Below are 41,202 nucleotides of genomic sequence, written 5' to 3'. Positions count from 1 at the left end.
GCTCGTATCGTCCGAGGCTCTCGCGCCAGGCCGCACCCTGCAGAAACGTGTCGTCGCGCACCCACGGCACAAGCTGCCAGCCGCAATGCGGGCATCGGGGGATATCCTCGCTGAGGACCTCGAACCCCGCCATGCCCGCGAGCATGCGTTCGACGTAGGGGCTCGCGTCGAAGAGCTCGTCGCAGCATGGCTGCTTGCACTGAAGGTGCGCGAAGCTTCCCTGATAGTTACAGGTTCTCTCGTCGGGAAACGTCTTCTCGACTTGGGTGTCCACATTGGTGCTCAGGATGAAGTAATCCTTATGGCCGATGAGGGACCGTAGGTCGAGATAGGGCTGCGAGGCCAGCTCGCGCAGCATGAAGTCGATGTATCGCGCATAGTATGCCCATCGCTGCTCGAGGCTGGGGTAGAGGTGGTAGAAGCCGTCGAAAAGGCTCTTGAAGCCAAAGGCTTGCTGCCAGTCCGTCATTCCGGCGCGCGCCATGCCTGCGCGGTTGTAATGGTTGAACCCGGCGGCGCTTGACATGCCCGAGCCGATGCCGACGATGATGGCGTCGGCATCGTCGATAAGGCTTCGAAGCCTATACGCTTCCCTCTCTAGAGACGGCATTGGGCAATCTCCTCGAAAGCCGGGGCCATATCGCCGTCAACGAGAATCGTCTCGCACGATGCATCGGGCGCCATAGCCTGGCTGTAGTTGAACACGATGTAGGTGGCGTGCTCGCAGACGTTCGCGATCTGGGCGAGCATGTGCTTTATGATGCCGTTGCGCAGTCCCACGCCAAGTTCGAGGATGGCGACCCTGCCGTTGCGATGGGCTTGCACAAGGCGCTCGAGCTCCTCGAGCTGGGTCATGGCGAGGGCGTCTGGATGGGCGAGGCGCCGCTCGTCAACCGACGTGCGCGTGCTCCCCTCAGTCTCGAGCACGCGCTCCTCGTCGAACCCGGCGCGCGCGAAGTGCCCGTCGATGTTGCATGTGACCACGAAGGTGTCGGCGTGCTCCGTAAGACGCCGCAGCCCGTTCATGAGCGAGCCGGGCTCATATTCGAGATACTCCTTTTGATGGAACCGCTCGGCCCATCGGCGTCGCACGCTGGCATCCGGGGAAGCGAGCCCCTGCAGTATGCAGCCGATGCCGTCTGCCTGAGCGAGGTCGCCGTACGCCTCTTGGAAATGAGCATCGGCGCAGAAAAGGTTGAGCCCCTCCGCCATGTCGAGTCCGTTGCTAGCGCCGATGATGACAAGATCCGCTTCGGCTAGCGCCCTGCCTATGCGAACTGCTTTCGCCGTCTCCATGCGCTACCTCCCCAGCGTCTTGCGCACGTCGGCGAGCACGTCGGCGATGTCGGCGCGAACGGCGAGCCCCCGATCCTCGATCGCGCGGGGGAGAAACTGCGTCTTGTTGTTTACGGCGATGTAGCTGGCCTGCGGTAACTGCGCCGTTAGGGCCCAGAACGGCTCCTGGATAAACGCGGGCGTCATGCGGCCCACACCCAGCTCGAGGAAGAGGATCCTCTGCCGTGCGTGCGCGTCGAGCCAGTCGGACACCTTGCGGTACTGCTCCTCGTAGAGTTCGCCCTGCAGGAAGTTGCCGTAGCCGCGAACCCAGGGGAACGCCTCTGCTCCGCAGTGCGGGCAGCGCGGCACGAGCTCTGTCGGAACCTCCAGACCGTCTCCCATGGCCTCTACCATGTGGGAGACCGGCTCGACCGCGTTCCACACCTCGTCGGTGCAACAGTGGGAGCACTGAAAGAAGCGGTGGTCGCCTTGGATCTCTGCCACTTTCTCCCAGGGATAGAGCTTCACAAACTGCGTGTCCTGGTTGGTGGTGAGCACGAAGAAATCCTTCTCGGCGAGAATGGTGTCGAGGTCCCTGTAGGGCTTGCGCAGCGGGGCGTTGAGCGTGGTGTCGAGGAAGGTGGCGAGGTATCCCCAGCGCGCCTCGGCGGTGGGCCAGCGGTAGAACGACCCCTCGAAAGCGCCCTTGAAACCGTAGCGCTCGGCGAATTTGCCGAAATGCCTGCGATAGGTTGCGTTGTCCTCGTAATAGAAGTCGCCGCCGCCCGCCGCGGAGAGCCCAGAGGCCCCGCCCACCAGCACGCAATCGGCTTCCTCGATCATGCGGGCGAAGTCCCTGATTTGCTGGTCGTAGGGCTCGGGCTCGCGGTCACTCAGCTCATAGGGCGTGCCGCCGCTGCGGTAGGCGGCCTGAAGGGAAAACGATTGGTTGGTGAGCTCGATAACGAGCTGCTCGTACAGGGTCACTGGATACCTTCTTTCAGCTATTATAAACAGGTGTCTATAAAAAGTATCCATGTCGATTTGCTTAAGAGCAATGAACAGCTTCGGCCTGCTGTCGATAAACGAGCGTTTGCCGGGCATTGTCGAGCGTTGCAATTGGAGGGGTAATGGAAGCGGGGAAGATCGATCGTCGCCGACGCTATACACTCTCGGTCATACGGGAGGCGTTCTTCGCGCTGCTGGCCGAGGTCGGCTTCGCGAAGATGACGGTAGCGGATATCTGCCGCCGCGCCGATATCAACCGTGGCACGTTCTATCTGCACTACGAGGACAAGTTCGCCCTGCTCGACGCGCTTATCGACGAGGCCTTGGCGGCGGTGCCGCCGCTCGAGGGAACGGAGGCGGGTGCCCTCTGCCAGCGTCCGCCGGCAAACGATGACTATTATCTGCTCTACTCGGATGACGACGCGTACGCCCGGGTGGCACAGCGCGTCGTCGAGCGCGGCGCCGAGCAGATGATTCCCTCGATCATGGAGGAGACTGGGCTTTCGCGCGAGGACGCCTATCTGCTCTTCGTCCACAACGTCCAGGGAAATCTCGCGGTCAACCGCCTGCTCGGTTGGAGGCGAGGGCCCGAGTTTGCCCACGCTCAGGAGCTGCTCAGCGCCTATTCCGAAGGGGGCATGCGGGCGGTGTCTGCCCGCTATGATTCTCGTAGTTCATCTTGACCACGGGTTCATTTCAAGTAAGCAGTGCAGCTATGAGCTGAGGATAAAGCGCCACAGTGTGCCCCGCGTTCTCGACTTCCCGGCAGAAACGTGAGTCCTTTGGTTAACGCATCTCAAGATTGAGCGTTGGTTCCGCTTTTGATTTGGTGGCATGACGGAGTGGACGGCATGGCATTGTCGCATCGCCGTGCTGTCGCAGCGCCAGACGTCTTCGTGGCTGCCGTTCAGCCCTCGTCGAGCTCCTTCAGCCGGGAGAGGCAGCGGTCCAGAAACCCGCTCCTAGCTTGCGCGGCAAGGAGTCCGTCGCAAAAGCGGTCGCCACGAACGCACCACGTGATGCATGCACGTATCAGGTCAATGTCCCCATGGTCGATGTCGCAGCTGTCTATACCTTCCGAGGTGTCGATGCTATGGCGTTCAAGCGTCTCGAAGTAGCTGGTGTCCGCGAACCCGTCCAGTCCATAGAAATCGTCGACGAAATCCTCGAGTCCGAACGTCCCGCCCCCAAACTCGACATTCATGTTTCTGTCCGCCAGCTTGCCAGCGTACTTGGTTAGTCTTTCGAACATGTTCGCTCCTTAGCTCAAAAGTCCGTTGTCGCCCAGGTAGTCCACGAAGGCATCGATGATCCGTGCCGTGCGAGTCGCGATGTCTATTTCGGTGAAGTCTCCCATGACTTGTGCCAGGCGCTTGAGTTCCGTGATCTTTGTTCCGGCTTTGCGCTTGCCATTGCCGTCGGTGTATCCCTCATAGTATTTGCGTTTATCGCAGAATCTGTAGTCGGCCGCGCGGATGTTTACACGCTTCTCGAGCAGCGCCTTGTTACCCAGCGCCTCCAGGCTGGATTGATCGACGAGCGGGTCTATCTCGTTGCGCTTCTTGGCATAGATGTGCTCAATTTCGAGCGTGGTGTCTAGGTCCATGAGTGGTTGATCTGGGTCTGCGTACGCCCACCAAGTGAGTATGGACTTTGTTACAGGCCTGCCGTTGGTGAACACGTAGGTTCGGAATCGCTCAGCAATATTTGCGCGATTGAAGTGGTGGTTAGGAAACTCCACCGGGCGGTGCTCCACGATGTTGATCATCTCGGGATACACTGGCGAACGCAGCGCGTTCACGCCGGGTCGCTCAATGGCGTAGGCGAAAATGAATGCCGTGATCTTGTTTAGAAAGCCGTAGAGTGCCTCGTCATCGAGGACACCTTTGCTGTCGCTGTTGGCAAGGAACCAGACGCTTAGCAGATAGGTCCACATGCCGTTGGGGGCGTAGTTCAGCACGAAGAGCCTGCGGAGCACGCGCTCGCTGAACCCTTCCTGCGCGTCGACGCGTTTCCAGAAGCCGAGCAGCGCCTCGAGATCGGCGAGCGTGGCGTCCTCCTTGAGCATGGCGTAACCATCGGCACCGAAGAAGTCGCGCAACGATGCGGTGGTCGTGTCGCGGATGCCTTTCTTCGCGCGGCGGTAGTACATGTAGCGCGTAAATAGCTCATCGGTTGGTGTGCCGCGCATGGGCCGGAAGATAGCGTTCGCTCCCTCCTCGAGTCCCTTCCAGCGACGGATGAACTCGTCCTTGCGCCCCGTGTCGGAATAATGCTTGTAGAACTGGCTCTTGAAGATGTCGGCATCCGAGAGAGGCAACCCTCGGTCGTTTAGAGTCGAGAAGATGCGTAGCGCGGTGTCCTGCGATTCCGCTTCAATGGGCAACAGTATCACATTGTTGATGACGCGTGTGGCCATGTAGACGGTGTAGGTGGGCCACTCGCTCACCAGTTGCTCAATTTTCCTCTGGAAGAAAGCGAAGTTGCGGGCATAGGCGCTCTTCCAGCCATCGCCTACATTGCCCTCTCGTAAAATCTCGAGGAATTCATTCTTGTCGTTGTCCGATGCAACCTCGGAGTCGATCTTGAGGCGTTCCATGTCGGGCTCGTCGAACTCGTCGGTTTTCCATACACAACGGGCGATTGCCTCGCGCATCTTCACAGACTGCTTATCCTTCATGTTGGTGAACTTGTCGTAGAACGCGCGGAGCAGCAGCATGATGGTGGTGAGGCGCTGCTGGCCGTCAATGATTTCGAGTTGGCCAGAGAGGTTCTTAAAGGTGACGATGGGTCCTAGGAAGTATTCGTCGTTCTCGCTGTCGAAGCGCTCGTAGTCATCGCCCGGAAAAGCGAACGCGAATAGGTCATCCCACAGCGTTGCGCATTCGTCCTCGCCCCAGGCGTAGGGCCTCTGGTAGTCGGGGATGAGGAAGTCTGATCGCTTATCGGTGAGAAGATCGCGAATCGATCGCTGGTCGATGTTGAGCTTGGACATGAGCTGTACCTTCCGCGCGGGAACAATCAAGATGACACGGATTATATCGCCGAAGTCGTCATTCGCTCTATTGCTGCGAGCTACTGAATCTGGCAACCTCTGGCCAACCCTTACGGTTTCATGTCGTGATCCATATCGGCGCTGATTAATGTCCGTGATGCTTCTGCTTGCACCTTCTTTGGAGAGCGCGAGCGAGAGATGCGATCTACAGACGTCTGAATAGCTCCATCCGTTTTGGTTACAACAAAATGTGTGCCGCGCGCCTGCGGCATGAAGAAGGGAGATTCTTGTGAATATCGTTGTATTGAGCGGTAGCCCGCGTAAGGGCGCCAATACAGATACCATGGTCGAGGCGTTTGCCGAGACCGCGCGTGAGGGCGGCAATACGGTCGAGGTCGTCCGCGTTGCCAGCAAGAAGATCGCCGGCTGCTTGGGATGCCAGTACTGCTTCGCTCATGAGGGCGTCTGCGTGCAGAAGGATGACATGGTCAACGTGATCGAGTTGCTGAAAGACGCAGATATGGTCGTCTTTGCCTCGCCTATCTACTGGTTCGATATCACTGCGCAGGAGAAGGCTGTCATCGACCGCCTGTACGCCTTCGGTGCTACGGGCTTCCCGTTCACCAAGACGGCCCTTTTGCTCGATAGCCACAGCGAGGGCGTCTATGATGCGGCGATCGCCATGTACAAGTCCACGTGCGCATACTGCAAGTGGGAGGACCAGGGCATTGTCACCATCAGCGGTATGACCGAGCGCGACAGCATGGCCTCCTCGCCCAAGCTGGAAGAGGTGCGAGAGCTCGCTCGCAAGCTTGCCTAAGGACAAGAAGAACGCGTGGCAATCAGCACAAGCGGAAATGCTTGCTGCCCTTACCAAGAGGATTGCTGATTGCCATGCAACGATGCTCCCGCGGACAATTCCGGTGTGCTAAAACGCCTTCTCGTTCAAGAATTCCCTGAACGCGGGGATGTCGAAGCCGACGAGGCCACGTCCACGTTCCCCGATAACGCCGTCCTCGAGGAGGCGGCGTTTGTATTGGCTTGCGTAGTTGCTGGCGACGCCCATGCGTTTGGCTATCTCCGAGACCCTGCTGGGGCCAGAATCGGGCAGCATCGCGAGCAAAAACTCAATGTCTTTATCGGAAAGCTCCTGATAGGTCGTTTCGAGAATACGATCGCGCAGCTCCATACGGGCAAGCAGAGAACCCTGCTGGACATCGGATGTACTGATTTGGGGCGAGTTTTCCGAAACATCCCAAGTGCGATATCCGACGAGCTGCATCATGTAGGGAAATCCGTCGACGGCCTTCACGGCATCCTCGAGCGCTTCTGGCGTGATTGAGCGTCCTCCTGCTTCAATGGTTTTACGAAATGCATTTGCAATCTCAACATCAGTGATTCGTCCCAGCTGATGATACTGGGAGCGTCTGAGGAACGAGACGGAATCGTTACGTAGCAACGCCGATACTTTGTAGGGCAGTCCTGCCATGAGTAGGGCAACTTTTTTACCTTCGCGTACAAAGTGCTGGTAAACAGAGGCAAATTGAAGCATTTCTTCGAGATCGACGGTTACTTCATCGATGGTGATGAGAAGTCCGATGTCATGTTTTTCGAGTTGCTTAAAGATGCCATTCATGCGCGTGCGCCAGTTGCCCTGAGCCTCTTGAGCGTATGTCCAATCGATGCCCACTGGGCCAATTTGAACACCGTTTATGCGCGCGTGGGGCTGTGAGAGGTAGCTATCTGCGGCTTCTTTGGTTCGCTCGATAATATCTTCGAGCATGCCTGGCATGGCGGAGACATTTGCTGCGATCCAGTCGTGTTCAAGCGCTGTTTCTGAAAGGAGCGAGAGAAGTGCCGTCTTGCCCGTTCCCCTTGCGCCAGTAAAAATGGTCGACAGGTTGGGATCTCCTGGGCCGTTGATAAAGCCACGGTTGATGTCGCGCAGGATATGCTCGCGACCCGCTAGAAAGGGAGGGACGCTTCCAAATGTTGGGGTAAAGGGGTTCTTGCTGTACTCCATGGTAGCTCCTTTGCAGGTTTTGCTAATTTTTGCAAGTTTTGCTAACTTTTGCAAGTTTTGCTAACGACTGACCAAAGGGCATCGAAGTAGTGACGCTGACATTTTTTACGCAGAAAAATAAGCAGAAATCAATTTATCTGCGTTAAAAAATAGTTGAGAAGAAAAACGACGAGTCCCGGGCGCAATGCCGTTGCGTTCCGGGCCTCGTCGCTTTGCGAAGTATCTAACGATCTCGTTGCCGTGGTACCTAGTCAAACAAACTCGGCATGTCGTTTTCTTTCATGAGGGCACCGGCAGAGGGAAGGCTCTGCGCGGTGAACTTCTCGGCTGAGACGCCGGCGCCAAGAATCTCCTCGGTCGTGCCGACGGTGGTGACCGAGCGGCCCTTCTTGGTCGTAAAGGCCTGGACGCCCTGCGTGTTGGTGGTCGTCTTGGTCTTGAGCAGCGACGTGTTGAAGTTCATCAAACGATAGTCGCTCGAGACCAACGCGATGTCGCGATCTTCCTTGAGCACCTGGGCATACAGCAGCTTGCTGCCACCGTAGATGGCGTTCTTGAGGCGCTTGCGGTTGGTCTTGGTGACGTATCCGGCAAGTGCGACGCGCGCCACGCGGCCGTTTTCAAAGACAAACAGCACGTCGGCCTTGTAGTCCTCGGGGTCGATGACCCAGATGACGCTCTCGTCGGGTTCCATCTCGAGATCGGTCGGAAGGTACGAGCCCAGCTGGGCCGACTTGGTATCCTCAAACGCCGCGACCTTGCACTTGTACACCTGGCTCTTGTTGGTAAAGACCAGCAGCTCGTGCGTGTTGGAGGACGGGAACTCGATAAAGGGTTTGTCGCCGTCCTTGTACTTGAGCGTGGTCGCCTTCTTGAGCACGCGGTCCGTCATCTTCTTGAGGTAGCCATCGCGCGAAAGCATGATGGTAACCGGGTACTCCTCGACCTCGGGCTCCAGGCTTACCTCGATAACCTCATGGGGCTCGATCCTGCCCGTGCGGCGCGGCATCACGTACTTCTTATTGACCGCGGCCAGCTCGTCGCTGATGACCTTCTTGATGTTCTCCTCGCTGGAGAGGATCTCCTCGAGCTCGGCAATCTCGCCCTCGAGCTTGGCGATGTCCTTGGTGCGGTTGAGGATGTACTCCTCGTTGATGTTGCGGAGCTTGAGCTCGGCGACAAACTCGGCCTGAGTCTCGTCGATGTCGAAGCCGCGCATGAGGTTGGGCACGACCTCGGCCTCGAGCTTGGTGCCGCGGATGATGGCGATGGCCTTGTCGATGTCGAGCAGAATTGCCTCAAGGCCGTGCAGCAGGTGCAGGCGCTCGGACTTTTTGCCCAGGTCAAAGTTAATGCGGCGACGCGTGGACTCAATACGCCACTTGACCCACTCGTGCAGGATCTGGCGCACGCCCATAACGCGAGGGTAACCATCGACCAGTACGTTGAAGTTGCACGAGAACGAATCCTGCAGCGTGGTCGAGCGATAGAGCTTGGCCATGAGCTTGTCGGGGTCGACACCGCGCTTAAGGTCGATGGCGATACGCAGGCCCGAAAGGTCGGTTTCATCACGGATGTCTGCGATCTCCTTGACCTTGCCCTCCTTGGAGAGCTTGACGATGCGCTCGATGATGACATCGGTTTTGGTGGTGTAGGGGATCTCGTAGACCTCGATGATGCGCTCTTCGGGAATCCAGCGCCAGCGGGAGCGAATCTGGAAGCTGCCAAGGCCGGTCTCGACGATCTTTTCCATCTCCTCGCGGCGGTAGATTATTTCGCCGCCGGTCGAGAAGTCGGGCATGGGCATGTACTCGAGGAGGTCGCAGTCGGGATCCTGCAGGTAGTGCATCGTGGCGGTGCAGACCTCGTTGAGGTTGAAACCGCAGATGTCGGACGCCATGGCGACGCCGATGCCCTTATTGGCCGAGACAAGGATGTTGGGGAACGTGGTGGGCAGCAGGCGCGGCTCCTTCATGGCGCCGTCGTAGCTGTCGACGAAGTCGACCGGGTCCTTGTCGATGTCCTTGAAGATCTCGGCGCTGATGGGGGAGAGCTTGGCCTCGGTGTAACGCGAGGCGGCGTAGCTCAGGTCGCCCGAATAGTACTTGCCAAAGTTGCCCTTCGACTCCACGAAGGGGGCAAGCAGCGCTTCGTTGCCCGTCGCCAGGCGCACCATCGTTTCGTAGATCGCGGCATCGCCGTGCGGGTTGAGCTTCATGGTCTGACCCACGATGTTGGCGCTCTTTTGGCGCTCGCCCTTGAGCAGGCCCATCTTGTACATAGTGTAGAGCAGCTTGCGGTGCGAGGGCTTAAAGCCGTCGATCTCGGGGAATGCGCGCGAGACGTTGACGCTCATAGCGTAGGGCATGTAGTTGACCTCGAGCGTCTGCGTAATCGGCTGGTCGGTGACCTCGGAGTGCAGGCCGATGACGTTCTCGGCGTTGACCTGCTTTTTCTTTGGCTGGTTCTTCGTCTTCTTCTTTGCCACGATTTCCTCTTGAACTTCTTATAGGCCGTCGTTATCGATTTGCTGCTACTGCAGGTCCAGCTGGTCCAGGTATTCCTTGCCGTGCTCGGAGATATGGCGCTTGCGGCCCGCCTCGTCGTTGCCCAGCAAAAGGTTGAACATGGTTTCCATCTTGGTGACGTCCTCGGGCTCCACCTTGATCAGGCGGCGCGTCTCGGGATTCATAGTGGTGAGCCACATCATGTCCGGGTCGTTCTCACCAAGACCCTTGGAGCGGTTGATAGAGCACTTCTGGTCGCCGATTTCCTTGAGGATGCCGTTTTTCTCGAGCTCGGTGTAGGCAAAGTAGGTCTTCTCTTTGCAGTTGATCTCGTAGAGCGGCGATTCGGCGATATACACATAACCTTCGTCGATAAGCGTGGGCACCAGGCGGTAGAGCATGGTGAGCACGAGCGTGCGGATGTGATAGCCGTCGACGTCGGCGTCCGTACAGATGATGACTTTGTTCCAGTTGAGGTTGTCCAGGTCAAAGGCACCGAGGTTCTTGATGCGCTTGTCCTTGATCTCCACGCCGCAGCCCAGCACGCGCATAAGGTCCATGATGATGTCGGACTTAAAGATGCGCGGGTAGTCCTCCTTCAGGCAGTTGAGGATCTTGCCTCGGACGGGCATAACGCCTTGGAACTCGGCATCGCGCGAGGTGCGAATGGCGCCTGCTGCCGAGTCGCCCTCTACGATGTAGATCTCGCGGCGGCTCTTGTCCTTGGAGCGGCAATCGATGAACTTTTGCACGCGGTTGGCCATGTCGGTCTTCTGCTGCAGGTTGGTCTTGATGCTCTGGCGGGTCTTCTCGGCATTCTCGCGCGAGCGCTTGTTGATGAGCACCTGCTCCACGATCTTGTTGGCAGCGTCTTTGTTCTCGATCAAGTAGGTCGAGAGGCGCTCCTTAAAGAAGGCGGTCATGGCCTGCTGGATAAAGCGGTTATTGATAGCCTTCTTGGTCTGGTTTTCGTAGGACGTCTGGGTGGAGAAGCAGTTGGTCACCAGTACCAGGCAGTCCTGGACGTCTTGCCACTTAATGCCGGTCTCGTTTTTGTTGTACTTGCCCTGTTGCTTAATGTAAGCATCGATGGCGCTGGTCAGAGCACTGCGGGCCGCCTTCTCGGGCGAGCCGCCGTTCTCGAGCCATGACGAGTTGTGGTAGTACTCCTGCATCATGAAGGTGCGCGAGAAGCACATGCACGCGGTGATCTTTACGTTGTAGTCGGGCAGGTCTTCGCGGTCGCGACCGCGACGGTCGGCCTCGATAAAGAAGGGCTCGGTGAGGTAGTCGGCACCGACCTTCTCGAGCACGTAGTCCTCGATACCCTTGGGGTAGCAAAAATCCTCTTCGGAAAACTCGCCGTCGTCGCCCTCGATGCGCAGGCGGAAGGTCACGTTGGCGTTAACCACGGCCTGGCGGCGCATGGTCTCGCGATACCAGTCGTGGGGAATGCTGATCGAGGTAAAGACCTCAAGATCGGGGCGCCACTTGATGGTGGTACCGGTGCGGTCCTCGTCGCTGGGCTCGATCTCGAGCGCCTTCTTTTTGGCGCCGACGACCTTGCCTTTCTTAAAGTGCAGAGAGTACTTGTTACCGTCGCGCCAAACGGTGACGTCCATGTACTCGGAAGCGTACTGGGTCGCGCACGAGCCCAGGCCGTTGGTGCCGAGCGAGAAGTCGTAGTCGCCGCCCTGGTTGTTGTTGTACTTGCCGCCGGCGTAGAGCTCGCAAAAGACGAGCTCCCAGTTAAAGCGCTTCTCAGAAGGGTTCCAGTCGAGTGGGCAGCCGCGGCCGTTGTCCTCTACCTGAATGGAGCCATCGCGAAAGGCGGTAAGGATGATGAGCTTGCCGTAGCCCTGGCGCGCCTCGTCAACGGCGTTGGACAGGATCTCGAAGGCGGCATGCGCGCAGCCGTCGAGCCCGTCCGAGCCAAAGATGACGGCGGGGCGCAGGCGTACGCGCTCCTCGTCCTTGAGCTGACGAATACTGTCGTTACCATAGTTTGCGGTGTTTTTTGCCATACTCGCTCTCTCGGTGCTCCTTTGCTGCGTTTAAGTCATATAGATAGTCAAGGTAGCATAGCCCAGCCCACAGACGATTCCACCCAACACGAAATCCATCGAACAATCGTTCGGATTAACGGGTATCGTGTTTAGTGGTAACGCGGCATTGTTAAACAAATTTGGATACAAACGAATTTTATTTAATAGGGACCTAGTTTTACTAAACAAAATCGAATGATGCTGATTGCACGAGCGGGCACAGCGATCGACTATCAATCACGTTTACTCGGACAAAACCGAGTCGGTTCTGTCCGAGTAAGTTTGAATAGCGAATCGAGATTGTTATGTCCACATGGCGATGGCGAACATGGTTTCCATAATGACAGATATAGTTGACATCTTGTGAAGGATGCAATATATTTCTGTCATGTTGCAACGGATATCTGTCCACATTTACGAAAGGAACTCCATGCCGGGCAAAAAGAACCTACGCATGAAGGCGGCACGCGCGGCGGCTGGCCTTTCGCAAGCTGACTTAGCCCAAGCCGTGGGCGTTACGCGCCAAACCATCGGCCTTATCGAGGCGGGCGGCTACAACCCCACGCTCAATTTGTGCGTGGCAATCTGTAAGGCGCTGCGCGTTACGTTGAACGACTTGTTTTGGGAAGACGAAACCGACGCCGACCCTAATGCTCTTTAGGAGTTCACTATGAAATATGAAGATCTGAAAATCGTGCAAAAGTGGCGTGAATATGCCGGCCCAAAGGATGAACGCCTGGAGGCTGAGAACGCGAAGATCTACAAGATTGGCTTCGTGCTGCTTTCGTTTGGCATGTTGATGATCTTTTTCTACCAGTTTATAGCTCGACAGGTTACGTGGGTTCACAGCGACGCTAGTGAAATGCCGCATGGCTTTGCAACGCCGTTCGAGGCAGCCATGTATTTGTGGCTCGTTCTCGTGATGTTGATTTGCGCAGGACTGCAAACGCGGAAGGGCTATGTCGATACCAATCGTTTTGGGCAAACCGAGCATCTTCCTGTTGGATATTTCCTGCTTGTCAGCGGTCTTAGCGGCGCCGCGTTCGCGCTTGTTATTGCCGCAATGCGCTGTATCGCTGAGGCGCAGATCGTACCGCTCGAAAGCGTCTTTTGGTTGGCGAACCTGGTCACGGGCGTGTTCTGCGGTGCGACGATTTTCGCGGCCACGTTTGCTGTCCTGTGCGCAACGTTTTTCACGGCGAAAAGACGCCGTGCCAAGCTCGAGGCAGAACTCGACTCCTCAGACGACATTTAATGCGCAATGGGCTGGCTCTGGGTATTCAGAACCAGCCCATTTTGATGTTCGATGAGCCGAGTCGGCGTCTCTCACAAAGGTAACTAGGAGCTAGCGAGGCCTATCCGAATTGACCTCATTGGCGGTGTCTTTTTCGAGCGCCGTGCGGCGGGCGCTGTAGGCGACGAGGCCGGCGCCTGCCACGGCGAGTGCTGCAGCGGCTGCCGTAAGGGGGACGTTGCTGTCTTTGCGAGAAGCCGCTTCGTGGCGGTAGTGCCGTTCAAGGGTCAAAATGTCCATTTTAGGCGAGCGAAGCGCCGGGTTCCGGAATGTGTTCGATGCGCTTGGCAGCCCGGTCGTTAACGCAGCATATGCGCGACCAGCTCGGCGCGTGTGCCGATGCCAAGCTTTGCGTATACGCCGGATAGGCGGTTTTTAACGGTGCCCGGCGATACTCCCATATGACGTGCGATTTCGGCGTTGGTCCACCCACGACAGGCGAGCATGGCCATGGTGAATTCCGTGGTCGTTAGATCGTCGGCCACGTCCTCGCCCGAATCGGGGTTGTGGATGCGTCGCCAGCCGTAGCTGAATCGATACGTGATCTCGATGATGCGTGCGAAATCGTCAGGGTATTGCGATTTTAGGCATGCCTCGATGAGTCCCTGCAAAAGGCCATGGTGTTCGCCGATGAGTTCGATAAGGCCGTCGGGGCGCGCAATGTCCCAAGCGGCGCCAAAATGCGCTTTTGCGGCGTCGACGTCTTTGAGACTCATACAGGCCATCGAAGCCGACAAGTGCAGGAATAGCTCCGAGATGGGGTAGCTTCCCTGTTTCATAATCAGGGCGTTTTCCGCCATGCCCAGGCTGCGGCCGTATTCGCCGCGCAGATACAACGCGTGCGCCATCACGTAGCTGGCGAACAGGCGCAGGCCTTCGGGCAGATGCGCCGCAAGTGGATAAAACTCTTCGGCAGAATACGGGGAAGGCAAGTGCAACAGGACGCTCGCGGCGGAGGCGAACAGGATATGCGTGGCGTGGACGGCAGACGATTCCTCGTCAGTTGGCGTATCGAGGATGCCCGCAAGGCAACGACGGGCATCGGTGATACGGTTGAGCGACAGACTGGCATATCCGCAGATAAGGCATGCGGAATAGCGCAGCGCGGGGTCGGTGGCGTCAAGATAGGGGCGTGCTGTCTCGGCGGCGAGTGTGGCCTGTCCGCGAAAGTACAGCGCTTCCGCCGTGGCGATGGTGCGTGAATCGGGGTCGGAAATGCCTGCAACCGCAGCGTCAATCTGCCCCGGCACAAAGGCGGTGCACATCAACGGCATGGGAATGCGCGGGTAGCCATCGCAGTCCATCTTCCATCTCCCAACAGCTGGCAACATTAGCAGCCATTTTACCCCTGTTGATCGGGACTGGAATTTGTGGTTATCGCCTACGATTATGCCGAACGTATAAAGGAAGAGTCTATTGGCGATGCTCCCAAGGTGGCTACCGAAGCCTAGCTGACCTCGACATTAGGAAAAATTGCCACCCCTGCAAAAAGCTCCGTCGCAGCGATGGGAAACGAACCTCGCTCTGCATATAATGAGGTCATATGACGGTGCGTTTGCATACGTGTAGCGCATTCCCATCGAACCGAAAAGGAGCTTTGCATGGATCCCAACAAGCGTCCCGACGACATGGTGCGTATCACCACTCCCGAACTCGCTCAGGCGTTCATCGAAGAGCAGGTTGCTGCAATCCGTGAGCACATCGGCAACAAGAAGGTCCTGCTGGCCCTTTCCGGCGGCGTTGACAGTTCTGTCGTCGCGGCGCTGCTGATCAAGGCCATCGGCAAGCAGCTCATCTGCGTGCACGTGAACCACGGCCTTATGCGCAAGGGCGAGAGCGAGCAGGTCGTCGACGTGTTCAAGAACCAGATGGACGCCAACCTGGTTTACGTGGACGCTACCGACCGCTTCCTCGATAAGCTCGTCGACGTCGACGAGCCCGAGGCCAAGCGCAAGATCATCGGCGCCGAGTTTATCCGCGTGTTCGAGGAGGAGGCCCGCAAGGTCGGTGACGAGGTCAGTTTCCTCGCCCAGGGCACCATCTACCCCGACATTCTGGAGTCGCAGGACGGCGTGAAGGCTCACCACAACGTTGGCGGCCTGCCCGAGGACCTGCAGTTTGAGCTCTGCGAGCCCGTTAAGCTGCTGTACAAGGACGAGGTGCGCGTCGTGGGCCGCGAGCTCGGCCTGCCCGAGAACATGGTTGAGCGTCAGCCGTTCCCCGGTCCTGGCCTGGGCGTCCGCTGCCTTGGCGCCATCACCCGCGACCGTCTCGAGGCGCTGCGCGAGGCCGATGCCATCGTGCGCGAAGAGATCGACAAGGCCGGCCTGACCATCTGGCAGTACTTTGCCGTAGTGCCCGATTTCCGCGCTACCGGTGTGCGCGAGGGCAAGCGCGCCTACGACTGGCCCTGCATTATTCGCTGCATCAACACCGTCGACGTCATGACCGCCGAGGTGCCTGAGCTCGACTGGGCGCTGCTCAAGCGCATTACCGCTCGCGTGACCGCCGAGGTCCCCGGTATTTGCCGCGTTTGCTACGACCTCACGCCGAAGCCCGTTGGCACGGTCGAGTGGGAGTAAGCTAACTCAGCTGGTAGGCGACGAGAACTAGCAGATGTGACAAAGGGACAGTCCCTTTGTCACATCCTCGATATTATGTGCGGGATGGTACGCCACGCGGCGTGCCATCCCGTTCGTTATTTTAATGAGCCGAGTGCGCGAGTGGGAAGAGTCACGAGCATGGTCGTTCCGCGCTCCGAGCTCTCTTCGACCTCGATGGAGCCGCCGTGGAGTGCGGCAATCTCCCAGACCAGTGCAAGCCCCAGCCCCACGCCGCCATATGCCCTGCTGCGCGATTTGTCGACGCGAAAGAAGGGCTGAAAGATGCTCGTCTGGTATTGCTCGGGAATGCCCGGTCCCTGGTCGCGCACGCGTAGCAGCACGCGGTCGCCTTCGGCGCAGGCGTTGATTTGCACGGTCGAGTTGGGCGCGCTGTAGCGTATGGCGTTTTCGGTCAAGTTGAACAGCAACCGATAGATCAGCGTGTCGCTGCCGATCGTTTGCGCGTCGCCCTTACTTGTAAGCGTGATGTCTTTTCGCTCGGCAAGGGGTGCCAGGTCCGTGAGCACTTCTTCGATCATCGGCGCTAGGTCAATCACATCGTTGCAAGGGACACTGCGCAGCTCGCTCATCTCGAGCAGGGTCTTTGTCATGTGCGTCATTCGCTCGGTCTGCTCCTGCAGCAGCCCGAGCAGGCTCGCTGTATCGGCATCGACGTCGGGGCGCTCGGCGCAAAACAGCTCAACCTGGGCCTGCATGAGCGCAAGCGGCGTGCGCAGTTCGTGCGCCGCATTGCCCGTAAACTGTCTTTGTGCGGAAAATCCCTCGTCAAGGCGGGTAATCATGTCGTTAAACGACGCGCTGCAGCGCCTGAGTTCAGAGGGCACGTCCTCGCTGATTTTTGTGTCGGCGAGGTTGTCGGGCCGCACGCTCTCGACTTGCGTCGCAAAGAAGCGCAACGGCCGCAGCGCATGTCCGCTCACAAAGTAGGCCAGCACGCCGCCGAGCAGCGTCACCGCTGCAGTTATATACCAGCTCGTCGCGCCAAACGATTCTTGGGCGTCGTTCACGACGATGGTCAGCGCGTCGTCGAGCTCTTTGTTTGTCGGGTCAAATGAGCTGGGCGAGGCCGCCTCCACCTTGCTGTGCGCCGATAGTTCATTGCCGATCGAGTCCATGTAGCGCATGCCGGAGTAGCCAACCAGGCAATTCATAAGTACGCAGGTTGAACATATCAGCAGTGCCGTCATCAACGTGATGCGCCACTGCAGCGACAGCCGCTTCATTTGCCGTCCTCCATAACGTAGCCTTCGCCGATTCGGTTGCGGATGGGGTCGTGCCCCAACGCGCCGCGCAGCTTTTTGCGCAGCGACGAGATGTGCACGCGGGTCGCGTTGCTAAAGCTGTTGACGCTGCTGTCCCATACATGCTCGATAAGCTCTTCCTGGCTCACCGGCCGCCCCTGGTTAAGCATCAGGTATTCCAAGATGCCGGTCTCCTTGCGCGTGAGGGATAGGGTCTCGCCGCCCACGGAGGCGAGGCGCGCTTTGGTGTCAAAGCTCAACAATCCACAGGCTAGAACAACGTCGTTTTGCGTAAAGCGCCTGAGCGTGAGACTGCGTATGCGTGCCGCCAGCTCGTCAAGATGGAACGGCTTGGTGAGGTAGTCGTTGGCGCCCGCATCGAGCCCCGCTACCTTGTCGGAGACCTCGCCACGTGCCGAGAGCACGAGCACCTTGGTCTCGCAATCGGTAATTCTGAGTTGCCTGAGCACGGTCATGCCGTCGACATGGGGGAGATTGAGGTCGAGCACGACAAGATCAAAGGTCTCGACATCGAGCAGATCGAGGGCCTGCTGCCCGTCGTAGCAGCAGTCGACGCTATAGGCCAAGTTGCGCAGGCTGCGTGCGATCGCATCGCACAGCGCCCGCTCGTCCTCGACGACCAAGATGCGCATAACGTTCTCCTTGCATAGTCATTCACGCTTAACACGGATTTTATAGTCGGTATGGTCCAATGGGTCGCGAAACGAAAGGAGTGGTCAGATTGTTCAAAGCGATTAAGCCTGTGGCGCAGGTGGCTTTGCTGATCGTTGGGGTAGCCATGGTTGGCTTTGGAATTATGCGCGGCGAGGCAGATGCCGTGCTGGCCAAGGCAATCAGGCTGTGCTTGGAGTGTATCGGAATTGGATAAAAGAAAAAACACTGCATCGCATCTTTTGGCGAGATTCCGCGGATTGATTCAGGCGGCGGCGACGCTTGCGACCAATATTCACCTGCCTAACTTTGCCAAGGGCGGTATCTACCAGGGAGCCGGCAAAGCCGTCTGCGTGCCGGGGCTTAACTGCTACTCGTGTCCAGCGGCCTCGGGTGCGTGTCCCATCGGGTCGTTTCAGTCGGTGGTGGGCTCGTCTAAGTTTAGCTTTTCGTATTACGTCACCGGAACGCTCATTCTAATCGGCGTGCTGCTGGGACGTTTTGTATGCGGCTTTTTGTGCCCGTTTGGATGGCTGCAAGAGCTTTTGCATAAGATTCCCAGCAAGAAGCTCTCCACGAAAAAGCTCAAGCCGCTCACGTACATCAAGTATGCCGTGCTGCTGTTTGCCGTGGTGCTGCTGCCCGTCTTGGTGGTTAACGATGTGGGTATGGGCGACCCGTTCTTTTGCAAGTACATCTGTCCGCAAGGTGTGCTCGAGGGCGCGATTCCGCTGTCCATCATGAACGTGGGAATCCGCTCTGCGCTGGGAAAGCTCTTTACCTGGAAGCTCGCGATCCTCATTGTGGTTGCGGTGCTGAGCGTGCTGTTCTACCGCCCCTTCTGTAAATGGATTTGCCCCCTCGGCGCATTTTATGCACTCATGAACAAGGTGTCGTTGCTGGGGATTCAGGTTGACCAGTGCAAATGCGTCTCGTGCGGTAAGTGCGCCAAAGTGTGCCAGATGGACGTGGACGTTACGCGTACGCCCAACCATGCCGAGTGCATTCGTTGCGGCAAATGCGTGGGCGCATGCCCCGTCGATGCCATTAGCTTTCGCTACGGGCTGGGTGTGACGGGCGACAAACCAGCGCAGCCCGCGCAAGCCTGCGAAAACAAATAGGTACCTATATTAGTTTCGATATAAACGGAGGAACCATGAAACTGTCAAAAATTGCGGCTCTGTTGATGCTGCCCGTGCTGTCGCTGACTCTCGCGGCGTGCTCTGCGCCCAAGGGCGACGCGAAGGGTGCTACGAGCGGCGATGCGCAGATTGCCGAGCTCATAGCGCAAAAGCCGTCGAGCGCCGAGGAGGCGGCCAAGCTGTACCAGCAGCTGCTGCAAAAGGAAAACGAGATCTTTGCGAGCGATAACGCCCTATGGGAAAAGGTGTTCCTTGCGGCCAACAAAGACACTCCCATGATTGAGGACGGCAAGAACTACGGTGACTTCTTGCTCGATACCATCGAGGGCGCCAAGGATCAGTTTGCGGCTGACGAGCTTAAGACGCTTAAGGCCGGCGCGCAGCAGGTCAAGGAGATCGAGGACAAGCTCATGGCGCTGGAGAAGGAGTTCCCCGGATGTGGCAGCACGCCCGGCGAGGGGGAGAGTGTTGATGCCTCGACCGCAGGCATGACCAACGGCGAGAGCGGGGAGACGAAGTTCCCCAGCTTTAAGGGCAAGGACTTGGACGGCAACGATGTAAACAGCGACGAGCTGTTCTCCAAGAACAAGGTCACCGTCATGAACTTCTGGTTTACCACCTGCAAGCCGTGCGTGGGAGAGCTGGGCGATCTGGAGAAGCTCAACAAGGAGCTTGCCGAGAAGGGCGGCCAGGTCGTGGGCGTTAATTCCTTTACGCTCGATGGCAACAAAGACGAGGTGGCTGATGCCAAGGACGTGCTTTCCAAGAAGGGCGTGACGTATAAGAACATCTGCTTTAAGTCGGACAGCGAGGCCGGAAAGTTCACCTCCAACCTGTACTCGTTCCCGACCACCTACGTGATCGACCAGAACGGTAACATTGTGGGAGAGCCGATCATGGGCGGCATCAACTCCGCTGAGCAGCGCGAGGCGCTCAACAAACTGATCGATCAGGCACTCGCGAAGAGCGAACAGTAAGTCCGTGGGACAGACAACTGAAGGGGAGTCGCTGGAAACAGCGACTCTTTTTTCTGCTTCGGGGTAGCATCATGGGTATACGTCGAAAGGGCACGCAGCTTTTCGTGCATTGCCTGAGCGGTGCGCGAAGCAACCAAGCTGTGAGTTTTCTTAAGCGTTTGGGGTACGGCAGTGTCAAGAATATCGGCGGCATAAGCGGCTACACGGGAAAGGTGGTGCGTTGGCTATGAAGGTGGTTATCGTTGGAGGCGTCGCAGGCGGCGCATCGGCGGCCGCACGTTTGCGCAGACTCGACGAGCAGGCCCAAATTGTCATCTTTGAGCGCACGGGTTTTGTATCGTATGCCAACTGTGGGCTTCCGTACTACATTGGCGGCGTGATAGAAGAAGAGAGCGCATTGACGCTGCAGTCTCCCAAGGGCTTTTGGGACCGCTTTCGCATTGCGGTCAAGACGAGTCACGAGGTGTTTGCCATCCATCCCGATTCGCATACGGTCGAGGTTCGCAATATGCTGACGGGCGAGGAATTTGTCGAGACGTATGACAAGCTCATCCTGTCGCCGGGTGCAAAGCCGATTCGCCCTGCGTTGCCGGGCATCGACTCGGATAAAATCTTTAGCCTACGCACCGTTGAGGACACGCTGCGTATTCACAGCTATGTTCGAGAGCGGCGACCGAGCAGTGCCGTCGTGATCGGCGGCGGCTTCATTGGCGTCGAGACGGCGGAGAATCTGTGCGAGCTGGGGCTCCAGGTGACCCTTCTGCAGCGTCCCGTCCAGCTTATGAACAACCTGGATTACGACATGGCGACCCTTTTGCATGCCGAGGTGCGTGAGCACGGTATCGATCTGCGCCTCAAGGCCGATGTGACAGGTTTTGAGGAAGTTGATGGCCGCGTTGTCACCCATGTTGCGGGCGATGACCCTATCGGAGCCGATATGGTGCTGCTTGCCATTGGCGTGGCACCTGAGAGCCATCTGGCGCAAGAGGCGGGGCTCGAACTGGGCATCAAGGGGGCTATTGTGGTCAACGATCGCATGGAGACCTCTGCTGCCGACGTGTATGCCGTGGGCGATGCCGTGCAGGTCACGCATCAGGTGACCGGCGAGGACGCGGTCATTTCGCTCGCCGGCCCCGCCAACAAGCAGGGGCGTGTCGTCGCCGATGTCATAGCCGGCATGGACAGCTGCTACCTCGGATCGTTGGGCTCATCGGTTATCAAGGTATTCGACTTGACGGCGGCAAGCACGGGACTATCCGAAAAGGCAGCACACGCGGCGGGAATTGACTGCGACAGCGTGGTCCTGTCGCCCGGTTCGCATGCGGGTTATTATCCGGGTGCAACGCCCATGACCATGAAGGTTGTCTTCGAGAAGCAGGGATTGCGCCTGCTGGGTGCGCAAATCGTGGGCATCGATGGTGTGGACAAGCGTATCGACGTTCTGGCGACTGCCATCCAGGCAGGCATGCGCGGCGATAGGCTTAAGGATTTGGACCTAGCATACGCGCCGCCGTATTCATCGGCGAAGGATCCCGTCAATATGGCGGGCTTTATGATCGAGAACCTCAATCGCGGCATACTGGCGCAGTGGCATTGGGAGGATGAGCCCAACTTGCCACGCGATGGCAGCGTGCAGCTGCTCGATGTTCGTACGGAAGGGGAGTATGAGCGCGGGCATATCGATGGTTTCGTAAACATTCCCGTCGATGATCTGCGCAATCGCCTGGGCGAGCTCGACCGGGCCAAGCCGGTCTACGTGATTTGCCAGAGCGGCATTCGCAGCTACATTGCTTGCCGCATTTTGGCGCAGCATGGCTTTGAGTGCTTTAACTTCTCGGGCGGCTATCGCTTCTTTGCAGCCGTGACTGAGGCTCGCCGCGGCAGCGCTAACGTTATGCCGTGCGGGCTCGAAAAGTAGCGCGCATTGGAATGTGACAAAGTGACAGCCTCTTTGTCGCATCGGGGATGTTGTATGCGGGATGGTGCGCCATGCGGCGTGCTGTCCCGTTCGTTTTTTGGCGCGGTTCGTTACATTCCTCACTGGTATCGGCCAAAAATGAGGATAGAGTAGGACAAACGCGCCGAACGTGAACGGCGGGGGAGCGGGCGAGCGCGCCCGCGCGAGAGAGGTTGCCGTCCATGCTGGATCTCAGAGTTATTTGCAAAAGGTACGTTACGCAGTCGTTTACGCAGGTAGCGCTCGACAGCGTAAGCCTGTCTTTTCGCGATAACGAGTTTGTAGCCATCCTGGGTCCCTCGGGTTCGGGTAAAACTACGATGCTCAACGTCATCGGTGGACTCGATCATTTCGATTCGGGCGATCTGCTGATCGACGGCATCTCGACCAAGGACTTCAACGACCGCGATTGGGATGCCTATCGCAATAATCGCATCGGCTTTGTGTTCCAGAGCTATAACCTCATTCCGCATCAGACCATTTTGGAAAACGTGGAGCTGGCGCTTACGCTCACGGGCGTGGGGCGTGCCGAGCGCCGCCAGCGTGCGCGCAAGGCGCTCGAGGCAGTTGGCCTGGGCGAGCACGTTGACAAGCGCCCGAGCCAGCTTTCGGGCGGGCAGATGCAGCGCGTGGCCATTGCCCGCGCCTTGATCAACGACCCCGAGATTGTGCTGGCTGACGAGCCGACCGGCGCCTTGGACTCAACGACATCCGTACAGGTCATGGATTTGCTCAAGGATGTTGCGCGCGATCGTTTGGTCATCATGGTCACGCACAATCCCGAGTTGGCATACAGGTACGCCACGCGCATCGTCACCCTGGCGGACGGCAAGATCACCGACGATTCAGATCCCTTTGATGCTGCCGAGGCCGCGCGTCGCGAGGCCAAGCCCACGCGCAAAACCTCGATGAGCTTTGTAACGGCGCTGGGGCTTTCTGCCCGAAACCTCATGACCAAGAAGGGCCGTACGGCTATGACGGCCTTTGCAGGTTCGATTGGCATTATTGGCATCGCGGCGATTCTGGCGCTCTCCAATGGCGTAAACGGCTACATCAAAAAGGTCGAGGAGGACACACTCTCGAGCTACCCGCTTACGATTTCCAAACAAGATTACGACCTGTCGTCCATGATGGGCGGGCATAGGGCCACGGATGACGATACGTCCAAGAACGAGGGTTCGTCCGACGACGGCACCGACGGCAAGGCTCAGGGGACCGATAAGATCCCTGTGGTCACGGCCGTAAAGGATATGTTCGCAAGCGTTAAGTCCAACGACATGACGAGCTTTAAGGCATGGCTCGATGCCGGTGGCGACGGCATCGATAAAGAGGTCAACGCCATTCAGTACGGCTACGGCGTGACGCCGGTTGTCTATCGTGCCGGGAATGGCGATGAGAAGCCTGTCCGGCTGGTGCCCAACGCCATGACCGAGGCCATGAGCGGAGGCGCGAGCTCGGCGGCAACGGTGAGCATGGATTCCATGGGAACCTCGGTCTTTAACGAGATGATTGACGACCAGAGCCTGCTCGACAGCCAGTACGATGTCGTTGCCGGCCATTGGCCTACGTCCGCCAACGAGGCCGTGATGGTGCTTTCGAGCCGCGGAACGGTGGGCGACTACACGCTCTACAGTATCGGCGCGCTGGATATCGATGAGCTCAACGACCTGGTTAACAGTGCCATGACGGCCGACGGCAAGGTCAAGACGCCCAAGACCGGCAGCGACTTTACCTACGACGATGCACTGTCCACGACGTTTAAGGTGTTGTCGCCGGCCGATGCCTATCGCAAAAACGAAGAGACCGGCATGTGGACTGACATGTCTGGCGACGCCGACTTTATGAAAGCCAAGGTTGCCGACGGTATTGACGTGCGCATTGTGGGCGTGGTGCGACCCAACGAGACGGCAAACGCGAGCGCATTGTCCCCGGGCATTGTCTATACGCATGCGCTGACTCGCCAGCTTATGGAGCGTGCTGCCGATTCGCAGATTGTGCAGGAGCAGCTTGCCCACCCCGAGACGGATGTCTTTACGGGCAAAACCTTCGACGAGCTGCAGGGCGAAGCCAAGCAGGGCGTGGATTTGGGCAGTATGTTCAGCGTAGACGAGGCGGCACTGAAGAGCGCGTTCTCACTCGATACGTCTGCGCTCTCGGGCGCAGCCGGCGGTATGGACCTTTCTGGTCTCGACTTGTCCGGCCTGGACATTGACCTTTCGGGTGTTGGGAAGGACATCGACTTCGGCGACATCATGGCCAAAGCGCCGGCCCCAGATTTCTCGGGCATCTTTGATGGTCTTGAGCTCACGCCTGAGCAAATGCAGCAGGTGGGAGCACTTGCCAACCAGCTGTTTGAGGGCTTTATGCGCTCTGATCAGTTTAAGGCGCTGTCACCCGAAGACCTTAAAGACGCGTCAAAGCTCGCTGCCGCATTCTCGGCATATCTTGAGAATGATGCCGCAGCCCAGCAATACCTGGCTCAGCTCAGGGCGCTCGGCGGCGATGCCCTGGCCGAGCGTCTGCAGCAGGTGATGGGCGACTATGTGCAAAAGCAGCTGGCTCCGTATTTGCAGCAGTCTATGGATCAGGTGATGAAGGCGGTCAGCGAGCAGATTGCGACGACGGTATCAACCCAGCTCAAGGCGGGTGCGGCAGGGCTTACGGACCAAATGGCGACGCAGATGTCTTCGAGTTTTGCCAACTTGGCGAGCGCCATGCGCGTGGATGCGAACGCCTTTGCTCGCGCTATCCACTTTAACATGGACGCTGAGGACCTGAGTTCGCTCATGATGAGCTATGCCAAGGCGTCGAAGCTCACCTACGACAACAATCTGACCACGTTGGGCTATGCGGACGAGGCGGACCCCATTTCGGTCAAGATTTTCCCGCGCGACTTTGAGGCCAAGGAGCGCGTGCTCGATTACATCGATGCGTACAACAAGCAGGTCAAAGCCGCTGGTCACGATGAGCAGGCAATCTCGTATACCGACTACATGGGCATCATCATGGGCTCGGTGACCGACATCGTGAACACCATCAGCTTGGTGCTCATCTCATTCGTGAGTATCAGTTTGGTGGTGAGCTCCATCATGATCGGCATCATCACCTACATCAGCGTGCTGGAGCGCAAAAAGGAGATTGGCATCCTGCGCGCGATCGGCGCGTCAAAGCGCAACGTGACAAACGTATTTAATGCCGAGACCTTTATCGAAGGCCTCATTGCCGGCGTCTTTGCCATTGTCGTCGTGGTGGCCGTGAGCTTTCCGGTTAATGCCTGGGCGCTTGCGGCCAAGCAGGTGCCCAACCTGATGAGCCTGCCCGTTCAAGACGCGCTGATGCTCATTGTAATTTCGGTGCTGCTGACGGTCGTTGCCGGCCTGCTGCCGGCCCGCAGCGCATCCAAGAAGGATCCCGTGGAGGCCCTGCGCTCCGAATAATGCGACAAAGGGACAGCCCCTTTGTCACATTGGGGGCCCAATTACCGTTCGGCACGTTAAGGGTCCCCGCTCCCCGCTTAACACTTGACGAAGAATCTCCATCTTTATATACCTATCGGTAGGCATATAGGTTGCATTGCCGATAGAAACGGAGTAACCATGACTCTCATCGCACCAGCCGAAAAGGACCGCCCCCGTGAGAGCGGCGCATTTGCTTGGATTGTCGTTATTGCGCTCGGTTTAATGTCTGCGGGAACAACCGGCACCTACAGCATCATTGCCGGCTCATTCATCGCTCCTGTATGTGAAGACCTGGGCTTTGACTACACTTCTTTCTCTTTCTATTTCACCGCGATTCTTCTTGGCCTTGCGCTTGGGCTTCCGCTTTTGAGTCGTTTCATTCCAAAAGTAATCGGCAAACCATGGCATATTTGCGTTGAACTCGTCCTTATTGCCGCCGGCGCCGCAATGGCGTTCTACACCGAGGTCTGGATGTTCATCGTCTCCGCCGCAGTGATCGGCATCTGCTTTTCGTTCACAACGGGTGTCTGCATGTCCGATGTCATTGACCAATGGTTCAGTAAATCGTCTGGTCTTGCCATCGGCCTTGCGTGGGGCGTTAATTCTCTCTGCACGCTGCTATTGAGTCCTGTCATTACACTGGTCATCGAGCAGCAAGGCTGGCGTACGGGTTACATCGTACTTGCGGCCGTTTCTGCAGCCATGATATTGCCCACAAGCGCATTTATCATTCGCCTTAAGCCTTCTGATCGCAATATGCTTCCGTACGGAGAGACTACCTCCGAAACCCATGAGAGCTACAGCGCCGATGAAAAGGAAGATGTCTCTTCGGGCATGGCGCTCCGCGATGCCGCGAAAACGCCATCTTTTATTCTCTGCGCCCTTCTGCTCTGCGTGGCGCAACTCACCTGCTGCATGAACCAGCTGTTCCCGACCTATGCAAGCGAGGTCGGCTTCAATCCCATCGTGGGAAGCCTAATGGTTTCGGCGGCTTCGCTCTCCGATATTTTCCTAAATCCCTTCGTAGGCAAAACATGCGACAAGCTCGGTGCTATTAAAGCAACGGTCGCATGGACGGGAGTCAGCATTCTTTCATTCCTACTTCTCATCTTTGGCGGAAGCAACGAGACCGTTTCCATCATCGCGGCCGGCGTAAACGACGTCATGTTCGCCATCGTTGGAACTGCAATGCCGATGATTCTCCTCTCGCTCTTCGGATCACGCGATTTTGGAAGGATCTATTCGATTATATGCTCAGCGGGCTATGTTGTCGGAGCTTTCGGAATGCCAGTCATGATGAAGGTTTACGGTATGGCAGGGTCTTTCCAAGGAGTATTCGTCTTCTGTATCATCTGCAACCTTCTGATTGCGACATTTGCTTTAGTTTCCGGTATCCTCAATAAGACTACCGCGAAATAACCTGACCAACGAACTGCCCTTCAGCCCTGTCATTTGTCTCCGCAAGTTAAAACGAAATTGGGGCCGATTCCAACATAGCTGGAATCGGCCCCAATTTCTATTCAACAACTTTTGCAATCATCGCGAACACGGGTTTCGAACCATTCCGCGACCCCGCAAGTCGTCGCATCGCGCTTGCCAAGGTGCCTCTGTTATTACGCGCCTATTTAAACATGAGTTCGACGATCCCTGCCCAAACAGCCTTTTCATCGATGTCTTCATCTTGGGCAACGGTATTGCTCGCTCCCTCAAGTACGGTGTAAAGAATCTGCACGTACAGCATGACGTCTGTTTCATCGGAAAACGCGCCAATTTCTAGGCCATGGAGAAGGATGTCTTTAAGCGCGTCCATAGTTCGGTTGATCGCCGTTGCCTGACGTTCCTGAACTGCAGGGATTCGATTTGCCTGAATACTGACCTCGGCCAGCACGCGACGGCGCTTTTCATCACTACGATAGCCACCTATAACCGAATTGCCGAGCTCGATAAGCGCCGCCTTGAATCCGTCCCTATCGACTATTAGCGAGTAGTCGCGCTGATAGTCGATAGTCGGAAACATACTATCTAAGAGCGTGGTGAAAATATCCTCTTTAGAGGGAAAGTAGTAGTACACCGATGGCTTGGATATACCGACACGGTCGCAGATTTTTCCAATGGACGCCTTGTCGTAACCGACTTCTGCCACAAGATCATACATTGCGTCCAATATTTTTCCCTTTGTGCTCACGCTTCACTTCTCCATTGCAAATCACTTCCGCATTGCCAACATTATTAAGAATGGCAACGGAACATCAATTCGTGTCCAAACACGACCACTATAAACGGTGAACGGTAGGTATCGACAGGCGAATGGCAATTATACAAAAACACCTACCGAACGGTAGGTATAGTAGTACTATAGCTGGTGTAACCCCGCTATTGTCGCGGCCGGACAGCATTGCGGGAAACCCGACGGAAGGACCAACCATGTACGAGAACTATCGTATGCCGGGCGAGTTTGAGAAGCGCTCCAACGTCTATGTGACATGGCTTCCCGATTACATTCGCGCAGAGGGCTTCGATAATCGCCAGCCCTGCGTTGACGTAATTAAAGCTTTGCTTGAGTATGGCGACGTTACGGTCAATCTCAACTGTGGCACCCCCGGCTCCTACGAGGAAGCCTGCTCGCGCCTTAAAGAAGAAGGGGTGGATCTCGACCGTATCCAGATTACGCAGTTCGAAGACTCCAACTTCTACGTTCGCGACAACGGCCCCAGCATCATGGTCGACGACGAAGGCCATTCCTATATGGTCAACCCCGCTTGGACCTATTATGGCGTGTGGGACAAGAACTCCCCAGAGTGCCAGTCCGCACGCAGGGCAGCTGTTCACATGGCGGTTGCGCTCGGGTGCTTCGATATCGTCAATTCCGAAATGGTTTCGGAGGGCGGCGACCGCGAGTTTGACGGTCACGGCACCCTGATCGCCATCGAGGACACGGAATGCCGCAAGCGCAATCCCGAGTTCTCAAAAGAGGAAGTGGAGGCCGAGTACAAGCGCATCTACAACCTCAACAAGGTTATCTGGCTGCCGCAGCCTATGCTTGAGGACGACGACTATCGACTGGGCATCCTCGACGAGAAGGAAGATGGAACTCCTGTCTTCGGCATGAGCTTCGCCGCCCACATCGATGAGATGTGCCGCTTTATCACCCCGAACAAGATTCTTCTTGCCGAGGTATCCGATGAGGAGGCCGCCTCGAGCAAGGCGGGCGCGGAATCGCATCGTCGCATCGACGCCGCCTACGAGATTCTACGCGCCGAGACGGACTGGGAGGGCAAGCCCTTCGAAATCGTCCGCATGCCCACTGCCGAGCCGATCGAGGTTGTCATCGCTCCCGGCGACGAGGACTACGAGCTGTATAAGGGCTTCATCGACGAAATGGGCGGCAAGTTCATGGATGGCACCCCTTGGCCCGAAGGCCCCGTTCACTTTTATGCCGCAGCAAGCTACTGCAACTTCCTCATCTGCAACGGCGTCGTTCTTGGCCAGCGTTATTACCACGAAGGCATGAGCGAAGTCGTGAAGGAGAAGGACGAGCAGGCCAAGGCGGTTCTTGAGAGCTGCTTCCCCGATCGCAAGGTCATCATGATCGACTCTCTCGCGCTTAACCTGTCCGGCGGCGGCGTGCACTGCTGGACCAAGGACGTGGCCGCCAGCTGCTAGCAAGTTCTTAAACTTGCGCTGCCTGATCCAAGCGCCACATTTACAGTCCCCGAGGGATATCCGTGTTTCCCTCGGGGGCGCATTCGACACTTACCCATCAAACAATTGAAAGGAAATAGGCATGAACAACAGCCTTCGCGGTCGCGACTACCTCAACATCCACGATCTTTCCTCTGAGGATTTCCGTTACCTCATCGATCTTGCCTGGAACCTCAAGGCCCAGAAAAAGTCCGGTGTCGACCAGCGCTACTTCCCCGGCAAGAACGTTCTCGCCAACTTTGAGTGGGGCTCGACCCGCACTCGTTGCGCCTTTGAGACCTCTTGCAACGACCTGGGCATGGGCTTCACCTATCTGACCAACTCCCACATGGGCGATTGCGAGACCATCGAGGATGCCATGCGCGTCTTCAACGGCATGTATGATCTCATTGTCTATCGTGCACAAAAGGACGAGCAGTTCCTCTATGATGTCGCCGACTTGGTCGATATTCCAGTCATCAATGCCCTCACCCTCGGCGATCACCCGACCCAGATGCTCGCTGACGCTCTCACGATGGAGGAGCAGTGGGGTGGTCTGCGCACGAGCCGTGGCAAGAAGATGGCCTTCGTTGGCAACTGCGCCGGCGCCCCCGTGTGGTATGGCCGTCTGTGCGCGATGCTCGACATGGACTTCCTCGCCATCGGCCCCGACGACCTCCGTCACCAGATGTGCAAGGAAATGATCGAGGAGGTTGAGGCCTGCTACGCCAAGTACGCGCCTAACAGGACCTTCACCATCACCTCTGACCTTGATGCTCTGGACGGTGTCGACGTAATCGTTACCGAGGAGTGGCGCTACATCAACCCCGAGTGCGGCGACGAGGTTCTGGACCCTGACGACTACAACTCTTGGCTTGGCGACGCCGAGTCCCTGTACCCCTATCGCGTCACCAGTGAGCTGTGCAAGCGCACCAACAACCCCGACATCTTCTGCATGCACGAGCTCCCCTCTGTTCACAACGCAAATCACCGCGTTGGCAAGATGTTGCTCGACCAGTGCAAGAACGACCTGCATCGTGAAATCATCACCGAGGGCTTTGAGATTGCGGACGAGTGCTTTGAGGCCAACGCGTCGGTCATCTTCCGTGAGGCAGAGAACCGTCAGCACACCATCAAGGCCGTTATGTGCGCCCTTCTGGGTCTCTAGGAGCTGTATCAATGGAAAATGCAAAGTTAAAGAGCAGCAAGGTTTACGCATGGGTTCTCGTGATCGCGCTCGGCCTCATGTCTGCCGGTACGACCGGATCCTATAGCGTAATCGCTGGCTCCTTCGTCGCGCCCGTGTGCGAGGAGTTCGGATTTGACTACTCCATCTTCTCGTATTACTTCACTGCAACGCTCATTGGTCTTGCAGCGGCTCTTCCGTTTGTCGGAAAACTCATCCCCAAGGTTGTTGGCAAGTTTTGGCTCCCCGTCGTCGAGCTTATTCTGCTCGCCGCTGGCGCAGGCATGGCCTTCTACACCGAAGTCTGGATGTTCATCGCAGCTGGTGCTTTGATTGGCGTTTGCTTCGCCTTCACTACCGGCGTCGCCATGTCCGATGTTATTGACCAGTGGTTCAAAAAATCTGGCGGCCTGGCAATTGGTCTCGCTTGGGCAGTGAACTCGATTTACATGCTCATCATGAGTCCCGTCATCACCTCTGTCATTGAGGCTGCTGGCTGGAGGACTGGTTATCTGGTGCTCGCTGGCGTCTCCGCCGTGCTCATTCTTCCCGCTTCCATCCTGATTATCCGCTATAAGCCCCAGGACAAGGGCATGCTGCCCTATGGCTATGTCGAAGGCGAGACGGTCGCCGAGACCGAGGAGACGACCGAGGATAGTGCACGTGGCGTTAGCTACGCACGCGCTATTAAGTCGCCTGCATTCTTTTTCTGCATCGGCTTCCTCTGCCTCGTTCAGCTTACTTGCTGCATGAACCAGCTGTTCCCCACCTATGCCGCCGAGGTCGGCTTTAGCCCCATGGTGGGTGGCTTCATGGTTTCCGCCGCATCGCTGTTCGACCTGTTCCTCAACCCGATCGTCGGTACCACTTGCGATAAGTTTGGCAGCACCAAGGCCATTCTGAGCTGGCTCGCCGTCTCGATTCTCTCCTTTGTCATGCTCATGATGAGCAGCGGCAACTCGACGCTCAGCATTCTTGCTGCCGGCGTTAACGACGTCATGTACGTCATCGCCGGCACCGCTCTGACCGTTTTGGTGATGGACGTCTTTGGCTCCCGTGACTTTGGTCGCATCTTCGCGCTCATCTGCTCCGTGGGCTATATCGTCGGCGCCTTTGGCATGCCCGTCATGATGAAGGTATACGAGCTTGTCGGCTCCTTCCAGGGCGTTTTCATCTTCTGTATTGCATGCAACGTCATCATCGGTCTGTTCTTGCTGCTGGCAAAGAAGACTGGTAAGAGCCTCTCTTGGGACGAATAGTTCGATTCGTCTTAGTCATACGCTGTAGGAGTTAATCTGCAGCAGCTTTAGGGCATCGGCTAACGCCGGTGCCCTTTTTCATGGAATGTGACAAAGGGACAGTCCTTTTGTCACATTGGGCGCCTAGCTCGTTTTGCCCATCAATGTAATGCGGACGCTTGGATGGGTGTACTCGTCAAACTCGTCCTCGGGATCCGTATCAAACGAGTAATACGTTTTGATGGGGTTGTCACTCGTCCTGATGGAGATTCTCTCGTAGAGCGAACCGTTCAAAAAAGCCTGCCTAAACTCTTCGGGGAGCTTTTGCGGTGCTAGGAGCTCGGGACTCACGGTCTTGACGTCTACGGTTTGGACGACAGAGGAAAGTTCGTCCAAGTCGAGCTCGATGCGGGCGAGGTTGTCCTCAAGGCTCGCGTCGGGGTCGATCTCTGCTATGTAACTCACTTCCTTGAGCGTTCCCTTGTTGTCGAAATCCAGGTACGTATAGGTCTTCTGGGTATCGGAGTCGCCGTCGTGAAGGTAGCCGCGGACGTGATAGCCGTAATCTTGATATCGCTCGTAAGGGTCATCGGCGGACACGTACTCGCATGCGGGTCCTAGCGTCTTGCGGGCGATGGCAATTTGCTCGGCCGCGGCCGCGGCGTTCTCCTGCATCTCGATGTTTCCCTGCGCCAGCTGCGGGATATAGGCACCGCACACGATCGCGAGGGGCAGCGCCACAAGCGCGATGATCCACTTTTTTGCACGGGGGATAGGCACGCTATAGGCCTCCGCCATGGCCTTTGCGTTAGCGAAGCTCTCGGTAAGCACGTCCGCTGCGGTGGCGACGGCGCCTACGGCAGCGGCGACTTCTGCCGCGCCGCCCAAGTTGCGCGCGGTCTCGTTGTCGCTGTTCTTGAGTAGGCGCGCGGCGGCCTGCGTGCCAATAACGCCTGCGATTTGTGCCGTGCGGTCTTTCTCGGACTGCTCGACGGCGAGTCGGTGCTGCATTTCCTTCCACTGCTTGCCGCGCATGCCAAAGCGCGGCGCGAGCGCGCAATAGCAGAAGATGATGAGCTCGATGGCGGTGAGCGCCAGGGCGGCCATCATGCCCGTCTCCTGGAAGCCTTCGTGATGGAAGACGATGTCGTCAATCATTTCGAAGGGAATGATCAAAAAAGGCAGCACAAACGCCATGGCAAGCGCCGCACCGGCAACCTTGGGACAGATGCAGTATCGCTGGATGCGCTTGCGTTCTTGTTCGGAAAGTGTAGCCATAGCTGGTCCTTGGTGTCGTGGCGGTCGTTGCGGCGCATGGGGCGCGGGGCGCATCAGTTTGAGCTAGCGCTGGATAAGAACATAGAGCAAGATGCTCATCGCGATGAGCAAGAAGCCTGCGATGTTAAACATCAGTGTGGCAAAGTTGCCCACGATGGGGCGTTCGACATAGCTTTTGTCTGGGTTGCCGGGGTTGTAGTACACGGTCATTTGGCTACCGAGGGGCCAAAGCTGCTCCGCGAGGGTGCCTAGGCTGGCGATGGGGCCTGTCTGCACGTGCAGCCAGCCCTTGGCGTCTTCGTAGGCGGTGGCTTGCGTGCGGATGGGGAGTCCCGACAAGCTTTTGGTCTTTATGCCACGGAATTGTTTTTTCGCGCGGTATTGCGTGCCGTCGACGGTGTATTCCAAAACGGGATTCATTCTGCCTTCACCCATAAAGCGATGGTCGATGACCGTCCCCATGGTCACGGCGGTACAGGCCTTGGCTTTCTTGCGGGCGGCGGCCTTCATGAGCATGCTCGCTCCGATAAACAGGATGCCGATGCCTCCAACCGAGATGAGCGCGAGTAGAGATATCTGCGAGGTGGTCACGGCGTTCTCCTTTGGCGCGATACCGTCATATGTGACCCAGTATAGAGAATCCCGCCATCGATGAGCTATTGCGGGGGGGGGGGTCAATTCTGAATGTGACAAATGGACTGCTCCTTTGTCACATCGGGGACTGCGGAATCGAGGTCTAATACTTTTCCCGAGAAGTGAACGAGTGAAAACGGACTCCCGAAGCATCGACACTTTTGGCGTGCAATTTCCTGCGGTTTTGCCAGTCAAATCCTGCGGTTTTGACGCCTAAAAATGTCAATGCTTCGGGGGTCCAAATACAGCCGTTCACTTCTCGGGAAAAGTATTAGACCTCGAAATATGGGCGGCGTTCGCGAACGGCAACTAGCTTGCGTCCGGTAGCCGGCACTTGGGGCAAAGGGACTGCCCTTTTGCCCCTTCACCATTGCATCGTATCTGGTGTGGAAAAAATATCGCCTGCGTTCTCGCGCCTGCGAAGAGTTCCTGAACCGCTTGAATGGGATGTGACAAAGGGACAGTCCCTTTGTCACATTGATTTGAGAATGGATGTTGATGTATTTATCGCTGGCCCCTATGGAGGGGATTACCGGGCATGTGTTCCGTCGCGTGCATGCGGAGTGCTTCGGCGCGCTCGATTGTTATTACACGCCGTTTTTGCCGCCGCCGCGGGTGGGCAATCGCTTTGGCGGCAAGGCGTTTAAAGAGGTCGATCCTGCCAACAACCAGGGACTTAACGTGGTGCCCCAGCTGATGTCCAAGAATGCGGACGAGTTTGTGTGGGCGGCGCAGGTGCTTGCCGATATGGGCTACCGCGAGGTCAACCTCAACCTTGGCTGCCCTTCGGGTACGGTGGTCGCGAAGGGCAAGGGTTCGGGCTTTCTGCGCAATTTGGATGAGCTCGAGGTGTTCTTGAGCGACGTGTGCGAACGCTCGCCCTTGCCGGTGTCGGTCAAGACCAGGTTGGGGTTGGAAAGCGACGACGAGTACAAGCGCGTGCTCGACCTCTACTGTCGCATGCCGTTAGCAGAGCTGATTGTGCACCCGCGCGTGCAAAAGGACCGTTATACGGGCTCGCCGCGCAAAGAGTTTTACGGCGAGACGCTGGAGCGGGCGCCGTTCCCCGTGGCCTATAACGGCGACATCTTTGATCTTGAGGACATGGATGCGCTGGTGGAAGCCTATCCCGGAACACGCCACGTAATGTTGGGGCGCGGCTTGCTTGCGAATCCCGCGCTGGCTCGCATGGTTAAGGGCGGCCCTGCCGCCACCGCCGCTGAGCTGCAACGCTTCCACGACATGCTGTTTGCGGCTTATGCGGACGAGATTGGGGGCAACGCGGTCTTTCGCATGAAAGAGTGGTGGTTCTACGCCAAATGCGCCTTCGCCGATCCCGCGACCGTTCACAAGCTCGTTCGCAAGACCAAAAAGGTCGATGAATACCGCGCTGCTGTCGAGCGCGTCTTTCGCGAGCAGCCGCTTGCGCCCGCTGCCCGCTTTTGCGGCTAAATGTGGGCGTTGGGGACGTTCTTAAACGACTATGTTGCAAAAAGCTGTACGTCAGCATCCAAAGATGTCGGAAAATGTCGACTTTGGATGCTGACGTACATGTTTGAAGGCGGTATCGCCCTCGTTATCCGACGACTTGGACGGCAAGTGCGTCCAATACACGTTCCGCGTCGGCGTCGATCAGGATGCTCCGATCGGCGATTTCTGCCGGAGCGACTGCCTCGCCAAAATTGACGCACGCGTACGTAGCGCGCTCATTTTTGGCAGTCATCTGCCAAAACGGATACTTGATGATGACGGGCGTATTGCCGCCTACGCCAAGCTCAAAGAACAGAATGCGCATATTGCTGTGGCGGCGCAGGAAATCCTGGTAGCGATCGGCCGCAGCATACCAGCCCCTATCCTGCACAAACGTATCGTCGGCGCGCAGGTTCATCGTAAGCGGGGAACCACAGTGGGGACAACGGGGCACAAGTGCAGACGGAATGCGCAGGTCCTGTTGGGCGCCGACCATGCAGTTTACAAGTCCTTCGTTATCCCACGTTTCCTGGCAGCAGGGCTTGCTGCACTGGAATAGGCCATAGTCGCCCTGCGTGTAAAAGAGCCGCTGCTTATCAAAGCCGACGCGCTGGAAGCAGTGGTCTACGTTTGTGGTCAGCACAAAGTAATCGCGGTCGCGCAGTAGGTCCAGGAGCTGCTCATAGACCGGTTTGGGTATGGGGTCATATCGGTTGCACTCAATATAGCGGCTCCAAAATGCCCAGTATTCCTCGAGCGAGTCGTAGGGGTAGAAGCCGCCGGAGTACATGTCAGCAAAGCCGTAGCGTGCAGCGAAGTCGCCAAAGAGCTTCTCGAAGCGTTCGCCCGAATAGGTATAGCCAGCCGCGGTGGAAAGACCCGCGCCGGCACCGATTATCACGGCGTCGGATGCATCGAGTGCGGCTTGGAGCTTAGCGATCTGTTTGGAGAAGCTCACGGTAGATTGATTCGTCAGACGCGAGAAATACATTGAAGATCACCTTAAGGTTGGAGTCGTTATGGTCTAGATGATGACGAACGGTATCGACGGCAACGCGCGCGGCGGCTTGCTGGGGATAGCCAAAGACGCCCGTCGAGATGCAGCAGAATGCAAGCGTGTCGAGCCCTTGGCGTGTCGCTTCGTCCAGACAGCTGGTGTAGCAACGGCGTAGTAGCAATTCTTCGCGCGGGCCGGGCTTATGGCTGGGCACGATGGGGCCGACGGTGTGAAAGATGTGGCTGCTCGGCAGGTTAAACGCTGGCGTGACCTTAACGCGTGCGGTCGGTTCCTCATGCCCCTGCTTACACATGAGGTTGGCGCACGTCAGACGTAGCTGCATGCCGGCGTATGTGTGGATGGCGTTGTCGATGCAGTGGTGCCCCGGCACAAAGCAGCCGAGCATTTGGCTGTTGGCGGCGTTGGCGATGGCGTCGGCTTTAAGCAGTGTGATGTCACCGCGCCAGACGGCAACGTGATTGCGGTAGGGGAGTGCGCCGGCATCGGTCGCTCCGCCGCGCTCAACAATTCGCTGATGCAGGTAGGCGTCCTGGATGTCGAGGGTTTCTGTCGTAAGCGCTTCGGGCGGCCGCACGTTCATAAGGGCTCTGAGCAAATCACGCTGCTCGTCGGCTCCGGCAGGAACGGCAACGTCGCGTCCATCCGGTCGCTCATCGAGCAATGCGTTGATAAGCCAAACACGACGCTCGGCTTGATTCATGGCTGGCCTCCTGTCCAATTGATTCGGGTGTGTCTGACAGTAGTGTGCAGCCTGGATCGTTTTTAAAAAAGAAGGCACAAAAAGGTAACCGTGGAGCGGTATGCCCCACGGCATCCATTTCCTTTAGGTTTGACGAGAGCACCTTTTGGCTGATGCCGGGAATAGAGCGATGGAGTGCGTTGAAGCCCAATGACTACCTGTGTCGGGCCCATGCAAAAAGCTGTACGTCAGCATCCAAAGATGTCGAAAAATGTCGACTTTGGATGCTGGCGTACATGTTTGGTTCGTATGGGTTCGGCTCGGTTGGCGCGAACTGGCCGCAGTGCGCGTGCTAGAGCAAATTCTCCTGCACCCACGCGATGATGTCGCTCGATTCGTAGAGCGGCTTTCCGTCAATGAATAAGCAAGGAACCTGGCGCTTTCCGCCGACGGTGATGAGCGTCTGCTCGGCATCGGAATCGGTCGAGATATTGCGCTCGGGAATGGTCACGCCGTTATCGGCCAAAAAGTGCTTGACCTTTATGCAATACGGGCAGCCGGTCATAACGTAGAGCGCGAGCTCGTGATCAGTAGCCATAGGTCTCCAATCGGTTGAGGTTTCGATTGAAATACCCAAAGCCGCCGCGGTCTATGCACGCGTCAACGACGACTCGATTGCCTGTACCAGAAACGCCGTGGCTCCGGTGCCGCAGGGCTTGTCGTAGTAGTCAACAAAGCGCTGGTCCGCAAGATAACCATTGGCGAGGCCCAGGTATGCTTCGTCCTGGGGCTCGTGTCCCCAGTTGAGGCTAATCCAACGACGATGCATCGCAACAAGTTTTTGGGCCTCGATGCTCTTTGGGTCGCCGTCGTCCATGGCAATCGAGAGCTGGCCCAAAATCGCGCGCTCGAGTTCTTTCATGTCGTTCCAGGTTTCGGGGTCCATGTCCAGCAACGCCTCGTTTGCCGCATCGATTGCCCTGTCGCCGTAGCGCGCCCGGGCCTCGGCGCCGTAGCGCTCCTCGTTTTCCTGCACGGAGCGCCAGCGCTCCAGTTGCGGCAGCACGGCGCCCATGAGCGAGACGGCTTCGTCGAGCGACATACCGGTGCTTTGTGCCAGCCGCGGGGCACAATCCTCGATCATTGCTTCCATTGTGGTGTCGTAGGTGTACTTGCCGCGGTCGTAGCACCACTTGCAGTAATGGTCGGTCGTGGCGCCCGCGGCATCGGTGCCGCAGTCGTCGGGCGTGAGCACCATGCCGCAGCTCTGACAATAGTGCTCGGGCATTTCGAGCAGGTGCGACAGCGGCTCTCCGGTAACGGCGGCAATGAGCTTCATCATGTCGATGCCCGGGGTGACTTCGCCGCGCTCCCAACGGCTCACGGCTTGGCGCGTGACGTAGAGCTTGGCGGCGAGCTGCTCTTGGGTAAGGTTGTTGGCGCGGCGGACGGCGATGAGTTTTTCTGCAAAGGCCATGACGGCTCCTTTCTGGTGCTTGTTTGCTTAAGCATACGCGGCAGCCGATGTCCTTCCAAGCAACCGTTGGTTGCATGCAGATGACGATGAGAGAGAATCGCAGCCTGCGCCCCGCGCGCCTGTGCCGTACAATGACCGGCATGGAACCTATTGCACGCATACATACCGACCTGCCGCAGAAGTTCGGCATTCCGCGCAACAGTTTTTTGGCGCCCCATCTGCAGGGACGCATCGTTTTTGAGCCGGAATTTGCCTCCAATGCAGCGGTTGAGGGCCTGGACTCCTTCTCTCACCTATGGCTGCTGTGGCGTTTTGAAAACGGAACGCCCGGCGGCACGGCTAAGGACATAGCCACCGATGCCAAGACGCAGGACAGGTCCGGCACCAATGCCAAGTGGTCGAAAACCGTGCGCCCGCCGCGTCTGGGCGGAGCCGAGCGTGTGGGCGTGTTTGCCACGCGCAGTCCGTTTCGCCCTAATCCCATTGGGCTTACCTGCGTCAAACTCGATCATGTCGAGCTTACCGACGATGGCCCAATCATCCATGTGCTAGGGGCCGATCTGCGCGACGGCACGCCCATCTACGACATTAAGCCCTACATTCCGTTTGCGGATTGCCATCCAGATGCGACCGGCGGCTGGATTGAGGATGCTCCGTGGCAAGAGCTCGATATCGAGTTCCCGCAAGCGCTGCAGGATATGATTCCGCCCGCAAAGCTCCCCGGCTTGATAGAGGTCCTTCGTCAAGATCCTCGCCGCGCGGGTAGCAAACACGAGCCAAACCGCGTCTACCATCTGGCTTACGCTGGGCTCGACATATCCTTTACGGTTGATGGAACCAGGTTGACGGTAATCGCCGTCAACGACGCGCGGGACTAGCCGGCTATTCGCCGGCGCCCGCCAAATTCAACGCCAAACCCTCATGACAAAATCGCCCACGCTGGTGGACAATAACGCCTACCAAAACAATCCGCTTTGCACGGGAGCTCAGCATGAAATACGACTTTACTTCGCTTATCGACCGCCACGGCATGGACGCCATCGCCGTTGACTCCTGGGGTGAAATCCCCGGCATGGCTCCGAACGCGCCCGACGAGGGCTTCGACCGCATCCCCATGTGGGTGGCGGACATGAACTTTGCCACGGTGCCCACGGTCCAGGAGCACATCATTCAGCGCGCCCAGCATCCCATGTTTGGCTATTTCGATCCTCGCCCCGAGTACTTCGACCGCATCATCGAATGGCAGAGCCGCCGTAATGGCGTCGAGGGCCTGCTCCCGGAGCATATCGGCTACGAGAACGGCGTGCTGGGCGGCGTCGTGTCGACCCTGCGCGCGTATGTCCAGCCGGGCGATGCGGTGCTGGTCCACAGCCCGACCTACATCGGCTTTACCAAGTCCATCGAAGCCGCGGGCTATCGCATTGTCCACAGCCCGCTTAAGCTCGACGACCAGGGCGTGTGGCGTATGGACTTTGAGGACATGGAGCGCAAGCTCGCCCAAAACCACATCCATGCCGCGGTGTTCTGCTCGCCGCACAACCCCTGCGGCCGCGTATGGGAGCGCGATGAGATCGAGCGCGCCATGGATACCTATCGCCAGCACGATTGCGTGGTGATCTCGGATGAGATTTGGTCCGATATCATCCTGCCGGGGCACAAGCATATCCCGACGCAGTCGGTGAGCGAGGATGCCCGCATACGCACGGTTGCCCTCTACGCGCCCAGCAAGACGTTCAACCTGGCGGGCTTGGTCGGCAGCTACCACATCATCTATAACGAGACGCTGCGCGACCGCGTGTGCGCCGTGTCCAACAAGACTCACTACAACGAGATGAACGTCCTCTCCATGCATGCGCTTATCGGTGCCTACCAGCAGCAGGGCTACGAGTGGGTCGATGAGCTCAACGAGATCATCGATGCCAACGTTGGCTACTTCTGCGATTACGTTGACGAGCATTTTGAGGGCGTGTCCTATTCACGTCCGCAGGGCACCTACATGGTGTTTCTGGACTGTACCAAGTGGTGTCGCGAGCATGGCCGCGATATTCAGTGGCTGCTCGACGAGGGGGCGCGCGTGGGCGTGGGGTATCAGGACGGCCGCCCGTTCCACGGGCCCTGCCACATTCGCGTGAATCTGGCGCTGCCGCTTTCGCGCGTAAGGGAGGCGTGCGACCGCCTGGACCGCTACGTTTTTGGGGTATAGGGGGCGCTCGATTCGAGTGCTGCCCCATGCGCCCACGCCGTCAAAATGCGTGGGCGCATGGGGCGCAGAGGGTAGCGAGCGCGTTTTCCGCATTCGCTACTTTTCCTGAATCTGCTTGCCGCAAAGATACTCAATCGAAATCTCGTAGAGTTGGACGCCCTTTATGTCTTTGGCGATCTCCTCCTCGACTTCTTCGGCAGAAGGGTAGTACTTAAGCGCGAGCTGACGGACTTTGTCCTCGATAAACGCGGGCGCTTCATCTACCAGGCGACAACGACCAAAGACAACGGTACTCATAACGTAGGGAGCCCAGTCGCCGTCCTTGTACCACTCGTTGCCGTAAACGGTAAAGCAGACTTTATCATCATGCTTGAGTGAATCGACCTTGTGGCCAGCCTTGGCGCCATGGAAATAAATCTTGTCGTGCTCGGCGTCAAAGAAGTAGTTGACGGGAATGGCATAGGGGTAGCCATCATCGCCGTTGACGGCAAAGACGCCGCGCTTGCAGGCAGCGAGCAGTTCGCGCGCTTTCTCGTCGGTGATGGCGCGTTTCTTTCGACGTAAGGGCCTAAACATCGTTGGCTTCCTTTCTACTGCGCATGGTGGTTGAGCACAAACTATAGCGAAACAGCCCCATTTTTCTTGATACAGGCGAGTATGTTTTTGAGCTTGCTAAAGTCGAGCGGTTTGGGCAGATGGGCGTTCATGCCGGCGTCGTGTGCCGCCTTGGCGTCTTCGGCAAAGGCGTTGGCGGTGAGCGCGATGATGGGGATGTCGGCCGCATCGGCCTTTTCGCTCAGGCGGATCGCCCGGGTTGCCTCGTAGCCGTCCATGCCCGGCATCATGATGTCCATCAGGATTGCATCGAAGCTGCCGGTGGGACGACCAACATATAGATCGACCGTTTCGTTGCCGTCGGCGGCGCGAGTCACGACGATGCCTTCGCTTTCGAGCAGAGCTTGGGCAATCTCGGCATTGAGTTCGTTATCTTCTGCCAAAAGGACGTTCATGCCGGCGAGTGAGCAGCTGCTTACCTGCGTGTCTGCACATTCTTTTATCTGAGGGTTCTTGTCGATATCGAGCGGAATCCGGACGTCAAACGTACTCCCCACGCCAAC

General features: G+C 57.5%; 38 protein-coding genes (1 of these 38 running past the window's edge). 17 read left to right on the top strand and 21 right to left on the bottom strand.

Annotated elements, in window-relative coordinates; genetic code table 11:
- The 3 genes from DWX39_RS01810 to DWX39_RS01800 all read right to left on the bottom strand — a co-directional run.
- The coding region (locus DWX39_RS01810; RefSeq protein ID WP_117758300.1) for an NAD-dependent protein deacetylase, SIR2 family at positions 1 to 610 on the bottom strand (610 nt) is incomplete at its 3' end.
- Positions 598 to 1,296: a hypothetical protein gene (locus DWX39_RS01805; protein WP_117758299.1), complete on the bottom strand. Its 699-nt coding sequence runs from the start codon at positions 1,294 to 1,296 to the stop codon at positions 598 to 600. The genes DWX39_RS01810 and DWX39_RS01805, both read right to left, overlap by 13 nt.
- A 3-nt stretch (positions 1,297 to 1,299) precedes the next feature.
- Positions 1,300 to 2,265 (bottom strand): NAD-dependent protein deacetylase, encoded by a 966-nt coding sequence (locus DWX39_RS01800; RefSeq protein WP_187361923.1) that lies wholly within the window; start codon positions 2,263 to 2,265, stop codon positions 1,300 to 1,302.
- 143 nt (positions 2,266 to 2,408) lie between these two features.
- Between DWX39_RS01800 and DWX39_RS01795 the strand changes: the two genes are divergently transcribed.
- Entirely contained in the window at positions 2,409 to 2,969 is a 561-nt protein-coding gene (locus DWX39_RS01795; RefSeq protein WP_117758298.1) for a TetR/AcrR family transcriptional regulator, read from the top strand.
- Positions 2,970 to 3,193: 224 nt separating this feature from the next.
- Here the strand turns inward: DWX39_RS01795 and DWX39_RS01790 are convergent, their stop codons facing one another.
- Positions 3,194 to 3,538 (bottom strand): DUF6508 domain-containing protein, encoded by a 345-nt coding sequence (locus DWX39_RS01790; RefSeq protein WP_117758297.1) that lies wholly within the window; start codon positions 3,536 to 3,538, stop codon positions 3,194 to 3,196.
- 9 nt (positions 3,539 to 3,547) lie between these two features.
- Entirely contained in the window at positions 3,548 to 5,281 is a 1,734-nt protein-coding gene (locus tag DWX39_RS01785) for a DUF262 domain-containing protein (RefSeq protein ID WP_117758296.1), read from the bottom strand.
- 289 nt (positions 5,282 to 5,570) lie between these two features.
- Between DWX39_RS01785 and DWX39_RS01780 the strand changes: the two genes are divergently transcribed.
- Entirely contained in the window at positions 5,571 to 6,101 is a 531-nt protein-coding gene (locus DWX39_RS01780; RefSeq protein ID WP_117758295.1) for a flavodoxin family protein, read from the top strand.
- Positions 6,102 to 6,209: 108 nt separating this feature from the next.
- Here the strand turns inward: DWX39_RS01780 and DWX39_RS01775 are convergent, their stop codons facing one another.
- From DWX39_RS01775 to DWX39_RS01765, 3 genes are all read right to left on the bottom strand, one after another.
- A complete protein-coding gene (locus DWX39_RS01775; protein ID WP_117758294.1) occupies positions 6,210 to 7,304 on the bottom strand; it encodes an ATP-binding protein in 1,095 nt (364 codons plus the stop codon).
- 247 nt (positions 7,305 to 7,551) lie between these two features.
- Positions 7,552 to 9,792: a DNA gyrase subunit A gene (locus tag DWX39_RS01770; RefSeq protein ID WP_117758293.1), complete on the bottom strand. Its 2,241-nt coding sequence runs from the start codon at positions 9,790 to 9,792 to the stop codon at positions 7,552 to 7,554.
- 45 nt (positions 9,793 to 9,837) lie between these two features.
- Entirely contained in the window at positions 9,838 to 11,835 is a 1,998-nt protein-coding gene (locus DWX39_RS01765; protein WP_117758292.1) for a type IIA DNA topoisomerase subunit B, read from the bottom strand.
- A gap of 451 nt (positions 11,836 to 12,286) precedes the next feature.
- Here DWX39_RS01765 and DWX39_RS01760 point away from each other — a divergent pair, with 451 nt between their 5' ends.
- Together DWX39_RS01760 and DWX39_RS01755 are read left to right on the top strand one after the other, a co-directional pair.
- Positions 12,287 to 12,517: a helix-turn-helix transcriptional regulator gene (locus tag DWX39_RS01760; protein WP_055252407.1), complete on the top strand. Its 231-nt coding sequence runs from the start codon at positions 12,287 to 12,289 to the stop codon at positions 12,515 to 12,517.
- Positions 12,518 to 12,526: 9 nt separating this feature from the next.
- The gene (locus DWX39_RS01755) at positions 12,527 to 13,111 is read left to right on the top strand and encodes a hypothetical protein (protein ID WP_055252406.1); all 585 of its coding nucleotides are present in this window, start codon (positions 12,527 to 12,529) and stop codon (positions 13,109 to 13,111) included.
- Positions 13,112 to 13,201: 90 nt separating this feature from the next.
- On the opposite strand, the gene DWX39_RS10890 is transcribed toward DWX39_RS01755, so the two are convergent.
- On the bottom strand, positions 13,202 to 13,381 hold the full coding sequence (locus DWX39_RS10890; protein WP_147336364.1) for a hypothetical protein: 180 nt from the start codon (positions 13,379 to 13,381) through the stop codon (positions 13,202 to 13,204).
- Between the two features lie 68 nt (positions 13,382 to 13,449).
- Positions 13,450 to 14,454 (bottom strand): helix-turn-helix transcriptional regulator, encoded by a 1,005-nt coding sequence (locus tag DWX39_RS11105; RefSeq protein ID WP_199411428.1) that lies wholly within the window; start codon positions 14,452 to 14,454, stop codon positions 13,450 to 13,452.
- 297 nt (positions 14,455 to 14,751) lie between these two features.
- Here DWX39_RS11105 and guaA point away from each other — a divergent pair, with 297 nt between their 5' ends.
- On the top strand, positions 14,752 to 15,732 hold the full coding sequence (guaA, locus tag DWX39_RS01745; protein ID WP_117758291.1) for a glutamine-hydrolyzing GMP synthase: 981 nt from the start codon (positions 14,752 to 14,754) through the stop codon (positions 15,730 to 15,732).
- Between the two features lie 116 nt (positions 15,733 to 15,848).
- Here the strand turns inward: guaA and DWX39_RS01740 are convergent, their stop codons facing one another.
- Positions 15,849 to 16,997, bottom strand: coding sequence for a cell wall metabolism sensor histidine kinase WalK (locus DWX39_RS01740; RefSeq protein ID WP_117758290.1), 1,149 nt, complete (start codon positions 16,995 to 16,997; stop codon positions 15,849 to 15,851).
- Complete coding sequence (locus DWX39_RS01735) at positions 16,994 to 17,668, bottom strand: response regulator transcription factor (RefSeq protein WP_117758289.1); 675 nt, start codon at positions 17,666 to 17,668, stop codon at positions 16,994 to 16,996. The genes DWX39_RS01740 and DWX39_RS01735 overlap by 4 nt, the downstream gene beginning before the upstream one ends.
- 89 nt (positions 17,669 to 17,757) lie before the next feature.
- On the opposite strand from DWX39_RS01735, the gene DWX39_RS01730 reads away from it, so the two are divergent.
- The 6 genes from DWX39_RS01730 to DWX39_RS01705 all read left to right on the top strand — a co-directional run bounded on the left by DWX39_RS01730 (position 17,758) and on the right by DWX39_RS01705 (position 26,640).
- Positions 17,758 to 17,904: a CD1871A family CXXC motif-containing protein gene (locus DWX39_RS01730; RefSeq protein WP_197032826.1), complete on the top strand. Its 147-nt coding sequence runs from the start codon at positions 17,758 to 17,760 to the stop codon at positions 17,902 to 17,904.
- Positions 17,897 to 18,808 carry a 4Fe-4S binding protein gene (locus tag DWX39_RS01725; protein ID WP_117758288.1) on the top strand — a complete coding sequence of 304 codons (912 nt, stop codon included), beginning with the start codon at positions 17,897 to 17,899 and terminating at the stop codon, positions 18,806 to 18,808. The genes DWX39_RS01730 and DWX39_RS01725 overlap by 8 nt, the downstream gene beginning before the upstream one ends.
- 35 nt (positions 18,809 to 18,843) lie before the next feature.
- The gene (locus tag DWX39_RS01720; RefSeq protein ID WP_117758287.1) at positions 18,844 to 19,806 is read left to right on the top strand and encodes a redoxin domain-containing protein; all 963 of its coding nucleotides are present in this window, start codon (positions 18,844 to 18,846) and stop codon (positions 19,804 to 19,806) included.
- A 226-nt stretch (positions 19,807 to 20,032) separates the two neighbouring features.
- Positions 20,033 to 21,724, top strand: coding sequence for an FAD-dependent oxidoreductase (locus DWX39_RS01715; protein WP_117758286.1), 1,692 nt, complete (start codon positions 20,033 to 20,035; stop codon positions 21,722 to 21,724).
- Between the two features lie 221 nt (positions 21,725 to 21,945).
- The gene (locus tag DWX39_RS01710; protein ID WP_117758285.1) at positions 21,946 to 25,200 is read left to right on the top strand and encodes an ABC transporter ATP-binding protein/permease; all 3,255 of its coding nucleotides are present in this window, start codon (positions 21,946 to 21,948) and stop codon (positions 25,198 to 25,200) included.
- A gap of 159 nt (positions 25,201 to 25,359) precedes the next feature.
- Positions 25,360 to 26,640 (top strand): MFS transporter, encoded by a 1,281-nt coding sequence (locus DWX39_RS01705; RefSeq protein ID WP_117635845.1) that lies wholly within the window; start codon positions 25,360 to 25,362, stop codon positions 26,638 to 26,640.
- 202 nt (positions 26,641 to 26,842) lie between these two features.
- On the opposite strand, the gene DWX39_RS01700 is transcribed toward DWX39_RS01705, so the two are convergent.
- Positions 26,843 to 27,406: a TetR/AcrR family transcriptional regulator gene (locus DWX39_RS01700; protein WP_117563584.1), complete on the bottom strand. Its 564-nt coding sequence runs from the start codon at positions 27,404 to 27,406 to the stop codon at positions 26,843 to 26,845.
- A gap of 239 nt (positions 27,407 to 27,645) precedes the next feature.
- Here DWX39_RS01700 and DWX39_RS01695 point away from each other — a divergent pair, with 239 nt between their 5' ends.
- The 3 genes from DWX39_RS01695 to DWX39_RS01685 all read left to right on the top strand — a co-directional run bounded on the left by DWX39_RS01695 (position 27,646) and on the right by DWX39_RS01685 (position 31,347).
- The gene (locus tag DWX39_RS01695; protein ID WP_117635844.1) at positions 27,646 to 28,884 is read left to right on the top strand and encodes an agmatine/peptidylarginine deiminase; all 1,239 of its coding nucleotides are present in this window, start codon (positions 27,646 to 27,648) and stop codon (positions 28,882 to 28,884) included.
- Between the two features lie 121 nt (positions 28,885 to 29,005).
- Positions 29,006 to 30,070 (top strand): ornithine carbamoyltransferase, encoded by a 1,065-nt coding sequence (locus tag DWX39_RS01690; protein ID WP_117635843.1) that lies wholly within the window; start codon positions 29,006 to 29,008, stop codon positions 30,068 to 30,070.
- Positions 30,071 to 30,081: 11 nt separating this feature from the next.
- Positions 30,082 to 31,347, top strand: a complete 1,266-nt coding sequence (locus tag DWX39_RS01685) for an MFS transporter (protein WP_117635842.1) — start codon at positions 30,082 to 30,084, stop codon at positions 31,345 to 31,347.
- 123 nt (positions 31,348 to 31,470) lie between these two features.
- Here DWX39_RS01685 and DWX39_RS01680 read toward each other — a convergent pair whose 3' ends face one another.
- Together DWX39_RS01680 and DWX39_RS01675 are read right to left on the bottom strand one after the other, a co-directional pair.
- Positions 31,471 to 32,604, bottom strand: a complete 1,134-nt coding sequence (locus DWX39_RS01680) for a hypothetical protein (RefSeq protein WP_117758284.1) — start codon at positions 32,602 to 32,604, stop codon at positions 31,471 to 31,473.
- A gap of 63 nt (positions 32,605 to 32,667) precedes the next feature.
- Positions 32,668 to 33,195 carry a DUF3592 domain-containing protein gene (locus tag DWX39_RS01675; protein ID WP_117833463.1) on the bottom strand — a complete coding sequence of 176 codons (528 nt, stop codon included), beginning with the start codon at positions 33,193 to 33,195 and terminating at the stop codon, positions 32,668 to 32,670.
- A gap of 540 nt (positions 33,196 to 33,735) precedes the next feature.
- On the opposite strand from DWX39_RS01675, the gene DWX39_RS01665 reads away from it, so the two are divergent.
- On the top strand, positions 33,736 to 34,689 hold the full coding sequence (locus tag DWX39_RS01665; RefSeq protein ID WP_117758282.1) for a tRNA-dihydrouridine synthase: 954 nt from the start codon (positions 33,736 to 33,738) through the stop codon (positions 34,687 to 34,689).
- A gap of 124 nt (positions 34,690 to 34,813) precedes the next feature.
- On the opposite strand, the gene DWX39_RS01660 is transcribed toward DWX39_RS01665, so the two are convergent.
- From DWX39_RS01660 to DWX39_RS10960, 4 genes are all read right to left on the bottom strand, one after another.
- The gene (locus DWX39_RS01660; protein WP_117758281.1) at positions 34,814 to 35,698 is read right to left on the bottom strand and encodes a Sir2 silent information regulator family NAD-dependent deacetylase; all 885 of its coding nucleotides are present in this window, start codon (positions 35,696 to 35,698) and stop codon (positions 34,814 to 34,816) included.
- Positions 35,640 to 36,425, bottom strand: coding sequence for a protein-ADP-ribose hydrolase (locus DWX39_RS01655; protein WP_117758280.1), 786 nt, complete (start codon positions 36,423 to 36,425; stop codon positions 35,640 to 35,642). Before DWX39_RS01655 ends, DWX39_RS01660 begins: the two co-directional genes overlap by 59 nt.
- 331 nt (positions 36,426 to 36,756) lie before the next feature.
- Positions 36,757 to 37,002, bottom strand: coding sequence for a glutaredoxin (locus DWX39_RS01650; RefSeq protein ID WP_117758279.1), 246 nt, complete (start codon positions 37,000 to 37,002; stop codon positions 36,757 to 36,759).
- Positions 37,003 to 37,053: 51 nt separating this feature from the next.
- The gene (locus DWX39_RS10960) at positions 37,054 to 37,881 is read right to left on the bottom strand and encodes a TipAS antibiotic-recognition domain-containing protein (protein ID WP_117833464.1); all 828 of its coding nucleotides are present in this window, start codon (positions 37,879 to 37,881) and stop codon (positions 37,054 to 37,056) included.
- An 86-nt stretch (positions 37,882 to 37,967) separates the two neighbouring features.
- On the opposite strand from DWX39_RS10960, the gene DWX39_RS01640 reads away from it, so the two are divergent.
- Both DWX39_RS01640 and DWX39_RS01635 read left to right on the top strand, forming a co-directional pair.
- On the top strand, positions 37,968 to 38,759 hold the full coding sequence (locus DWX39_RS01640; RefSeq protein ID WP_233508841.1) for a tRNA (N6-threonylcarbamoyladenosine(37)-N6)-methyltransferase TrmO: 792 nt from the start codon (positions 37,968 to 37,970) through the stop codon (positions 38,757 to 38,759).
- A 113-nt stretch (positions 38,760 to 38,872) separates the two neighbouring features.
- Entirely contained in the window at positions 38,873 to 40,084 is a 1,212-nt protein-coding gene (locus tag DWX39_RS01635; protein WP_117758277.1) for a MalY/PatB family protein, read from the top strand.
- Positions 40,085 to 40,180: 96 nt separating this feature from the next.
- Here DWX39_RS01635 and DWX39_RS01630 read toward each other — a convergent pair whose 3' ends face one another.
- Together DWX39_RS01630 and DWX39_RS01625 are read right to left on the bottom strand one after the other, a co-directional pair.
- Complete coding sequence (locus DWX39_RS01630; protein ID WP_117758276.1) at positions 40,181 to 40,660, bottom strand: pyridoxamine 5'-phosphate oxidase family protein; 480 nt, start codon at positions 40,658 to 40,660, stop codon at positions 40,181 to 40,183.
- 41 nt (positions 40,661 to 40,701) lie between these two features.
- A protein-coding gene (locus DWX39_RS01625; RefSeq protein WP_117758275.1) for a transporter substrate-binding domain-containing protein crosses the window boundary here: on the bottom strand, positions 40,702 to 41,202 show its final stretch. Its footprint extends 2,304 nt past the window's final position; the window shows 501 of its 2,805 coding nt (coding positions 2,305-2,805); the start codon falls outside the window, past its right edge; its stop codon occupies positions 40,702 to 40,704.

Source organism: Collinsella sp. AF19-1LB, assembly GCF_003459655.1.
GTDB lineage: Bacteria > Actinomycetota > Coriobacteriia > Coriobacteriales > Coriobacteriaceae > Collinsella.
Note: the sequence above shows the minus strand (reverse complement) of the source record. Positions and strands in the feature narration are given on the sequence as shown.

Bases quoted from the DNA above. Each gene is read 5' to 3' on its own strand.
- DWX39_RS01805 (WP_117758299.1), bottom strand. From the start codon at position 1,296: ATGGAGACGGCGAAAGCAGTTCGCATAGGCAGGGCGCTAGCCGAAGCG.
- DWX39_RS01795 (WP_117758298.1), top strand. From the start codon at position 2,409: ATGGAAGCGGGGAAGATCGATCGTCGCCGACGCTATACACTCTCGGTC.
- DWX39_RS01790 (WP_117758297.1), bottom strand. From the start codon at position 3,538: ATGTTCGAAAGACTAACCAAGTACGCTGGCAAGCTGGCGGACAGAAAC.
- DWX39_RS01785 (WP_117758296.1), bottom strand. From the start codon at position 5,281: ATGTCCAAGCTCAACATCGACCAGCGATCGATTCGCGATCTTCTCACC.
- DWX39_RS01775 (WP_117758294.1), bottom strand. From the start codon at position 7,304: ATGGAGTACAGCAAGAACCCCTTTACCCCAACATTTGGAAGCGTCCCT.
- DWX39_RS01765 (WP_117758292.1), bottom strand. From the start codon at position 11,835: ATGGCAAAAAACACCGCAAACTATGGTAACGACAGTATTCGTCAGCTC.
- DWX39_RS01760 (WP_055252407.1), top strand. From the start codon at position 12,287: ATGCCGGGCAAAAAGAACCTACGCATGAAGGCGGCACGCGCGGCGGCT.
- DWX39_RS01755 (WP_055252406.1), top strand. From the start codon at position 12,527: ATGAAATATGAAGATCTGAAAATCGTGCAAAAGTGGCGTGAATATGCC.
- DWX39_RS11105 (WP_199411428.1), bottom strand. From the start codon at position 14,454: ATGGACTGCGATGGCTACCCGCGCATTCCCATGCCGTTGATGTGCACC.
- guaA (WP_117758291.1), top strand. From the start codon at position 14,752: ATGGATCCCAACAAGCGTCCCGACGACATGGTGCGTATCACCACTCCC.
- DWX39_RS01740 (WP_117758290.1), bottom strand. From the start codon at position 16,997: ATGAAGCGGCTGTCGCTGCAGTGGCGCATCACGTTGATGACGGCACTG.
- DWX39_RS01735 (WP_117758289.1), bottom strand. From the start codon at position 17,668: ATGCGCATCTTGGTCGTCGAGGACGAGCGGGCGCTGTGCGATGCGATC.
- DWX39_RS01720 (WP_117758287.1), top strand. From the start codon at position 18,844: ATGAAACTGTCAAAAATTGCGGCTCTGTTGATGCTGCCCGTGCTGTCG.
- DWX39_RS01715 (WP_117758286.1), top strand. From the start codon at position 20,033: ATGAAGGTGGTTATCGTTGGAGGCGTCGCAGGCGGCGCATCGGCGGCC.
- DWX39_RS01710 (WP_117758285.1), top strand. From the start codon at position 21,946: ATGCTGGATCTCAGAGTTATTTGCAAAAGGTACGTTACGCAGTCGTTT.
- DWX39_RS01705 (WP_117635845.1), top strand. From the start codon at position 25,360: ATGACTCTCATCGCACCAGCCGAAAAGGACCGCCCCCGTGAGAGCGGC.
- DWX39_RS01695 (WP_117635844.1), top strand. From the start codon at position 27,646: ATGTACGAGAACTATCGTATGCCGGGCGAGTTTGAGAAGCGCTCCAAC.
- DWX39_RS01690 (WP_117635843.1), top strand. From the start codon at position 29,006: ATGAACAACAGCCTTCGCGGTCGCGACTACCTCAACATCCACGATCTT.
- DWX39_RS01685 (WP_117635842.1), top strand. From the start codon at position 30,082: ATGGAAAATGCAAAGTTAAAGAGCAGCAAGGTTTACGCATGGGTTCTC.
- DWX39_RS01680 (WP_117758284.1), bottom strand. From the start codon at position 32,604: ATGGCTACACTTTCCGAACAAGAACGCAAGCGCATCCAGCGATACTGC.
- DWX39_RS01665 (WP_117758282.1), top strand. From the start codon at position 33,736: ATGTATTTATCGCTGGCCCCTATGGAGGGGATTACCGGGCATGTGTTC.
- DWX39_RS01660 (WP_117758281.1), bottom strand. From the start codon at position 35,698: ATGTATTTCTCGCGTCTGACGAATCAATCTACCGTGAGCTTCTCCAAA.
- DWX39_RS01655 (WP_117758280.1), bottom strand. From the start codon at position 36,425: ATGAATCAAGCCGAGCGTCGTGTTTGGCTTATCAACGCATTGCTCGAT.
- DWX39_RS01650 (WP_117758279.1), bottom strand. From the start codon at position 37,002: ATGGCTACTGATCACGAGCTCGCGCTCTACGTTATGACCGGCTGCCCG.
- DWX39_RS10960 (WP_117833464.1), bottom strand. From the start codon at position 37,881: ATGGCCTTTGCAGAAAAACTCATCGCCGTCCGCCGCGCCAACAACCTT.
- DWX39_RS01640 (WP_233508841.1), top strand. From the start codon at position 37,968: ATGAGAGAGAATCGCAGCCTGCGCCCCGCGCGCCTGTGCCGTACAATG.
- DWX39_RS01635 (WP_117758277.1), top strand. From the start codon at position 38,873: ATGAAATACGACTTTACTTCGCTTATCGACCGCCACGGCATGGACGCC.
- DWX39_RS01630 (WP_117758276.1), bottom strand. From the start codon at position 40,660: ATGTTTAGGCCCTTACGTCGAAAGAAACGCGCCATCACCGACGAGAAA.